General features: G+C 64.2%; 41 protein-coding genes and 3 tRNA genes. 25 read left to right on the forward strand and 19 right to left on the reverse strand.

Features of this window, described 5'->3' with window-relative positions:
* Window positions 1–55: 55 nt before the first annotated feature.
* The 5 genes from C477_RS02530 to C477_RS02555 all read left to right on the forward strand — a co-directional run bounded on the left by C477_RS02530 (window position 56) and on the right by C477_RS02555 (window position 3510).
* Window positions 56–128, forward strand: a tRNA-Asp gene (locus tag C477_RS02530).
* 13 nt (window positions 129–141) lie between these two features.
* Window positions 142–214, forward strand: a tRNA-Asp gene (locus tag C477_RS02535).
* A gap of 357 nt (window positions 215–571) precedes the next feature.
* Window positions 572–644: transfer RNA gene (locus tag C477_RS02545), tRNA-Asp, on the forward strand.
* A 222-nt stretch (window positions 645–866) separates the two neighbouring features.
* On the forward strand, window positions 867–1322 hold the full coding sequence (locus tag C477_RS02550; protein ID WP_008892861.1) for a group I intron-associated PD-(D/E)XK endonuclease: 456 nt from the start codon (window positions 867–869) through the stop codon (window positions 1320–1322).
* 85 nt (window positions 1323–1407) lie between these two features.
* Window positions 1408–3510 (forward strand): bacterio-opsin activator domain-containing protein, encoded by a 2103-nt coding sequence (locus C477_RS02555; RefSeq protein ID WP_008892862.1) that lies wholly within the window; start codon window positions 1408–1410, stop codon window positions 3508–3510.
* A gap of 578 nt (window positions 3511–4088) precedes the next feature.
* Here C477_RS02555 and C477_RS02560 read toward each other — a convergent pair.
* From C477_RS02560 to C477_RS02590, 7 genes are all read right to left on the reverse strand, one after another.
* Window positions 4089–4838, reverse strand: a complete 750-nt coding sequence (locus tag C477_RS02560) for a protein-L-isoaspartate O-methyltransferase family protein (RefSeq protein ID WP_008892863.1) — start codon at window positions 4836–4838, stop codon at window positions 4089–4091.
* Between the two features lie 64 nt (window positions 4839–4902).
* Complete coding sequence (locus tag C477_RS02565) at window positions 4903–5592, reverse strand: protein-L-isoaspartate(D-aspartate) O-methyltransferase (RefSeq protein WP_008892864.1); 690 nt, start codon at window positions 5590–5592, stop codon at window positions 4903–4905.
* Between the two features lie 110 nt (window positions 5593–5702).
* On the reverse strand, window positions 5703–6356 hold the full coding sequence (locus tag C477_RS02570) for an HVO_0476 family zinc finger protein (RefSeq protein ID WP_008892865.1): 654 nt from the start codon (window positions 6354–6356) through the stop codon (window positions 5703–5705).
* Window positions 6357–6472: 116 nt separating this feature from the next.
* Window positions 6473–7054: an LURP-one-related/scramblase family protein gene (locus C477_RS02575; protein ID WP_008892866.1), complete on the reverse strand. Its 582-nt coding sequence runs from the start codon at window positions 7052–7054 to the stop codon at window positions 6473–6475.
* A 129-nt stretch (window positions 7055–7183) separates the two neighbouring features.
* Complete coding sequence (locus tag C477_RS02580; RefSeq protein ID WP_008892867.1) at window positions 7184–8137, reverse strand: aminopeptidase; 954 nt, start codon at window positions 8135–8137, stop codon at window positions 7184–7186.
* Window positions 8138–8264: 127 nt separating this feature from the next.
* Window positions 8265–9527 carry a TrkA C-terminal domain-containing protein gene (locus tag C477_RS02585; protein ID WP_008892868.1) on the reverse strand — a complete coding sequence of 421 codons (1263 nt, stop codon included), beginning with the start codon at window positions 9525–9527 and terminating at the stop codon, window positions 8265–8267.
* A gap of 1 nt (window position 9528) precedes the next feature.
* Window positions 9529–10836, reverse strand: a complete 1308-nt coding sequence (locus C477_RS02590) for a hypothetical protein (RefSeq protein WP_008892869.1) — start codon at window positions 10834–10836, stop codon at window positions 9529–9531.
* Window positions 10837–11095: 259 nt separating this feature from the next.
* Here C477_RS02590 and C477_RS02595 point away from each other — a divergent pair, with 259 nt between their 5' ends.
* Both C477_RS02595 and C477_RS02600 read left to right on the forward strand, forming a co-directional pair.
* Window positions 11096–12175, forward strand: a complete 1080-nt coding sequence (locus C477_RS02595) for an ATP-binding protein (protein ID WP_008892870.1) — start codon at window positions 11096–11098, stop codon at window positions 12173–12175.
* A gap of 165 nt (window positions 12176–12340) precedes the next feature.
* Window positions 12341–13120 (forward strand): DUF7310 family coiled-coil domain-containing protein, encoded by a 780-nt coding sequence (locus tag C477_RS02600; protein ID WP_008892871.1) that lies wholly within the window; start codon window positions 12341–12343, stop codon window positions 13118–13120.
* Between the two features lie 96 nt (window positions 13121–13216).
* Here the strand turns inward: C477_RS02600 and C477_RS02605 are convergent, their stop codons facing one another.
* On the reverse strand, window positions 13217–13744 hold the full coding sequence (locus C477_RS02605) for a metallophosphoesterase (protein ID WP_008892872.1): 528 nt from the start codon (window positions 13742–13744) through the stop codon (window positions 13217–13219).
* Between the two features lie 97 nt (window positions 13745–13841).
* Here C477_RS02605 and C477_RS02610 point away from each other — a divergent pair, with 97 nt between their 5' ends.
* On the forward strand, window positions 13842–14786 hold the full coding sequence (locus C477_RS02610; protein ID WP_008892873.1) for a cation diffusion facilitator family transporter: 945 nt from the start codon (window positions 13842–13844) through the stop codon (window positions 14784–14786).
* Window positions 14787–14798: 12 nt separating this feature from the next.
* On the opposite strand, the gene C477_RS02615 is transcribed toward C477_RS02610, so the two are convergent.
* Both C477_RS02615 and C477_RS02620 read right to left on the reverse strand, forming a co-directional pair.
* Window positions 14799–15218 (reverse strand): hypothetical protein, encoded by a 420-nt coding sequence (locus tag C477_RS02615; RefSeq protein ID WP_008892874.1) that lies wholly within the window; start codon window positions 15216–15218, stop codon window positions 14799–14801.
* A gap of 79 nt (window positions 15219–15297) precedes the next feature.
* Window positions 15298–15918, reverse strand: coding sequence for a class I SAM-dependent methyltransferase (locus C477_RS02620; RefSeq protein ID WP_008892875.1), 621 nt, complete (start codon window positions 15916–15918; stop codon window positions 15298–15300).
* Between the two features lie 127 nt (window positions 15919–16045).
* On the opposite strand from C477_RS02620, the gene C477_RS02625 reads away from it, so the two are divergent.
* Window positions 16046–18217: an ATP-dependent DNA helicase gene (locus C477_RS02625; RefSeq protein WP_169332641.1), complete on the forward strand. Its 2172-nt coding sequence runs from the start codon at window positions 16046–16048 to the stop codon at window positions 18215–18217.
* A gap of 345 nt (window positions 18218–18562) precedes the next feature.
* Here C477_RS02625 and C477_RS02630 read toward each other — a convergent pair whose 3' ends face one another.
* From C477_RS02630 to C477_RS02640, 3 genes are all read right to left on the reverse strand, one after another.
* A complete protein-coding gene (locus C477_RS02630) occupies window positions 18563–18862 on the reverse strand; it encodes a hypothetical protein (RefSeq protein WP_239641834.1) in 300 nt (99 codons plus the stop codon).
* A gap of 136 nt (window positions 18863–18998) precedes the next feature.
* Window positions 18999–19499 (reverse strand): 2'-5' RNA ligase family protein, encoded by a 501-nt coding sequence (locus C477_RS02635; protein WP_008892878.1) that lies wholly within the window; start codon window positions 19497–19499, stop codon window positions 18999–19001.
* Window positions 19500–19552: 53 nt separating this feature from the next.
* The gene (locus tag C477_RS02640) at window positions 19553–19747 is read right to left on the reverse strand and encodes a DUF7554 family protein (protein WP_008892879.1); all 195 of its coding nucleotides are present in this window, start codon (window positions 19745–19747) and stop codon (window positions 19553–19555) included.
* A gap of 85 nt (window positions 19748–19832) precedes the next feature.
* Here C477_RS02640 and C477_RS02645 point away from each other — a divergent pair, with 85 nt between their 5' ends.
* From C477_RS02645 to C477_RS02700, 13 genes are all read left to right on the forward strand, one after another.
* Complete coding sequence (locus C477_RS02645) at window positions 19833–20969, forward strand: helix-turn-helix transcriptional regulator (protein WP_008892880.1); 1137 nt, start codon at window positions 19833–19835, stop codon at window positions 20967–20969.
* 380 nt (window positions 20970–21349) lie between these two features.
* Window positions 21350–22594, forward strand: a complete 1245-nt coding sequence (locus C477_RS02650) for an argininosuccinate synthase (RefSeq protein ID WP_049914165.1) — start codon at window positions 21350–21352, stop codon at window positions 22592–22594.
* A 2-nt stretch (window positions 22595–22596) separates the two neighbouring features.
* On the forward strand, window positions 22597–24093 hold the full coding sequence (argH, locus tag C477_RS02655; RefSeq protein ID WP_008892882.1) for an argininosuccinate lyase: 1497 nt from the start codon (window positions 22597–22599) through the stop codon (window positions 24091–24093).
* 261 nt (window positions 24094–24354) lie between these two features.
* Complete coding sequence (gene lysW, locus C477_RS02660) at window positions 24355–24519, forward strand: lysine biosynthesis protein LysW (protein WP_005554620.1); 165 nt, start codon at window positions 24355–24357, stop codon at window positions 24517–24519.
* Window positions 24516–25406 (forward strand): lysine biosynthesis protein LysX, encoded by an 891-nt coding sequence (gene lysX, locus C477_RS02665; protein ID WP_008892883.1) that lies wholly within the window; start codon window positions 24516–24518, stop codon window positions 25404–25406. The genes lysW and lysX overlap by 4 nt, the downstream gene beginning before the upstream one ends.
* A complete protein-coding gene (gene argC / locus C477_RS02670; RefSeq protein WP_008892884.1) occupies window positions 25406–26482 on the forward strand; it encodes an N-acetyl-gamma-glutamyl-phosphate reductase in 1077 nt (358 codons plus the stop codon). Before lysX ends, argC begins: the two co-directional genes overlap by 1 nt.
* Window positions 26482–27351, forward strand: a complete 870-nt coding sequence (locus C477_RS02675) for an acetylglutamate/acetylaminoadipate kinase (protein ID WP_008892885.1) — start codon at window positions 26482–26484, stop codon at window positions 27349–27351. Before argC ends, C477_RS02675 begins: the two co-directional genes overlap by 1 nt.
* On the forward strand, window positions 27348–28502 hold the full coding sequence (locus C477_RS02680) for an aspartate aminotransferase family protein (RefSeq protein WP_008892886.1): 1155 nt from the start codon (window positions 27348–27350) through the stop codon (window positions 28500–28502). Before C477_RS02675 ends, C477_RS02680 begins: the two co-directional genes overlap by 4 nt.
* Window positions 28499–29608 (forward strand): [LysW]-lysine hydrolase, encoded by a 1110-nt coding sequence (locus C477_RS02685; protein WP_008892887.1) that lies wholly within the window; start codon window positions 28499–28501, stop codon window positions 29606–29608. Before C477_RS02680 ends, C477_RS02685 begins: the two co-directional genes overlap by 4 nt.
* Window positions 29608–30522, forward strand: a complete 915-nt coding sequence (gene argF, locus C477_RS02690) for an ornithine carbamoyltransferase (protein WP_008892888.1) — start codon at window positions 29608–29610, stop codon at window positions 30520–30522. Before C477_RS02685 ends, argF begins: the two co-directional genes overlap by 1 nt.
* A gap of 365 nt (window positions 30523–30887) precedes the next feature.
* Window positions 30888–32147 (forward strand): threonine synthase, encoded by a 1260-nt coding sequence (gene thrC, locus C477_RS02695; RefSeq protein WP_008892889.1) that lies wholly within the window; start codon window positions 30888–30890, stop codon window positions 32145–32147.
* 91 nt (window positions 32148–32238) lie between these two features.
* The gene (locus tag C477_RS23355; RefSeq protein WP_152423247.1) at window positions 32239–32511 is read left to right on the forward strand and encodes a hypothetical protein; all 273 of its coding nucleotides are present in this window, start codon (window positions 32239–32241) and stop codon (window positions 32509–32511) included.
* 150 nt (window positions 32512–32661) lie between these two features.
* Window positions 32662–33561 (forward strand): transcription initiation factor IIB, encoded by a 900-nt coding sequence (locus C477_RS02700; RefSeq protein ID WP_049914167.1) that lies wholly within the window; start codon window positions 32662–32664, stop codon window positions 33559–33561.
* Between the two features lie 63 nt (window positions 33562–33624).
* On the opposite strand, the gene C477_RS02705 is transcribed toward C477_RS02700, so the two are convergent.
* Window positions 33625–36267: an ATP-binding protein gene (locus C477_RS02705; RefSeq protein WP_008892892.1), complete on the reverse strand. Its 2643-nt coding sequence runs from the start codon at window positions 36265–36267 to the stop codon at window positions 33625–33627.
* Between the two features lie 342 nt (window positions 36268–36609).
* Window positions 36610–37260 carry a DUF502 domain-containing protein gene (locus C477_RS02710; RefSeq protein WP_008892893.1) on the reverse strand — a complete coding sequence of 217 codons (651 nt, stop codon included), beginning with the start codon at window positions 37258–37260 and terminating at the stop codon, window positions 36610–36612.
* 288 nt (window positions 37261–37548) lie between these two features.
* Between C477_RS02710 and C477_RS02715 the strand changes: the two genes are divergently transcribed.
* On the forward strand, window positions 37549–37959 hold the full coding sequence (locus C477_RS02715; protein ID WP_008892894.1) for a hypothetical protein: 411 nt from the start codon (window positions 37549–37551) through the stop codon (window positions 37957–37959).
* A gap of 47 nt (window positions 37960–38006) precedes the next feature.
* Here C477_RS02715 and C477_RS02720 read toward each other — a convergent pair whose 3' ends face one another.
* Together C477_RS02720 and C477_RS02725 are read right to left on the reverse strand one after the other, a co-directional pair.
* A complete protein-coding gene (locus C477_RS02720; protein ID WP_008892895.1) occupies window positions 38007–38450 on the reverse strand; it encodes a hypothetical protein in 444 nt (147 codons plus the stop codon).
* A 252-nt stretch (window positions 38451–38702) separates the two neighbouring features.
* On the reverse strand, window positions 38703–39428 hold the full coding sequence (locus C477_RS02725) for a M14 family metallopeptidase (protein ID WP_008892896.1): 726 nt from the start codon (window positions 39426–39428) through the stop codon (window positions 38703–38705).
* Window positions 39429–40213: 785 nt separating this feature from the next.
* Between C477_RS02725 and C477_RS02730 the strand changes: the two genes are divergently transcribed.
* Window positions 40214–40810: a PGF-CTERM sorting domain-containing protein gene (locus C477_RS02730; RefSeq protein WP_239641835.1), complete on the forward strand. Its 597-nt coding sequence runs from the start codon at window positions 40214–40216 to the stop codon at window positions 40808–40810.
* A 273-nt stretch (window positions 40811–41083) separates the two neighbouring features.
* Here the strand turns inward: C477_RS02730 and C477_RS02735 are convergent, their stop codons facing one another.
* A complete protein-coding gene (locus tag C477_RS02735) occupies window positions 41084–41947 on the reverse strand; it encodes a hypothetical protein (protein ID WP_008892898.1) in 864 nt (287 codons plus the stop codon).
* Between the two features lie 1313 nt (window positions 41948–43260).
* On the opposite strand from C477_RS02735, the gene C477_RS02740 reads away from it, so the two are divergent.
* Entirely contained in the window at window positions 43261–43518 is a 258-nt protein-coding gene (locus C477_RS02740; protein ID WP_008892900.1) for a hypothetical protein, read from the forward strand.
* 3297 nt (window positions 43519–46815) lie between these two features.
* On the opposite strand, the gene C477_RS02750 is transcribed toward C477_RS02740, so the two are convergent.
* On the reverse strand, window positions 46816–47766 hold the full coding sequence (locus C477_RS02750; protein WP_083870231.1) for a glycosyltransferase family 4 protein: 951 nt from the start codon (window positions 47764–47766) through the stop codon (window positions 46816–46818).
* Window positions 47767–47769: the final 3 nt, after the last annotated feature.

Here is a 47769-nt window from a genome sequence, read left to right on the forward strand (position 1 = left end):
TGATCGATTGGAAAGCCTTAATACTATCTCCGGGAAAGGAAGAGTTGCGTTGGAAGCCCGGATGGTGTAGTGGCCCATCATACAACCCTGTCACGGTTGTGACGCGGGTTCAAATCCCGCTCCGGGCGTCTTCNGTTGGAAGCCCGGATGGTGTAGTGGCCCATCATACAACCCTGTCACGGTTGTGACGCGGGTTCAAATCCCGCTCCGGGCGTCTTCTTCCACGAACAACAATCGACGAGCACTGCATAGCGTATGCTCGTCAGTCGACAGGCCGTTCTGGAGCGAACGGGTCAGGCAGTGTGCGTAGATCAAATATCGATGGCGCAGTGGCATCTGTTCTCGACAGTCTACGATCTCGATTCAGCTCATTCGGATACGAGAAGTCGCTAAGAGCGCTATACGGCAAACAACCGTCATCCAATGATAAGGTAATTGAATAATATCCAGAACACAACCCTTAATACCGTCACGGGGAAAGGAAGAGTTGCGTTGGAAGCCCGGATGGTGTAGTGGCCCATCATACAACCCTGTCACGGTTGTGACGCGGGTTCAAATCCCGCNGTTGGAAGCCCGGATGGTGTAGTGGCCCATCATACAACCCTGTCACGGTTGTGACGCGGGTTCAAATCCCGCTCCGGGCGTCTTCTTCCGCGAATAACAACCGACGAGCGTTGCGTGTATTTGTCACTAATAAGCGGGAGACGGAAAATAAGGGATTTGAACTACGGAACGAGCGAACCAACGTGAGCGAGTTCAGGTGGTTCAAATCCCGCTCCGGGCGTCTTCTTCCGCGACCAATTTCGAGAAAGAGTTAGCTATCGATCAACCGATTGTTTTTATCCGATAACCGAACCACGTGCGGTGTGCGCAACTCGAAGGAGATCGGTGATACGACTGAGTCGCGGGCGCTCGCGACGTTAGTCGCTTACGGACACAGCGTTTCAATTCCGTTCGGAGACAACGACAGATATGACCTCGTCGTCGACGACGGCGAGACACTCTACCGCATTCAGTGCAAAACGGCGTGGTCCAACAAGGAGCAGACGATACGCTTCAATACCCACTCACAAACGACAAAAGACGGAACGTACCACGAACAGCCGTATCGGAACGATATCGATGCGTTCCTGGTCTATTATCCGGAAAACGAGCAGTTCTACTGGATCAATGTGGCTGATGCAACCGAACAGAAGATGGAACTTCGGTTCGCGGCTGAAATCGATCATCCCTCTATAAACTGGGCGGAAACGTACGAGTTCGACGGAACGATCCCCGAACGGTCGAGATCGGAGAACGCTACCAGCCGTGACCGCGACTAGAGTTTGCCACGGAAAGAACCTAATTATTTAGTGGCCACTCGGACATCCCTCAGTGGACTGCAGCGACTTGCACTACTGGTTACCAATGACGAAACCGATCACCGTTCTCATCGTCGATAACGAACCGGGGTTCGCCGATCTCGCCGGCGAGATGCTCGAGCGCGAACGCGATGCGATCGTCGCCGAGGCGGCGACGGATGCGACGGCGGCGCTCGAGATCCTCGAGCAACGAGAGATCGATTGCATCGTCAGCGATTACGAGATGCCCCGGATGACGGGGTTGGAGCTGTTGGAGCGAGTTCGCGAGGACGATCCGGATCTGCCGTTCATTCTGTTTACGGGGCGGGGCTCCGAGGAGATCGCCAGCGAGGCGATCGCGGCCGGCGTGACCCAGTACCTCCAGAAGGAGTCCGGCAAGGAGCAGTACGCGCTGTTGGCGAACCAGATCACGAACGCGGTCTCTCAGTATCGGACCGAGACGGAACTGCGGGAGAGCGAGCGACGGTACGAGCGGACGCTGACGACGTTACACGAGACGACGCGGGATCTGATGCGTGCGGGCACGAAACGGGAGATCTACCAGTCGGCGGTCGATACGGCGGGCGAGATCCTCGACGTGCCCGTCGCCGCGGCGTACACGTTCGAGCCGACGGACGGGATCTTAGCGCACGCGGCGTCGATGCGAGAGTCGCGGGAACTCGTCGATCCGGAGATGCAGTTCGAGCAGGGCGAGGGCCACGTCTGGGAGGTGTTCTCGGAGGGGGAGAGCGCCTACTACGAGGACGTGACGCGGGACGCCGACACCAAGACGCTGAGCCGGAGCGAGCTGATCGTCCCGCTCGGGACCCACGGCGTGTTGGTCGCGGGCACCGAGGACATCGACGGCTTCGACGAGACGATGACAGAACTGCTGCACATCCTGGCGGCCAACACCGAGGCGGCGCTCGATCGGGCCGAGCGCGAGCAACTGCTCCGGGACCACGATCGGACGCTCACCCAGCAAAACGAGGAGCTGACGCGGCTCAACCACACCAACGAGATCGTTCGCGAGATCAATCACGGCGTGGCCCAAGCCTCGACGCGAACCGAAATCGAGACGACGGTCTGCGAGCGGTTGGCCGACACCGAACGATACTGCTTCGCCTGGATCGCCTCGAGCGACGACGAGCCGTCCGAGCCGACGGCGTGGGCCGGCATCGACGCGGCCTTTATCGACCGAATTCGCGACGACGGCGAGTGCGCGCCGGAGCACTCGCTGGTCGCGGAGACCCTCGAAACCGGCCGCGTGCAGATCGTCCGGAACGTCCTCGAGACCGACGGCTGGGATCGGCGCCGAAAGGAGGCGTTGACCTACGGCTATCAGACGATCCTGGCGGTCCCGCTGACCGATACCGAACGCCAGTACGGCGTCTTGCTCGTCCACGTGGCGGGAGTCGACTCGATCGGCGACAGCGAACTGGAGGTGCTCGGCGAACTCGGCGAGACGATCGGCCACGCGATTCGATCGGTCGAGCGGACGCGAGCCATGCTGACGGACAGCCGACTCGAGCTCGAACTCGCCGTTTACGATTCGCGACTGCTCTTGAACCGGTTTGCCGAGCACGTCGAGGGGACGGTGACCATCGAGGGGATCATCGAACGGGACGACGACGTCGTCATGTTCGTCAGCGCCCCTGAAACCGCCGATCTCACGCCGCTCGAGGAATGGGCGTCGCTCGAGACGATCTCGGTCGTCTCGGAAGGCGACGACGAGATCCTCTTCGAGGTGACGGTCACCTCGTCGCCGATCTTGGAGATCCTGCGGACCTTCGACGTCCAGTTGCGGACCGCGACCGCACAGAACGGGTCGACGACGCTCGTCCTCGAGGTCCCCCAGCGGGTCGAAACCCGATCGCTGGTCGAAGCGATCAGGGAGGGGTATCCCGAGACGGAACTGGAGGCGCGACGCGAGACGACGAGCACGCGGTCGGCCCGACAGCTCGACACACACCTCGAGGAGCGGCTCACCGACAAGCAGTTCGAGGCGTTACAGGCGGCCCACTACAGCGGGTTCTTCGAGTGGCCGCGAGAGAGCACCGGTGAGGATCTCGCCGACGCGCTCGACGTCACGCCGCCAACGTACCATTACCACCTGCGAGCGGCCGAACGAAAACTCGTTACGCTGGCGTTCGACGGCCACTCTAACTAATTAGTACCCATCTCTGGAAGACTCTAGTAGATTAGAAGCTATACTTACCACCTCCCGGTACATATGGGTAAATGGCGATCTGCGATAGTCTATCGCCACCCCCAATCCCCCCACCCCCAACTTTCCCCCCTGACTTACCGTCCGAGAGCCATCAGCGCGGTTCACTGTGGCGCTCGACCAACAATATCGTCGATCAGTCGCCATTGTACGCATCGATTGACTGTTCTCGTGAGCCCCGCGTTCGAACTGAGTCCAGCCGAGCGCAGACAGTTCTCGACGCGAGGCGGACGCCGACCGCCGTGAGCGAGAGCAATCGATCGCTACGCGCCTCGGTAGTCATCGATCGCGTCGGACTCGAGCACCGCTCCGACGGATGCGTCTCGGTGACCCGCCTCCAGAATCTAAGTAATTAGATGAAACCATCATTGTGATGCTAATCACATAGTAAGTATATTTAATCCCCCGCGGCGCGTACGAATTGATGGCGATCTGCGATACTCTATCGCCACCCCAATCCCCCCCACCCCCCACTTCTCCCCGGAACGACGTTGGAAGCGGCGGCTGTCGGACCGGCGACTTCACTGCGAGCCGATCGACTCTTCCCACTCGATCCAGTCCTGTTCCCAGCCGCGCCGGGATTCGGCGCGGCGCACGGCGTGTTCCCGATCTTCGCGGGCCGTCCGGTTTCGCTCGACGGCACCCGACTGTTCGCCCTCGACCAACAGCGGCGCAAACGAGACGGGGTCGAACTGCGAGCGGCCGCCGTCGGCGGAGACCGCCTCGAGTCGCTGCCGCTGGGTTCCCCGCGGGAACACCAGTCGGCCGTCGTCGGTCAGTTGCCCGAGCAGGGCTCGCGGCGGTTCGACGGCGGCGGCTTCGAGGAGCACGCGATCGAACGGCGCGTACTCCGGGAGGCCGTCGGCGCCGTCACGGCGGTCGACGAGGACGCCCTCGTAGCCCGCCCGAGCGAGGTTCTGGCGGGCTTCGACGACCAGCGGTCGGGAGATGTCGACCGCGTGGACGTTAGTCTCGCCGACGACTTCGGCCACGACGGCGGCCGTGTACCCGACCCCGGCGCCGACGATCAGCACCTCGTGGTCGTCCTCGAGGGCCAGCGCTTGCAGCAATCGGGCGGCCGTGCTCGGAGCGAGGACGCGCGTCCCCAACACCTCGTGTTCTCGGTCGGCGTAGGCCGACCGGTCGTCCTCGAGGAATTCGTGGCGGGGAACGTCCCGCATTGCGACGGCGACGACCTCGTCGTGGAGGACATCCTTGGCGGCGGACTCGAGGCCGTCGACCATATCCTCGCGCAGTACCGCAGGGTCCATACTCGAGGTATCGCTCGGGTCGTTATCAATGGCGCGCTTGCGCCGCCCGGCGGTCAATCCGCCGTTACCGTCCGCGCATTTCCACGAATCGGACCCCGCCGTGCTCGGTGCGCTCGAGGCCCCCCTCCTCCCGCTTCGTCGCCTCGACGAGGGTCTGGAACCCGGACCCGATCGGCGCGAGGAGCGTGGCGCCGGGCCGCACCTGCTCGACGACGGGATCTGGGAACGTCGCGGCCGCACACGTGAAGTACGCGGCGTCGTAGGGCGCGTGCTCGGGCCAGCCCTCGCGACCGTCGCCCGTCCGAACGTCGACCCCGTCGTACCCGAGTTCGGCGAGTTGCTCGCGGGCTCGGTCGGCGAGGTCGGCGCTGTACTCGACGGTCGCGACCGACTCGCCGCCGACGAGTTCGGCCGTGACCGCGGCGTGGTAGCCACAGCCGGTGCCGATCTCGAGGACCTCGTCGCCGGGATCCAACTCGAGCAGATCGGCCATCACGGCGACCATGTGGGGCGCGCTGATCGTCTGGCCGTCCCCGATCGGGAGGGGCCGGTCCGCGTACGCCCGATCTCGTCGGTCCGGCGGGACGAAGGCGTGTCGGGGGACCAATTCCATGGCCTCGAGAACGCGGTCGTCGTCGACGCGAGACGCGACGGTTCGGACCATGCGCTCGCGTACGGCTTCGTAGTCGTCGGAGTCGGACTCGGAGTCGGACTCGGACTCGGACTCGGCGTCGGAACCGAAGTTGCGAAACATGGTCCGATATACCGTCTCGCAAGCAATAGACCGTGGGTAGCGAGTGCCGGCACCGCCGAGCGAGCGTCGCTTGTCGGACCAACGGCGTCCGATCGATCGGCTACCTCTACCTACCAGGCCGACCAGGCGCTGGTCTGCTGGTCGTAGGCGTAGATGCGCTTTGCGTCCTTCGCGAGGATGGAATCGCCCTCCATCTCGTAGCGATCCCGGTCGTAGTCCGCGGCGTCGCTGCGGACGACGAACGCGTCGATCTCGAACTCGTCGTCGCCGAACTGTTCGACCTCGCCGACCTCGAACTCGTAGTCGCCGGGCACGTGGACCGTGATACTGCGGCTGTCGTCGCGCGAGCCGTCCTGGGGGTGGACCGTGACGTTGACTGCGACGTTGTCAACCTCGCGGGTCCAGACGGTCTCGATATCCTCGACGGATGCTTCCTCGCGGCGCTTCTGGCCGTCGAGTTCGACGCTCGTGACCCGAACCGTCGAAAGCACTTCCTCGGTCTCGAGGATGAACTCGTCGCCGACCTCGACGGTCTCGTCTTCGGGCGTCGTCACGTTCGCGGTGAAGGACTCGCCGCCCTGGGAGACGACCACGTCGAGGGTGACCTCTCGCTCGCGCTCGGGCTGGATCTTGTGGACGTGACTGCACTCGCTACAACGAACCGTGAGGGTGCCGCCGCCTTCCGTGAGTACCTCGTGGACCGTCTCGAGGTCCGGCGAGCACGAAGGACAGGGCGTCGGAACCCGATCCGGAATTTCGCTCATAACCGTTCTAGACGCTACGCACTGAAAAAGCGATTGAAGCCGTCGTCACGCCGAGAACCGGAGCCGGTCGAGACGACCGCGAGTTCGGTTCGACCCGATGCCTGCCCCGCAACGAGCTAGTTCCCCTGAATCGCGTCGATGACCATCGCCGCGGCGACGACAGGCTCTTTCGGGACGGAGCTGGCGTCGTCGACGGTGATATCGTAGCGATCGCGCAACGAGATTCGGCCGCTGATCGAGCCGACGTGAGCGCCCTCCGCGTCGGTGATCTCGTACTTGTGCGGGATCCACTCGCCGAAGGGAACGACGTTCCGGGCCAGCGTTACCATCGCGCCGCGAGAGTTGATCTCGGCCAGTTTCTCCTCGGTCGTCGCGTCGCGGATCGTCCACGTATCCTGTAGCAGCGAGTAGTCGTTATCCAGCACGACGAGATTCTCGCCGGTCTGGGCGTCCGAGAGCACGTAGTTACCCGCGACGTCGATGATTCCCCCGGCTTTCACGGTGAACACCTCGTTGCCCTCGCCGTCGGTGAAGGGGAACTCATCTTTCATCTTGAACATCTTCTGTTTCCCCTTGAGGACGGTGTTGCCGCCGGCGTCGAGCGCCTTGTACTTGTTTCGAACGAACCCCTGCTCGACCGTATACCGGTCGTCGACGAGCTCGATCCCCTGAATATCGTACTCCCGAGTGTTACGCATCGGTCCGAACTATCCCCGGTATCACTTGAAACCACTAGGTACATACAGTTAACCGGAATATTTTACCGGTAGTGTGGCGGTGTTTCGGGGGTAGTGTGGAAGACTCGGCTCGCTCGAGTCGCGCCGCGATCAGGCGTCGGTCGCGGTCGGAAGGTCGATCGGCTCGCCGTCGGCGTACACCGTCGGTTCCCGCAGGATACCGTCCAGGTGGATCGGCGCCTCCGTCTGGCCGCCGATGCCCGCGTTGTCGCCGATCGCGATGTGGACGGTGCCGCCGGCCTTCTCGTCCAACAGGACGGAGCCGACGAGGTCGGTGACCGCGACGTTCGTCCCGATCCCCAGTTCCGCGAGGTTGTAGGCGGCGTCGCCGACCTTCTTCGCGGCGCCCTCGACAGTTTCCCGTATCTCGTCGTCGGAGATGTGCGTGACCAGGCCGTCCTCGACCTCGAAGGTGAGTTCCTGACCGTCCTCGAGCAGGCCGTGGGGCCGCATCGTCCCGTCGACGACGAACGTCCCGTCGGCGGTTTCGGGGCTGACGAACACCTCGCCGGCGGGCAGGTTCGACATCTGACCGGCCTCGTGGACGATCCCGGTGTCCGAGAGCCACTCGCGGTCGCCGATGCCGAACGCGATGTCGGTGCCGGCGGGGGTCGTCACGCGAATCTCGTCGGCGTCGGCCACCTGCGCTCTGACGTCCTCGCAGCGGGCGGCGATCGACTCGTAGTCGGCGTCCAGTCCCGTCGTGAAGGCCTCCTCGGTGATCCCCGGCAGCGTCGCGACGCGGGCGCCGGCCTCGTTGGCCTCGGTGCGGGCGCGCGTGTGACTCAAACTCTTCGTCGTCGGCGCGAGGACGACGTCCGCGCCGGCCATCGCCGCGGCGACGGGTTCGGGCGGTTCGCTCCCGTGGGTCTCGCCGGGCGGGTAGCGGACGACGACCGCGTCGTCGGTGATCTCGCTAGCGACCTCGTAGAGAGCCTCCCCGATCGGAACGCGGTCGTCGTCGGTGACTACGGCACACGATTCGTCGCTCTCGAGGGCCAGACACTGCCGCACGGCCTCGGCGGCACCGCGCAGTTCGGACATACGCGCATATTGTCTCAGGGGGTCGAAAGCTATTGCCCTTGGCGTCCGGCCGACCTGCGGTTCGGAGCCGCCGGCAGCGAACGCACTCCCGACTGCGGTCATCGCCTCGAGCGGACGGAGTCGGCCGTCAGTCCGCCGTCTGCGGCGTCGCTTCCGGCGGTTCGTCAGCGTCCGCCTCCACCGTCGAGTCGTCCGCGTCCGAGGGCGACGCCTCGAGTTCGTCGGGCGTCCCGAAGACGTAGAGCATGTCGCCGGCCTCGAGCGGTTCCTTGTCGGCCGGCAGCGAGACGATCTCGTCGCCGCGCTCGATCGCGAGCGCGCGGCCCGACACCCAGCCGACGAACTCGTTCGCGAGCGGGCCGCCGTCCTCGACCGCGGTCGCCGTCACCGTCTCGTCGCTGGCCCTGATCGCCGCGACGAGCGCGTGACCGGCGCTCGGCGTCTCCGGCCGCGTCGTGAGGCGATACCGCCGGCCGAGATCGAACGCCTCGGCGTCGCCCGCGTCGACGAGCAGCGTCGTGATCGGTCCCGCACTCGCTCGCAGCGTTCCCGTCGCGACATACTGTCGGGCGCCGGCACCGCCGGTCCAGACTTCGACCGGATCGCCGGTGCTCGCTCGCGCGGGCGGATCGCCGGCGACGGCGACGGCGACCCGATCCGGCCCGAGCGCGGGGCTGATTCCGGGTCGGCGATCCCCGACCGCGACGGCCTCGACGGCGCCGTCCGCAGAGAGGTCCGCGCGGACGTAGCCGATATCGAAGTCGGACTCGAGGCGCGCCTCGAGTCGGGATCGAAGTTCGGGCACCGACAGGTCGTTGGGGAACAGGAATCGCCGTCCCGCGAGGTCCCGTTTGACGCCGTCGTCGACGGCGGGGTACCCCTCGGCGTCGTCGATCGACTCGGGGAGCGTAACCGCGACGGCGAGTCCGGCCGACCGGACGAGGTCGGCCGCCGGCCCGTCGGTCTCGAGTCGCGTCACGTCGTAGACGCCGCACGCGAGGTGGTCGCCGAGCCGGTGGCCGGCGGTCGCGGCGAGGGCGCCCGCGGTCACCAGCCCGAGGAGATAACTGCCGGACGTGTAGTGGACCAGCGGCGAATCGACGACGACCTCGCCGCGGCGGATCGCCTCGAGCACGAGCCAACCAGACGGGAGTGCGAGCCCGGCGAGAACGGCCGCTCCGCGCGGTAGTTTGCGAACGGTCGCCCCTCGATAGCCGAACGCGACCGCGAGCGCGCCGGCGCCCGCCAGCAGCCCGTACCCGAGGATGCCGAGCAGGGCCGTCCGCGTCCATTCGACCGTCGTCGAGCCGCCGAACGCGTCGCCGGTCTGCAGGAGTTCGACCGCGAGCAGCGCGTCCGGGAGCGCCTCGAGCGCCATCGCGACCGTCATCTCAGTCGTTCACCTCGATTGCTCGTCGGCCGAGGTCGTCCGAGTCCGTCCGTTTCTCGAGGGCCTCCTCGTCGGTTCCGAGGAGGATCGCCTCCGCGCCGACCGAAATCGCGGCCGGGTCGGGATCGAACCGCCACGGTCCCTCGTTCGTTGCCGCGTCGGGGCGGGGTGCGTCGTCGGAGTCGCCGCTAGCGTCGCGTTCCGCCCGCCGGACCGCGAACACCTCGAGGTCGACCGTGTCGTCGTCGATCACCGCCAGTATCGGTTCGGTCAACCGCACCTTCCGGATCGCCGTCCCGTCGCGTTCGAGCAGCGAGACGGCGTCGAACTCGCGGGTGGTCTCGCCCGGTACGACGACGATCCGCGCCCGCTCGGCCTCGAGCAGCGCCTCCGCGTCCGTCGTCGGTACGACGACGGTGACCCGTCCCTCGCCGCCGCGAGCCACGGTCGCCGACGGCCGGGTCGCTCCGCCAGTACCGTCGCCGTCGGCTGCGGACGTCGCGGTCGCGTCCGGCACGGCGCGTCCGCCGTCCGTGACGACGTCGTCGCGGACGCTGGTGCCGAGTACGGTCCCGGCGACCGTCGTCGCCTCGGTCATCGCGAGAACGTCGTCGCCCGGCGCGAGCCCGGTCGGGAGGAGCGTCCGCACCGACACGGCGCGCCGGCCGTCCGGAACCCGCTTCGCGACGCCGTTGGCCGGCGGCGCCGCGGCGATCGTCGCCCGCCCCCGACCGTCGACGGCGACCGAGGCCGCCTCGAGGTCGTAGGTCGTCTCGAGTCGATCCTCGAGGCGGGTCTCGAGTGCCGCGAGCGGAAGGTCCGCCGGCAGCCGCCACGCGCCATCCTCGAGGGCCGCCCGGAGGTCGGGGTCGAGCGGCGGATAGCCGTCGAACGCGCGGACGTCGCCGCTCGCGCGGATCGTCACCTGCCCCATCGCGTCGACTGCGTCGATCGCGTCGCCGGACAGCGTCCGACCGCGCTCGACGGGCAGCGACGTCTTCCGGGGGAGTTCGGTCGCAAGTCGCCAGCCAAGGCTGTCCGCGTAGGCAGCGGTCACCCCGACGGCGAACAGCGCCGTGGCGATCCGGACCGCCTGCGCCGACAGGGGGTCGACGTCGAAGACGCCGATCGCGTAGCCGATCCCACCGGCCAGCGCGATTGCGACCAGGACCGACGCGGCTCGCGGCAGTCGTCGCCGGCGGACGTAGCCGAGGCCGAGCGCGACCGCCGCGACGAGGGACGCCGTCACGACGGCGATCAACAGCCCATACGAGATTCCGATCACCGATTCGTACGCTACCGTATCCATAGCGTCCCAACTCGTGCCGTCGTACCGGTTCGATTCCCCGTCTTTCTCGAGGGGTCGCCGGACATCACCTGTCGCTTCCCGGCGGATCGCCGACTCGGCCGTCCCGCGATTGACCTGCCGTCCCGGCGGAAGCGACTGCTCGATCCGCGATCAGAGCCGTCAGTTCGCATCTCCTTGCGGAGCATGCCGCTATTCTCCCATCCTTTCTACTTAAACTGTGGCGAGAAATTATAATTTGTATAGTGAGCATATTATCCCCATGAGCTTCGTAATTGGGCGCGGCGACGATCTGGCGGAGGGACCCGCGGGACGGCTCGGCCGATACCGGGCGCTCGACGGGAGCGAAGGGGCCGACCTCTTTCTCGACCTCGACGGCCCGCACGCCACGCTCGTCGTCGGCAAGCGCGGGTACGGGAAGTCATTCACGATGGGCGTCATCGCGGAGGAACTCGCGCGATCGCGGGGCGTCGCGCCCGTGATCGTCGATCCGATGGGCGTCTTCGACACGCTCGCCGCCGACGCCGAGGGCGATCCGGTCCCCGCCGAGGTCGTCGCGTCCCCGGCGGTCGAAGCGACCTCGCTCGATCCGAAATCGTGGTGTGCGCTGCTGGACCTCTCGCCGGAAAGTGGCGCCGGAAGCCTCGTCTGGCAGGCCGCGACCGAATCGACAACCATCGCCGCCATGCGCGACCGCGTCGAGGCGACCGACGCGCCCGACGCGGACAAGCGAACCGCGATCAACCACCTGAACCTCGCGGCGTCATGGGGCGTCTTCGATCCGGACGGCCTCTCGGCGGCCGACCTCGGCGGGCCGGAGGTGACGATCGTCGACGTCTCCGGCCTCGAGGCCCGAGCGATGAACGCCGTCTGCCGCGGCGTCGGCGAGGCGCTCTACCGGGCTCGAGTCCGCGGGACGATCGATCGGCTCCCCTGGCTGTTGCTCGACGAGGCCCACACGTTCTTCGAGGGCGTAGCCGAGCCGGCCCTTCGAACGATTCTTACGCGCGGCCGCGCGCCCGGCGTCAGCCTCGTGACCGCGACCCAGCGGCCCGGCGCCGTCCCGCCGGTCGGCATCTCGCAGTCGGACGTGCTTGTTTCCCACCGGCTCACCTCCGAGGCCGACCTCGAGGCGCTCGAGAGCGCCCAGCCGACGTACATGAACGGGTCCCTCGACGACCGAATGCCGACGGAGCCCGGCGAAGTGGTGGTCATCGACGACGCCACGGAGACCGTCCACGCCGCGCAGGTTCGGTGGCGGGACACGCCCCACGGCGGCGACAGTCCGCGCGCGAGCGATTACAGTGACTCTGATACCACTCCGACGGCCGGCACCGACTGAATGGACGTTCGGGCCGTTCCGTCCCGGACGACCGGCCGCTGGTCGACGACACCGGTCTCCGTCACGTTGACTGAACCGCGCATCCGCCGCTCGAGGGAGCCACCTCCCGCTATCGGCTCCTTCGTCGTGTTGAGGTTTAAATGGAAACGAGCGGGCAGATAGCCCATGGCCGATATCGATCGAATCGACCATCGTCTCGCCGCCGTCGAACGGGCCGTCATCGACGGCGACTACGAGGTCGATGCGCTGGGGGATCTGGCGACGCTCACCGAGACCGTCGAACGCCTCGAGACGCGGGTCGACGAACAGGAACGGCGGCTCGCGGCCCTCGAGGCGGAGACGGAGTCGCTGACCGGGTTCGTCGACAACGTCGAGTCGGTCAACGACGACGTCGAACGGCAGGCCGCGATGGCCGTCGCGACCGTCGACCGGCTCGAGGATCGGATCGGCGAACTCGAGTCGGCCCTCGAGGCGGTTCGACGGGAAACCGCCGACGCCGAAGCGGCGACCGGGCGGTCGAAAGCGCTGGCCGGCGACGACACCGACGACGCCGATCGACGGAGCGCGGCGTCGACGACGAGCGAAGTTCCAGTCGCCGAACGGGAGTCGGCGCCGGACGACGACGGATCGAAGTCGCCGGAAACCGCGGTCTCGGAGATCGTCAGCGGTGTCAGCAGTAACGGTGCTGGCAGCGGTGTCGACGATTTCGAGTGGGGCGCCGAGGAGTCGGCCGCCGACGGGAGGGCCGCGGAATCGCCGGCCGACGAGTCCGGTGTGGCCGGGATGGACGCGGCCGAACAGGAGTCCGTCGACCGACTGCTCGCCGACTCGGAGCGCGATCGATCGGAATCGGCAGTCGGCGAGACGGCGACCGAGGATACCGGCGACGAAGAATCGGTCGAGTCGGACGGGTTCCTTTCGTCGGTTCGCTCCAAACTACCGTGATCCGATCGCTCGTCGACCGACGGCGCCGCCGTGGTCGTGCTCCGACTCGGCGGTCGACGTCGAACCGGAACAGCGCCGACAACGCAGTAATCTTCGTTACCGTTCGTGCCGGACCTCGAGTTCGAACGACTCGAGGACCGTTCCGTTCGGGTCGTGGATCTCGCCCTCGAGAGCCGTTCCGTCCGCTCGCTCCTCGAGGACGGCGAATCCGGGTCGGTTTCCGCGCGGATCAGCGTGGCTGCCGGGGTTCAACAGGAGAGCGTCCTCGGTCTCGACGACGGTCGGCCGGTGGCTGTGGCCGAAGACGACGACGTCGGCGTCCCGCGAGCGGCCGAACATCGCTAGCCCCGTCTCGCCGCCGTCCCGGCGGTGGGTGACGGCGAAGCGGACGCCGTCGGCCTCGACGACGCGGGCCGTCGGCAGTCGCTCCCGGACGGCCGCGCTGTCGGCGTTGCCGTGGACGGCGTAGAGCAGGTCGCACTCCGACTGAACGGCCTCGAGGGCCGCCTCGCTCGTGAAATCTCCGGCGTGGATTACGGTGTCGGCCTCGCGGGCCGCGGTCAGGGCCTCGCCCTCGAGTTGGTGGCCGTCGCCGCTGTGCGTGTCCGAGAAAATCGCGATCATGGTCGCCCTTCGGGCGGCGCCGACAGGTTCCTTTCGAAGTCGAACACTGTCGTCGCGCGGTCGACACTTTTAACGGACCCGCTCGAAGGGAACGACGATGGCCAGTAGCACCTCCGTTGTCCTCGCCGCACTGTTCGCGAACGGCGCGATCGCGATCCTGAAGTTCGGCGGCTACCTGTTGACCGGGAGCCCCGCGATGCTCTCGGAGACATATCACTCGATTTCGGACACGGGTAACCAGGTCTTCCTGCTTGTCGGGATCAAGTACGGCGCACAGGAAGCGAACCGGAGCCACCCATTCGGCCACGGGAAGGCGCAGTTCTTCTACAGCCTCCTCGTGAGCGTCATGCTCTTCGGCATCGCCGGTTGGGAAAGCGCCCGCCACGGCTACAACGCGCTGACCCACGGCGGCGTCCACCGCGCCAGCGGAGACGTTGCGCTGCTGGGACGGTCGTTCGATCCGGTCCTCGTCAACTACGCGGTGTTGCTCGGCGCGATCGCGTTCGAATCCTACGCGCTCTGGAAGGCCTACCAGGGAATCAGCCGCCAGATGGACGAACACGGGTGGACGAGCCTCCGCGAGGCGTTCAGCAAGACCAGCGACGTGACGACCCTGACCGCGCTCACCGAGGACTCCATCGCGCTCGCCGGCGCGGGGATCGCGCTGCTCGGGATCTACCTTCGTCGGGTCACCGGAAACCCGATGTACGACGCCGGCGCCGCGCTCATCATCGGGATCATGCTCATGGGCTTTGCCGTCGCGCTCGCCTGGGAGAATAAGCGTCTCATCCTCGGCGAGAGCCTGCCGAAAGCGGACGAAGACGAACTCAGGCGGATCGTCGCCGACTGGGACGGCGTCACCGAACTCATCGACCTCCGAACCGTCTACTTCGGAGCCGAGGAACTGCTTCTCACGGCCGACGTCGCGTTCGATTCCGGCCTCGACACCGACGAGATCGACGAACGCATTACGGCGATCGAACGCGCGCTGATGGAGCACGACGATCAGGTGCAGAAGGTGTACATCGAACCGGAAACCTAAGCAGCGGTCGCGTTACGCGGACGTCTCGTCGGATTCGTCGTCTCGGTCGTCGTAGCCCGCGACGACCGTCGACCCCGGCGGCCGATCGTTGAGCAGGGCCGTCACCGTCGTCTCCTCGAGGTCGACCGTCGACTCGAGCGGTTCCCACCCTTTGTCGGTGTCGACGGCGACCGCGACGTCCGTCGGACTCGCGCCCGGCGGGAGCCGCGACGGATCGTAAACGAGCGTGATCTCGACGGCCTCGACGGCTTTCAGGTCGTCGACGGCCTGTAGTTCGACGGGGTCGCCGAGGGCGTCGACCGGCCCCTCGTCCCCGCTCTTTTCGAGTCCGAACGCGTCGGGGACGACGCCCGCGACGACGGCGACGCGGGCGCCGACCTGCTCGAGTGTGTACTCCGCGACGTTGCTCGAATCGTACCCCGGGATGGCCATGTTCGAGGCGATGGACTCGAGACGTTTGTCGCTGTACCCCGCGATAGCCGGCCGGCGGAGACCGCGGAACGCCGTCGGGTCACGGTGATCGCTCCGGATCGCCGGCCGTTCGGGTGGCTTCGGTCGTTCCGACGCGCGCCAGTGTCCAGATCCAGTTTTCCTCGGTTTCGACGCGTACTGGCTCGAACGCCGCCCTCTCGAGGAGCGCGCGGATCTCGTCCGGACGATAGTACTCGAAGTGCCTGTCGCGTGACTCGTCGGGCGTCGTCGGGGCGCGCTTGACCAGACAGAAGACGACGCCGTCGGGACGGAGCACGCGACGGAACTCCCGCAACGTCGCAGTCGCGTCGGATCGGGGCACGTGCAGAAAGGACGCGGAACTCCAGACGCCGTCGAAGGCGCCGTCCTCGAACGGCAGGTCGCGCATGTCGCCCCGGACGAACGGCGCGGTCGGTTCGCGGTCGCGGGCCGCTCGCAGGAACGAGGCCGTCAGATCGAGTCCGACCGCGTCGTAGCCGGCGGCGTCGAACGTCGAGACGTCCGATCCGGGACCGCAGCCGACGTCCAGCAGTCGCTCGCCGGCGAGGGCGTCGAAAAAGGGGTCGCCGTACAGGTCAGCGACGGACTCGGCGCGATACTTCCGAACGTAGGCGTCGGCGTCGGACTCGTATTCCTCGAGCGTGCGTGAGAGTTCGTCCATGGTCGCGCGTTCGACCGGTTCCGACGGCCCCGATGTAGTTGTTTTGGTGACATAACGGGCGCCGACGCGGAGTCGGGCGGCGAATCGAGACGAACGCTTTTATCGGATCGGGAACTGATCGTCTAGCGTGTCCGAGACAACCGGGTACATGCGCTTTTTCCCGTACGACCAGCCGTACGAGAACCAGCGCGAGGCGATGGACCGCATCCACAACTCGCTGACCCGCGGCCAGGACGTCCTCTTCGAGGGGGCCTGCGGGACCGGGAAGACCCTCTCGTCGCTGGTCCCCGCCCTCGAGGTGGCCCGCGAGCAGGACAAGACGGTGGTCATCACGACCAACGTCCACCAGCAGATGCGCCAGTTCGTCGCCGAAGCCCGCGCGATCACCCGCGAGGAGGACATTCGGGCGATCGTGTTCAAGGGGAAATCCTCCATGTGTCACATCGACGTCGGCTACGAGGAGTGCCAGGCGCTCCGGGACAACACTCGCGCCGTCGTCGACGCCGAACGCGACAAGCGGCAACTCGAGCGCCGCCAGCGCGAACTACTGGAGGAGAGTCAGGACGGCGACGGCGGTGCGGCCGACGCCCGCTCGGCGGTGATGGACGAACTCGAGGACATCGAGGAGCGACTCGAGGACTTAGAAGAACAGAACGTCTGCGACTACTACCGGAATAATCTCACCCGGGATACGGACGACTTCTTCGCGTGGCTCTTCGAGGACGTCCGGACGCCCGACGAAATTTACGAGTACGCCGAGCGGGAGGGCTTTTGCGGCTACGAACTGCTGAAGGAGGGGATCGAAGGGGTCGACCTGGTCGTCTGTAACTACCACCACCTGCTGGACTCGACGATCCGCGAGCAGTTCTTCCGGTGGCTCGGCCGCGATCCGGAGGACGTCATCGCCGTCTTCGACGAGGCCCACAACGTCGAGGACGCGGCCCGCGAACACGCCACCCGGACCTGCTCCGAGCGGACCTTCGACTCCGCGCTCGACGAGTTGGCCGACGCCGACGACCCGCGATCCGAGGACGCCGCCAACGTCCTCTCGGCCTTTCACCGCGCGCTCGTCGAGACCTACGAGGACTCCTTCAGTTTCGGCGAGCGCGAGCGGATCGACGAGAACTGGGACGACGTCCCCATCGCCAACGAGGACCGGAAGGACGACCTCACGCTCGAGTTCCTCCAGCGCTACTCGGGTCGAGGGATCGAGGACGATCTGGAGGCCGCGATGAAGCTCGGCCAGGAGTTAGACGAACAGTACGAGGAGGCCTACCGGGAAGGCGAGACCGCCACGCGGACCGAGTGTCAGACCTTACAGGCCGCCGCGTTCGTCAGCGCCTGGATGAACGAGGGGAGCAAGGAGGGGCTCTACCCCGTCGTCTCCGTCACTCGAGACGCGGGCACCGACGAGATCTACGGCCGCGCGGAGCTGTACACCTGTCTCCCCCGTCAGGTCACGGGCCGACTGTTCGAGGAGGTGTACGGGACGATCCTGATGAGCGCGACGCTGCAGCCGTTCGACGTCACCGAGGACGTGCTCGGCCTCGAGGACCCCGTCACCATGGCCTACGGGCTCCAGTTCCCCGAGGAACATCGGCGCACCTACGCCGTCGAGACGCCGCCGCTGTTCTCGTCGGACCGGGACGATCCCGCGGTCCAGACGGCGGTGACCGACACGATCCACGACGCCGTCCGGATGACGCCGGGGAACACGCTCGCCTTCTTCCCCAACTACGGCGAGGCGAGTCGCTACGCCGAGCGACTCGAGGGGCGAACCGAAAAGACGGTGTATCTCGACGAGCCCGGGACGTCCGTCGAAGAGTTACGCCAGCAGTTCGTCGCGGACGACGGCGCCGTGCTCTGTACCTCGTTGTGGGGAACGCTGGCGGAGGGCGTCAGTTTCGACGGCGACGACGCACACACCGTGCTGGTCGTCGGCGTCCCGTACCCCCACCTCGACGACCGCGCCGAGGCGGTCCAGGAGGCCTACGACGCGGCGTTCGACGGGACCGAGACGGGCTGGCGCTACGCCGTCGAGATCCCGACGGTTCGCAAGACCAGACAGGCGCTCGGTCGGGTCATCCGCTCACCGGAGGACGTCGGCGTCCGGGCCCTGCTCGATCGGCGCTACTCGCGGTCGGCGAAGTCGGACCTGGGTCGGTACAGCGTCAACGGCACCTTCCCTCACGAGGAGCGCGAGGAACTGATCGACATCGACCCCGAGAAGCTGAAGTTTTCGATGCTGAACTTTTACGGCGACCACGACGCCTACGACGGCGAGACGCCGGCGCCCTAGACGATACTCATCGAGTCACGCAGTAGAGTGGCGTATTGTGTGGGGTTGTCTGGGGGTTTGAAGAAATGAGTTGTCGAAGCCGAGAGTTCTGCTATCGTGGCACCAGAGAACTGCCACGTCCTCCACAGCCGATTTCTGCTCACGGGTGCTTCGCACCCGTTCGCATGGTTTGCGGAACGAAGGTTCCGCGCTAACGCTCGCTCGCGCTCACTCATCCCTCGCACACCGTCGACGACGTCCCTTCGCAGTGCTCAGGCACGTCGTCAGCGCGCGCCACCGTTGGCCGAATAGTCGGGTTAGAGCGACAGAGGGCCTGTATTTCCCAATATGGCGATAATCCGCCCGCTACTCGCTCGGTTCGACCGTGACGTCGGCGGCGCCGTTCGTGACGATGACGATGTGCGCGCCGCCGGTTTCGATCGTCACGTCGAACGCGGTCGGTTCCGAGATCGACTCCGTCATGACCGGGCCCTCCTCGGCGTGGTCGAGCCGAAAGCTGATCGCGTCCGGCTGGACGGTCGACTCGTTATCGGCCTCGGCGACGTCGATATTCTCGACCGTGACGGTCAGTTCTTCGCCGGCTTCGGCGTCGAATCCCGCCGTCTGTTCGTCCTGTATCGTCTGGTCGACGTACCCATCATCCATCAGACTCGTTACCTCACTGCAGCCCGCAAACAGTATCGTCGTCGAACTCGCGAGTAACGCGCGGCGGTGCATGACCGGAGGTTCCGAGAGCGTCGAGTAATAGCTACCGGGCGACTCACCGTTCGATTCGAGCCGTTCACGCGGGCAGCGAGACGCGACTCACCGGCAGTTTGTACGTCCCGTCCCAGAACTCGAGTTCGCTGACCGTCCACTGAATCGGCTCGATTTCGCGGTCGGCCACGCGCTTTGCGGCCTCGAGGTCGCCGCCGCGGGCCAGCGTGACGTGGGGGACGTAGTCGCCGCCCTCGAGCCCCTCGACGGTCTCGAAGGAGTCGGTCAGATCGGCGTGGATCGACTCGAGGCCGGGGCTCTCGACGGCGAGGTAGACGACGGGGGCGGTCCCGAGCGGCGGGTCCTCGAAGTAGTCGATGCCCGTAATCTGGGCCTCGACGGCGGGCGCGCCCTCGAGCGCGCGGTGGGCGCGGTGTTGCAGCTGGGCGACGTGGTCGGCCTCGCCGAGGCGTTTGAGCAGACACGAGTGATCCTCGCGGACGCTGTCGAAGCCGACGAGTTCGGGGTAGAGCTCGTCGGCGAGCCGGCGGACGCGTCCGGGGACCGGAACGTTGACGCTGTACACTTCAGTCGAGGTAGGGCGCGTTCGCGTATCAGTGTGATGGTCGCCGGGCCCGTTCAGATCCGCTCGAGGAGCCAGAGGACGATGACGACGGCGACACCCAACTGGACGAGGACGAAGAACGGGCCGAGCAGGCTCGCGATACTGCCGATGACCGTCTGCAGGATCTGAAACGCCAGAAAGACGGCGAGCAGTGCGAGCACGATCTTCAGGAGGGTCTCGACCTCGAGTTCGCCGCGCGAGTCGTGCATACAGTCACGATCGACTGACTGTGTGAAAAATTCACCGTTGCGCGCTCGGAAAGACCTATCTGGGCGGCTATGGGATGTATCTACAATGGACCTGAAAGAGCAGGGGCGCTGGGCCCTGTTCTGGGTGCTCGTGGGAATCGGGTGCATGCTCGTGGCGACCGTTGCGGTTCCGATCGGTGCGGCCGCCGACACTGGAGCACAGGGGGCAGCCCTGCAGGACGAGGCCAGCGCGAGCGACCGCCTCGACGCGGCCGACGAGATACACATCGACGTCTTCGTTCACGAAAACGGGTCGGCGACGTTCGTCGTCGACTACCGGTTCGAGAACCAGAGCGACGGGGAGTGGGGAGGGCTCAGTAGCGACGTCCAGTCGAATCGGGAGGTGTACGCCGACAGCCAGGAAGCTCGGTGGAACGAGATCCTCCGCGAAGGGGAGAACGCGACCGACCGGGACATGGCGATCGAGAACGTCACCGTCTCGACGGACAACAGTTCCGCGCCGCGGGAGATGGGCCACGTCATGGTGACCTTCGAGTGGGACTCGTTTGCCTACCCACAACTGACTCAAATCGAGGCGGGTTCGGCGCTCGCCGACCTCTCCCTGCCCAGCGGAACCTGGTTGCAGGTGTACGCGCCCGAAGGGTATACCATCGACGAGGTGAGCCCCGAACCCGAAGGGAGCGACGGATCGGTGACCGGCGGCACCGAGGACAGCGAGCGGGAGTCGGTTCGCTGGGGCGACTCCGGCGATCCGTTCTCGTCGACGTCGCCGACCATCGTGATGATCGAGGAGAGCAACGAGACCGACCCGGCGGCCGAAACCGATCCCGGAACCGACGGGCCGGCGCCGTGGCTGCTCGTGCTCGGCGCCCTCGCCCTGCTCGCGACCGTCGGCGCGGCCGGCTGGTGGCTCAGGGGCGATCGAACCGACGACCGGACCGCCAGCGCGACGAATGGCGGGTCGACGACGAACGAGAACGCAGCCGTACCCGAGGCGGAGACGCCGCCCCCAGAACTGCTCAGCAACGAGGAACGAGTCCTGCAGTTGCTCGAGGAGCGGGGCGGCCGGATCAAACAGCAGGAAGTCGTCTCGGAACTGGACTGGACCGAGGCGAAGACGAGTCAGGTCGTCAGCGGATTGCGCGAGGACGAAGAGATCGAAGTCTTCCGGATCGGTCGGGAGAACGTTCTGGCGTTGCCCGACGGGGAAGACGAAGAGTAGCCACCGGCGCCGGTCCGACGCGTTCGCACTGCTCGCTTCCATGTGGTGTGACACCACCGCACAGCCGACTCGCAGCCTGATACCCGCGATATTTGCGAGGTAGCAGGATTTAATACCGATGCTGCCCATAGCACCACCAATGAGTCACACCGTCGGCGCCACGACCGCCGCACCCGGTACCGACGGGGCTGTTTCTCCGCGGCGACCGCGACGACGACGGCCGGGCCGTTGAGCCCGATTACTACCTACCTCCCCTCGAACCGGTTCGTTCCAACGATCCACCAAATGCAGAATTTTCGGCTAGCAGCCGCTCTATCGTTAATTTACGCGACTTAAACCAATGAGCTTAAGTCCCTCCTTCCGCTTTCCTCGCATACGACATGACCCGCGTGGCACTTGCGTTCTCGGGCGGCCTGGACACGACTGTCTGTGTCCCGTTGCTCGAGGAAGAGTACGGATACGACGACGTTATCGGCGTCACGGTTGACGTCGGCCAGCCGGCTTCCGAGTTCGAGGAAGCCGAAGAAACCGCCGACGCGCTCGGCTTAGAGCACTACGTCGTCGACGCGAAAGAAGAGTTCGCCGACCTCTGTCTCGAGGGCGTTCGCGCGAACGCGACCTACCAGGGCTACCCGCTGGGGACGGCCCTGGCTCGCCCGGTGATCGCCGAAGCGATCCTCGAGGTCGCCGAAGAACAGGACTGTACCGGCATCGCCCACGGCTGTACCGGCAAGGGTAACGACCAGCTCCGCTTCGAAGCGGTCTGGCGCGACTCCGACCTCGAGGTCATCGCCCCCGTGCGCGAGCTCGGCCTGACCCGCGAGTGGGAACAGGAGTACGCCGCGGAGAAGGACCTGCCCGTCGAGGGCGGCAGCGGCGGCGACTGGTCGATCGACACCAACCTCTGGAGCCGCTCCGTCGAGGGCGACGAGCTCGAGGATCCCAACTACGTCCCGCCGGAGGACATCTACGCCTGGACCCAGGCGCCGACGGGCGAGACCCAGGAGATCGAGATCGAGTTCGAGGAGGGCTACCCCGTCGCCGTCGACGGCGTCGAGTACGATCCCGTCGACCTCATCGAGCACTTGAACGGCGTGGCCGGGGCCTACGGCGTCGGCCGTACGGACACGATGGAAGACCGCATGCTCGGCCTGAAGGTCCGCGAGAACTACGAGCACCCGGCGGCGACGACGCTGCTCAACGCCCACGAGGCGCTGGAAGGGCTCGTGCTCACCCAGGAGGAGCGCCAGTTCAAGCAGCAGATCGACCAGCAGTGGGCCCAGAAGGGCTACGAGGGCCTGATCGACGCGCCGCTCGTGGACGCGCTTGAAGGCTTCATCGCGGAGACCCAAAAGCGCGTCACCGGGACCGTCACGATCCGCTTCGAGGGCGGCCAGGCTCGTGCGGTCGCACGCGACAGCAAGTTCGCGGCCTATTCCGCCGAGCACGCTTCCTTCGACACCGAGACCGTCGGCAAGATCAAACAGGAGGACGCCACCGGCGTCGCGAAGTACCACGGCTTCCAGCGCCGCCTCGCCAACGAGGCGATCGCGGCCAACGCCGAGGACGTCGAGAAGCCGGAGCTCGCCACCGACGGGAGTGGCGAAGACGAGGACGAGGAATAACGATGACCGAGGAGAGCGCTCGCGACGGGGTGTTTGCGGCCGACGGAGGATCCAGCCGCGGCGACGAGGGCGTCGTCCGACGAGATCGCTTCAGCGGCGGCCCCGCCCGGAGCTTCCTCTCCTCGCTCGCAGCCGACGAACGGATCTTCGAGGCCGACCTCGAGGTCGACCGCGCGCACACGGTGATGCTCGCCGAGCAGGGGATCGTCGAGGACGACGTGGCCGGACAGATTCTGACCGCGCTGGACGCCATCGAGGTCGACGGCCACGGCTCCCTGCCCGACGGCGAGGACGTCCACGAGGCCATCGAGACGGCCGTCATCGAGCGCATCGGCGCCGAGGGCGGCAAGATGCACACCGCGCGCTCGCGCAACGACGAGGTCGCGGCCTGCATCCGGTATCGCCTGCGCGAGGACGTCCTCGAGGCCGTCGAGACGACGCTGGCGCTGCGCGAGTCGCTGGTCACGGTCGCCGAGGCGCACGCGGAGACGATCATGCCCGGCTACACCCACCTCCAGCCCGCCCAGCCGACCACCGTCGCCCACTGGGCGCTGGCCTACGAGGGCGCAGTGGGTCGCGACACCGAACGCCTGCTCGAGGCCTACGGACGGATCAACGAGTCGCCGCTGGGCGGCGCCGCGTTCGCGGGGACGACGTTCGATATCGACCGCGAGCGCGCCGCGGAACTGCTCGGTTTCGACGGCGTCGTCGAAAACTCGATGGACGCCTCCTCGAGCCGGGATTTCCTGCTCGAGGTGACGCAGGCGCTGTCGACGCACGCGACGACGCTGTCGGGGCTCGCCGAAGACGTCGTCATCTTCGCAAACCGCAGCTTCGTCGACCTCTCGGACGACTACTCCTCGACGTCGTCGATCATGCCCCAGAAGAAGAATCCCGACACGCTGGAACTTGTTCGCGCGGTCGCGGGCGACGCGGCCGGCGGGGTCCAGGGGCTGACGACGACGCTCAAGGGACTGCCCCGCGCGTACAACCGCGACCTCCAGCGGGCGACGACCCACGCCTGGGAGACCGTCGACGCCGTGACGGAGGCCAGCGAGGTCGCCGCCGGCGCGGTGGCGACCGCCGACTGGAACGAGGCGACGCTGGCCGCCGAGGCCGGCGAGGGGTTCTCGACGGCGACCGGCGTCGCCGACCTCCTGGCCGCGAACGGCCTCCCGTTCCGCACTGCACACGAAATGGTGGCCCACGCGGCGGAACAGGGCGGCGACTACGACGCCCTCGAGGCCGCCGCCCGGGAGGTCCTGGGTGAACCCCTCGAGTCGCTGGTCGACCCCGACGCCGTCGAGGAGGCCCTCGATCCCGCTGCGAGCGTCGCGAGCCGCGACTCGCAGGGCGGCCCCGCCCCCGAGGCGGTCACCGACCAACTCGAACTCGCTCGCGAGTCGCAGTCGGACGACCGCGCGACCCTCGAGGAACTGGAGGCGGCGCTCGAGGCGGCCCACGAGACGCTCCGCGAGGAGGTGAACGGCTATGTCTGAGGCCGTTCCCGCCGTCGCTCCGCGTCGGCCGCGACCGCCGCGACTACCGCCGTCCGTAGGTGAGGGACGAACCTTCGGGCGAGCGGGAGCACCGCTCCCGCCGCCGTCCCCGCGAGGGGACAAATAACCTACCAGATGATATGTCAAATTAAAATTGCGGTGTGCTGGTGTCAGCGGCCCGTTAGCGGACGGTGCAGTTAATGTAATTTCTCTGTTAATTTCGAAGGCTTTAAGGGATACCGGCCCCCAGTTGCAGGTACAATGACCGAATGCGTCGAGTGTGGGGCTGAGGTGTCCCTGCACGACGATCTGGAAGTGGGAGAGATCGTTGACTGTACCACGTGCGGAGCAGAGCTGGAAGTCGTCGACACCGAGCCGCCAGTCCTCGAGCGAGCCCCGGAGCTCGAAGAGGACTGGGGTGAGTGACCTTGCAAGTAGGAATACTCTATTCCCGGATCCGCAAGGACGAGAAGCTCCTCCTGAACGAGCTTCGCGAGCGCGACCACGAAATCGAGAAGATCGACGTCCGCAAGCAGACCTTCGACATCAGCGAGGCGCCCGAGGAGTTCGCGGACCTCGACATCGTCGTCGACCGCTGTCTCGCCACGAGTCGGAGCCTGTACGCCACGCAGTTCTTCGAGGCGTACGGCATCCCCGTGATCAACAGCCACGAGACCGCGGACATCTGCGCCGATAAGGTGAAAAACAGCCTCGCGCTCGAGAAGGCGGGCGTGCCCACGCCCGCGACGAAGGTCGCGTTCACCAAGGAGACCGCGATGGAGGCCATCGAGGAGTTCGGTTACCCCTGCGTCCTCAAACCCGTCGTGGGCTCGTGGGGCCGCCTGATGGCCAAGATCGACTCGAAGGACGCCGCGGAAGCGATCTTAGAGCACAAGGCGACGCTGGGCCACTACGAGCACAAGGTGTTCTACGTCCAGGAGTTCGTCGAGAAACCCGGACGGGACATTCGCGTGCTCGCGACCGACGGCGAACCCATCGCCGGCATGGTCCGATCCTCCGACCATTGGATCACCAACGCCGCGAAGGGCGCCGAGACGGACGTCTTCGAGCCCGACGAGGAGGCGAAAGAACTCGTTCAGAAGGCCAGCGACGCCGTCGGCGGCGGCCTGCTGGGCATCGACCTCATGGAGACCGAGGACGGCTACACCGTCCACGAGGTCAACCACACGGTCGAGTTCAAGGCCCTCGACGGCGCCGTCGAGACCGACGTCGCCGGCACCGTCGTCGACTGGCTCGAGTCGAAAGCCGAAGCCGCGACCGAAGATAAAGACGAACTCGAGGTGAGCGCCTGATGGCGGTCGGCACCGAGACCGGCGCCGACGCGAACGCCGAGGCCGTCACCGCGACTGTCATCGGCGGCTCCGGCTTCACGGGCGGCGAGCTCCTTCGCCTGCTCGCGGGCCACCCGAACTTCGAGCTCACCGAGGTCACCAGTCGCTCGAAGGCCGGCAAGAGCGTCGGCTCCGTCCACCCGCCGCTTCGCGGGACGGACCTGCGTTTTACCGAGCCCGACGATCTCGAGAGCGTCGACGTCCTGTTCGCGGCGACGCCCCACGGCGTCTCCATGGGTCAGATCGACGAGTTCTTCGAGATCGCCGACACCGTCGTCGACCTCTCGGCGGACTTCCGCCTCGAGAGTGAGGAACAGTACGACGAGTGGTACGACGGCCACGAGGCCCCGGAATACTTAGAGAAGGCCGAGTACGCGCTCCCGGAGATCAACCGCGAGAACCTCAAAGGCGCGGGCCTGATCGCCGGCGGCGGCTGTAACGCCACCGCCACCATTCTGGGCCTGTATCCGCTCTTCGAGCACGACATCCTCGAGGGCGGCGAGCAGATCGTCGTCGACGTCAAAGTCGGCTCCTCGGAAGGGGGCGCCGGCGGCGGCGAGGCGTCCTCGCATCCCGAGCGCTCGGGCGTCGTCCGTCCCTACGCGCCGACGGGCCACCGCCACGAGGCCGAGATCGAGCAGTTCCTCGACACGAGCGTCTCCTTTACCTGCCACGCCGTGGACATGATCCGCGGCGCCAGCGCGACCAACCACGTCTTCCCCTCGGGGCCGGTCTCGAAAGGCGACCTCTGGCAGGCCTACCGCGCGTGTTACGAGGACGAGCCGTTCGTCCGGATGGCCGCCGGCGGCTCCGGCGTGTATCGGTATCCGGAGCCCAAATCGGTCGCCGGAACGAATCTCGCCGAGGTCGGCTTCGAACTCGACCCCTCGAACAAGCGCATCGTCGTCTTCTCGGCGATCGACAACATGATGAAGGGATCCGCGGGACAGGCGGTCCACGCGGCCAACATCGCGCTCGGTCTCGAGGAGACGGCCGGACTCGAGTTTACGGGAATGCACCCCGTGGGGGCGCCGTAATGACCGTAGTGGTCAAGATCGGCGGCGCGCGCGCCGTCGACCCCGAAGGAGCGCTCGCCGACGTCGCGAGCCTCGTCGAGGACGGCGAGGACGTCGTGCTCACCCACGGCGGCTCGACCGCCGTCGACGAGACCCTCGAGGATCTCGGGAAAGAGCCCACCTACGTCGAGACACCCGGCGGCGTCGTCGGGCGCTTTACCGACGAGGAGACAATGGACGTCTTCAAGATGGTCATGCCCGGTAAGCTCAACACCGATCTGGTCGAGAGCCTGCACAACGAGGGCGTCGACGCCGTCGGCCTCTCGGGCACGGACGGCAAGCTGCTCTGTGGCAAGCGCAAGTCCGCCGTCCGCGTCAAAGAGGACGGCAAGAAGAAGATCAAGCGCGGCGACCACTCGGGCAAGATCGAGTCCGTGAACGCGGACCTGCTCGAGACGACCCTCGAAGGCGGCTACACGCCCGTCGTCTCCGTTCCGATGCTCGGAAAAGAGAAGGACGGCGGGTACACCGCAGTCAACGCCGACGCCGACCGCGCCGCGGCCGCAATCGCGGGCGCGCTCGAGGCCGACCTCGTCGTCCTCACGGACGTTTCGGGGATCTACGAGGATCCCGACGACGAGTCGACGAAGATCGACTCCGCGTCGACGCCCGACGAGTTCGAGGCCGTCAAGGACGCCGCGGAGGGCTTCATGACGAAGAAAGTCATGGCCGCCGAGGAGGCCCTCGAGGGCGGCGCCGCGAGCGTCACCGTCGCGACGGCCAACGCCGACGAACCGATCACGAGCGCGCTGGACGGCGAGGGGACGACCCTCGAGCCCGGCGTGCTCGCCGACGAAGCGGACGAAACCGCACAGGAGGCCGCAGAATGAGCGACCTCGACTTCGTCTCCGGCAGCAAGCCGATCGGCATCGAGCGCGGCGAGGGAGTGTCCCTCTACACCGCCGACGGCACGGAGTACATCGACGCCGGCGCGAGTTTCGCGTGTACGCCGCTGGGCCACAGTCACCCCGCGGTCGTCGAGGCCGTCCAGGAGCAGGTCGGCGACCTGACGTTCGTCGACTCCTCCTATCCCGTCGAGGCCCGCGAGAACGCCTACGCCTCGTTCGTCGCGTCGACGCCGGACGGCCTCGAGTTCGCCTGGTTCTGTAACTCCGGGACCGAGGCCAACGAGGCCGCCCTGAAGTTCGCCCGGTCGGCGACCGGCGAGTCGAAGATCGTCGCGGCGACCCGCTCGTTCCACGGCCGGACGATGGGCGCGCTCGCGGCCACCTGGAAGGACAAGTACAAGAAGCCCTACGAGCCGCTGGCCGGCGACGTGGAGTTCGTCCCCTACGGCGACGGCGAGGAGCTCGCTGACGCCGTCGACGACGAGACCGCGGCCGTCATCCTCGAGCCAATTCAGGGCGAGGGCGGCATCAACGTCCCGCCGACGGGCTACCTCGAGACGGCCCGCGAACTCACCGACGAGGCCGGCGCGGCGCTCGTCTTGGACGAGGTCCAGACCGGCATGGGCCGGACGGGATCGATGTGGGCCTGCCAGAACGCGGGCGTCACGCCCGATATCCTCACGACGGCGAAGGGCCTGGGCAACGGCCTGCCCGTCGGCGCGGTCGCAGTGCAGGACTGGATCGCTGACGGCGCGGCCTCGCACAACGCCACGTTCAGTGGCGGCCCCGTCGTCGCCGCGGCGGTCCACGCGACCGTCTCGACGCTGGTCGAGGAGGAGTACCCCGCCCACGCCGCCGAGATGGGCGACTACCTCACGACCGAACTCGAGTCCGCACTGGGCGACTCGGTCCGCGAGGTCCGCGGCGAGGGCCTGCTCGTCGGCCTCGAGTTGAAACGCGGCGCGAACCGCGTCGCCCGCGACCTGGCGATGAACCACCAGGTACTGGCGCTGCCCGCGGGACGGACCGTCCTGCGCCTGCTGCCGCCGCTCGTGATCGACGAGGCGGAGGCGGACCGGCTCGTGGACGCGCTGACCGCAGTCATCGCACCCGAAGCCGAGGCGGAATCATGAGCGCGAGCATGAGCGAACCGGCCGACGTGTCGCTCGACGAAGCGCGGCAGTTACTGACCGACCTCGTCTCGATCCCGTCGCCGACCGGCGAGGAGCGCAAGGCCGCCGAGCGGCTGGTGGCCTTCTTCGAGCTCCACGACCGAGAGGCCTGGATCGACGAGGTCGGCAACGTCCGCGCGCCCGCGGACGACTCGGTTCTACTCACGTCCCACGTCGATACCGTCCCCGGCGAGATTCCAGTCGAAGTGCAGACGGCCGACGAAGACGATGTCGACGCCGAAGTTGCGGACGAAACCGGCGAGGACGTGCTCTGGGGACGGGGCAGCGTCGACGCCACGGGCCCGCTGGCCGCGATGGCCGTCGCCGCCGTCCGCACCGGCGTCTCCTTCGTCGGCGTCGTCGGCGAGGAGACGAACTCCCGCGGCGCGCGGCACCTCGTCGCCGACCGCGAGGAACCCGACGCGGTCATCAACGGCGAACCCAGCGGCGCGACGGGAATCACGCTGGGCTACCGCGGCTTTCTCGCGGGCACCTACGTCGCCACTAGCGAGTCCGGCCACACCTCGCGTCCCGAACCCAACGCCATCCAGCACGCGACCGAGTGGTGGACCAGCGTCGAGGACGCCTTCGAGAACGACGAGTACCAGGCCGTCTTCGAGCGCGTGACCGCAAAGCCCGTCGATATGGATGGCGGCATCAGCGACGACGGCCTCTCCGTCGAGGCGACCCTCGACGTCCAACTGCGAATTCCGCCGTCGCTCGACGCCGAATCGGTCCGCGAGACAGCCGAGGCCGAGCTCGAGATCGGCACCGTCTCCTGGGCCGAGCCGATCCCGCCGGTGATGGAGAGCCCCCGGACGGAGGTCGCCCGCGCGTTCCGCGTGGCGATCCGTAACGAGGGTGGCGACCCGCGGCTCCTGCGCAAGACCGGCACCAGCGACATGAACCTCTACGCCGGTACGTGGGACTGCCCGATGGTCACCTACGGCCCCGGCAACTCGGAACTCGATCACGCGCCCGACGAGCGGCTCTCGCTGTCGGAGTACGACCAGTCGGTGAAAGTCTTAGAGCGCGTCGCGACGACCCTGTCCGGAGGTGAGGAGTGATGACCGACGAACCCCGTCACTTCCTCGACGTCGACGACGTCTCGCCGACCGAACTCGAGACCATCCTCGAGCGCGCGGAAGCGTACAAACGCGCCCAACACACCGGCGAGGACCACAAGGACCTCGACGGCCAGACGTTGGGCATGATCTTCCAGAAGCCGAGCACCCGCACCCGCGTCTCCTTCGAGACGGGGATGACCCAACTGGGCGGCCACGCCGTCTTCCTCGGCGAGGACGACATCCAGCTGGGACGAGGCGAGCCGCTGAAGGACACTTCGCGGACGCTCTCTCGGTACGTCGACGCGGTGATGGCCCGGGTGTTCAAACACGAAAACATGGAGGTGTTAGCGGAGTACTCCTCCGTGCCGGTCGTCAACGGCCTCACCGACGACGCCCACCCCTGCCAGACGCTCGCCGATCTGCTGACCATCCGCGAGCAGGAGGGCGGCTTCGAGGATGTCTCCGCGGCCTGGATCGGCGACGGCAACAACGTCGCCCAGTCGTTCGCGATCAGCGCCGCGCTGACCGATATCGACCTGACGGTCGCGACGCCGGAGGGGTACGGTATCGACGACGCGGTGCTCGAGCGCGCCCGCGATCTCGGCGGCGACCCGACGACGACCCACGACCCCGTCGAGGCCGCCACGGACGCCGACATCATCTACACGGACGTCTGGATCAGCATGGGCCAGGAGGACGAACGCGACGTCCGGATGAACGACTTCGAGGGGTTCCAGATCAGCGCGGACCTCCTCGAGCACACCGCCGACGCCTCGGTGATGCACTGTCTGCCCGCCCACCGCGGCGAGGAGATCACCGACGACGTCATCGAGAGCGACCGCTCGGTCGTCTTCGATCAGGCGGAGAACCGGCTCCACGCTCAGAAGGCGTTGCTGAGTTGGCTGCTCGAGTGACTGGCGGATCACCCCGACGTTTTCCGTCGCTAATACGGAACTAACTCGAGTAAACACTGTGTTGAAAGTCGACTCGTCTCTGTTCGTAATTTTGAACAGTCTCAAGACATTATATTAACTGAGAGCAGAGTATCGGTCAGCAGCATGTCGTTCCGACTACTGCTCGCCGCGCTCATCATGCTGCTGGGACCAACGGTCCTCATCGCAGTACAGTTCACGTGAGCGAATCGGGTACGCGTATCGGCAGTCGAACAGGGTACTCACTTCGTCCGGTCATTTTTGGGATCGACGCGTCCGGCGCCGAGCGTATCGAACGACGGCCGAACCCACGTCCTTTTTCTCCTTCGCCTCCCTCTCGAGGCACAATGAGTCTCAGCCTCTCCGCTGATCAGCCGGCCGTCCCGGACGATGCCGACGACGGCGTCTGGCTCGAGTGTATCGACTGCGGCGAGACGTTCGCGCCCTTCGACGACGTCCGCTACACCTGCGACGACTGCGACAGCCTGCTCGAGGTCCGTTACGCCGACCTCCCGACGTTCGACGACTTCGAGGGCCAGGGTGTCTGGCGCTACGCCGACGCCCTGCCCTTCGAGTCGGGCGTCTCGATCCAAGAAGGTGCGACGCCGCTGTACGAGGCGCCGCGACTCGAGGAGTCGATCGGCGTCGAGGCCCTGCGAATCAAACACGAGGGGATGAACCCGACGGGGTCGTTCAAGGACCGCGGCATGACCGTCGGCGTCAGGGTCGCCGAAGAACTCGGCGTCGGTCGCCTCGCCTGTGCGTCGACGGGCAACACGAGCGCCGCGCTGGCCGCCTACGGCTCCCGCGGCGGGATGGAGACGCTCGTGCTCCTCCCCGCGGGGAAGGTCGCGGCGGGCAAGATCGCCCAGGCCAGCCTCCACGGCGCCCGCATCCTCGAGGTCGACGGCAACTTCGACGCCTGTCTCGACATCGTCCAGGAACTCGCGGGACAGGGCGAGGCCTACCTGCTGAACTCGTTGAACCCCTTCCGGCTGGAGGGCCAGAAGACGATCGGCCTCGAGATCCTCGAGGGCTTCCTCGCGGATTACGACGCCGTGCCGGATCGAATCGTCCTGCCGGTCGGCAACGCCGGCAACACCTCGGCGCTGTACAAGGCGTTCCGCGAACTCGTCCAGGCGGGCGAACTCGAGGAAGACGACGTCCCCAAGCTGACCGGCGTCCAGGCCGAGGGCGCGGCGCCGATGGTCGAGGCCGTCGAGAACGGCGCCGACGAGGTCCGGCGCTGGGAGGACGTCGAGACGCGAGCGACCGCGATCCGTATCGGCAACCCCGTCAACGCGCCGAAGGCCCTCCCCGGGATCCGCGAGACGGGCGGCACCGCCGTCGCGGTCTCCGACGAGGAGATCACCGAGGCCCAGCGCGACATCGCGGCCGAGGGGATCGGCGTCGAACCCGCGTCCGCCGCCTCCGTCGCCGGGCTCCGAAAGCTCCGCGCGGAAGGGATCGTCGACGACGACGAGCGCGTCGCCTGTCTCACGACCGGCCACCTGCTCAAGGACCCCGACGCCGCCGCCGCGGCGGGGAGCGACCCCGAGCCCGTGCCGGCCGATACCGAGGGCGTGCTCGAGCACCTGCAGGACTGAGACGACCGCGGGTCGGACAACGCGCGTCGGACGCGTCTGACGGCCGACTGACTGAGCTTTTTCCGAGTCCGACTCGAACCGAAAGCGATTCATGTCCGCCGATCGCCTGGGTGACGACACCACTCCTGCTCGCGTCGACTCAAGCGACCAGCGACCTTCCGTCTCGCTTTCCGCTCGCATCGAACGGATGCAACTCGAGTTGCGGATCGCAGCCCTCGAGGAGGCACTTAAGACGAGCGAGCGCCGCCGGCAGGCGGTGATCGATCGATACGAACGACTCCTCGAGGAGCGTGCGGCGCCCGACGGGACCTCGGTATCCGGCGGACGACTTCCCGCACTGGTGGCGCGATTGCGCGACTCGTAACAGTATCCATCGACCGAACGTCATGGCGATCGGCCGAACGCGAACTGAGTGTTTCTCGGAAGGCGGAGCGACGCGCTGTTAATTACCTTCGAAATTCCAGTATTTTAAGTACCATGAACAGTCTACCAATTATACAGGAGGAAATTACCAATGGTGAATACGAACTCAGCACCCGTCTGTCCGGAATGTGATGGGAGGTTGCGGACTCGAGGTACCGAAACGATCTGTGAGGAGTGCGGTCTCGTCTCTTCGGAAGATGCGATCGATCGCGGCCCCGAATGGCGCTCGTTCGACGGCGAGGAGACCGACCGCCGGCGGACGGGCGCGCCGCTGACCCGCTCGCGACACGATCGCGGGCTCTCCACGAAAATCGGCTACGGTTCCGGCTCGAGCGGCAAGTACAACTCGCGGTTGACCGGGCGAAAACGCCGGCAAATCGCCCGCCTTCGGCGCGAGCACAATCGAGCACGGATCTCCTCGAAAGCCGACCGGAATCAGGTCTACGGCTTCACCGAGATTCGGCGGATCAACACCCACCTCTCGCTCTCGGAATCGGCCAGAGAACAGTCGTGCGCGCTCTTCGAGTCGGCCCAATCCGCGGGACTTCTTCAGGGACGATCGCTCGAAGGGTTCGCCGCCGCCGCAGTGTACGCGACCTGCCGAACGCGCTCGAACGCCCGGACGATCGACGAGATTACCGACGTCGCCCGCGCCGACGAGGACGAACTCACCGTCGCCTACGACGCGCTCAATCGCGAACTCGGCCTTCCGACGGGGCCGATCGACCCGACTCAGTACCTGCCGCGGTACGCCTCGCAACTCGACCTCGAGACGGAGATCGAGAACCGGGCCCGCGAGTGCGTCGCCGCGCTCCTCGAAGAGGGGCTGATCGGCGGCCGCAACCCGAGCGGGGTCGCCGCGGCGTGTCTCTACAAGGCCGCCGGCGAACGCGAGACGTGGCCGACGATCACGCAGGCCGACGCGGCCGCCGTCGCCGACGTCGCGCCGGTGACGATCCGCTCGACGGTGATGAATCTCAGAGAACTCTGAAGCGGCGGTTGTTGGCGTCTCGAACGCGATTCGACGGCGGATTACAGACGTCGATCGGCGCAGCTACGTCGTCCGCAGAGTATCAGTACTCGGCTCGTAGACCTCGCCTTTCTGCTTGAGTTTCTCGATCTCGTGTTCGGCCTTGGACTGATCCATGCCGACCTCCTCGGCTCGCTCCATGACGATGTCGACCGGCGCGCCGTCGTCGTACTCCTCTTCGATGTCGCTGATCAGCTGTTTCAAGTTCTTGATCCGGTCGCGCTGGGACTTCGAGGTCCCGGCCTCGACGATGTCCGCGTCGAACTCGCCCGTCTCCGGGTCGACGCCGATGTCCTGGAGACACGAGCGGACGATTTCGACGGACCGCTCGGCGTCGTGTTGCTCGACCGTGTCCGAAAGCCGAACGCGGGCGCTGGCCTCCGCCAGTCGGACCAATGCCTCGAGCTTCCGCGCCGTGACGGGTACGGCGGCGTCTTCGTCGGTCCCCCTCGAGCGCAGGTCGACGTAGAAGTCCCGGATCGTTTCCTGGGCCTCGTCGGTCATCCGCGGGTGACAGTTCTGCTTCGCGTAAGCGATGTACTTGCGAAGCAGTTCGGCGTCGATCTCCGGGTCGACCTGATCGGTCATCTCGTCGATCTCCTCGGCGGTAACGTCGGGCGCGTTCATCTCCTCGCGCTGGGTGGTCAGTTCGCCGGCGTAGTTCGTGGTGATGATGTGTTCCGCGAGGTTCTTGTCCTTCTCCTCGTCGGGCTGGTCGGTGACCGTAAAGATTAGGTCGAACCGCGAGATGAGCGCCGGCTCGAGGTCGATCTGCTCGCCGATCGGCTCGTACTGGTCGAAGCGGCCGTACTTGGGGTTGGCCGCACCGAGCAACGAGCAGCGGGACTTCAGCGTCGCGTTGATGCCGGCCTTCGAGACCGAGATCTTCTGCTGCTCGAGGGCCTCGTGCATGGCGCTGCGGTCTTCACTTCGCATCTTGTCGAGTTCGTCGACCGCGGCGATCCCCTGATCGGCGAGAACGAGCGCGCCGGCCTCGAGGGTCCACTGCTGACCGTCACCGAAGTCGTCGCGAACGGCGGCGGCCGTGAGACCGGCCGATGACGACCCCTTCCCGGAGGTGTAGACAGATCGGGGCGCGATGTTCTGGATGTACCCTAGCATCTGGGAGTTGTGTGAGATGACGCCCTCCGAGACGTAGTTGTGCGTTCCCTCGATCTCGAGGTCGTAGACCCAATCGTAGTCGGGCTTGAGTATCTCGATTGAGACGATTTGATCCGTCTCGATAGCCCCGTGCGCAGCCACAATACCACCATCAGCCAGTACTTCTCTCGTGTTCGTCTGGTCGGCTGAATTTGCGGTCGTTTCCATCGCAGCAACCGAGTCACCGATCGATAGCTCGTCGGCACGGGCCGCTCGAAAACCGGTTTCAGCAGGAACGAACAGCGGATGCGACGGCGTCACCTCGAGTTCTCGTCCGCTCGAGGTCTGAATCCGATACATCTGTTCGGGCGCTTCGCGTTTCCAGACCGTTGTCGCCCGCTGTAGGGCGACCGATCCGTCGTCCTGTAAGGAGGGAACCTCGAGATCGATCTCGTCGTACCAGCCGTCGTCGATCGGCTTCGGATCATCGAGATTCGATTCGACGAGATCACGGATCGGAACGTCCTGTCCGTTCGCGAGTGTGACCTTCGTATCTCCGCGGACACACTTACCGGTACCAGGGTCCCCGATAAGCAGCATGTGCAGGTCGCCACGAATCCGCGAGCCGTCGGGCAACTGCTTGGTGACGCCCGAGAACAACTGGAGGATCATCGCGAGCTTCTCCTGATCGTAGCCGTAGATGGAGGGCGCGATGGAGGCGATCATCCGCTCGTAGACGTCGTCCTGGTTGGAGATCTCGTAGATCGTCTTCTTATCCTCGTCGGTGATGTCCATGTCCTCGAACTGCTCTTCGTCGATGTCGACGGACATCCCCTCCATGTAGAAGTCGAAGACGGGCGACTTCTCCTGCTGGTCGCCCTGTTGCTCGAGACGGAGGACGCCGGTCGCCGAAACGTGGTCGCCGGGTGTGACTTCGCCGGTGATGTCGTCCTCGATGTGGACGTCCAGCGACTGGGGCGTCTCGCCGCCGCGCAGTCCCTCGGGGCTCTCCTGAATGCGGAGCTTCTGGGAGTCGACGAACTCGGACTGGTCGAAGTTCACGCGGAAGGGCCCCTGTCGCTCACAGCCCTGGCACTCGTGGGGTTCCTGGAAGTCGCCGCTGGACTGGGGGACGCGGGTCAGGGTGCCACAGAGCTGGCACTCGAAGGCGGCCTCCTCGATCTTCGGGCGAACGTCGGTCGCTTTCCGAACGATCCCGTGGACCTCGACGAGGGTGTTCATATCGCGGGCGCGGATCTCTCGGATCTCGGGGGTCTCGGTCTCCGGGAGGTTGTGGATCCGGACGTGGGCCTGTCCGAGGCTGACGTCGATCGGGAGGTCGTAGAGTCGCAGCGCCTCCTCGGCGTAGCGCTGGAGCTGTTCGGGCTGGGCGAGGAAGTCGTCGGCGAGGTCGGGGTCGAAGCGATAGAGGTCCTGCCAGTCGAGATAAAGCGAGCGCTGCTCGTTGGGATACTGCTGCGCAAGCTGCTTGATCTCGTTGTCGTAGTAGTTGCGGAAGAACTGCTCGAACGAGTCGACGAGTTCAGAATTGCCCGCTTGCGCCATTGCACTCTCGTAGGGGCCCCAGCCGGTATAAATGGTGGCAAAGCGGGGCGGAACTGAACCGCGACCGTTCCGTGGCGATCGGGTCGCCGGTCGCAGAACGGTGTCACCGCTCGATTCGAGATTTCAGTCATCAAAACCGGACGGATCGATGCCGGGCCACGACGAACCGTCCGTTCGCCGCTCTCGTCGCCGGCGACCGCCGGCAACGCACACGCCGTATCCTGATACCCAGTCAGGTCACGTGGCCACACAGGGTATGGGGTCCACTCGAGTATGTATATACGGCCAATCTGTTTTGGTCGGTATCGGGGACCGTTCGGAACGCGAGCCCGTCGCCGACGATCAGGTGTCGTCGCCGAGGTCGTCGGAGGCGACGCCCAGCGTTGCGATCGCACGAAACGCCTCCTCGACGGTGACGTCGACGTCGTAGACGTGTTCGGCCGGCATGTGCATGATGAATCCGTTCGTCGTCGGGTTCGGTGCCAGCGGAACCATGATCGTCACCATCGGCCCGTTGTCGACCTGCGTCTCGATCTCCGGGGGCGTCTGGGCCGTCAGAAAGCCGAGCATGTAGGCGTCTCGATGGGGAAACTCGACGAGTTTGACGTCCTGAAACTGGTCCGTGTCGTCGTCGACCAGCAGTTTGCTGGCTCGCCGGACGCTCTCGTAGATCGTGCTCACGCCCGGAATGGTCTCGATGGTCGCGTGGATGCGCTGGGAGATCGCCTTGCCGGGCGTGTACTCGGCGACGATCCCGACCAGCAGGAAGAAGGCGAACAGCGAGATCATCATGACGATCTGGACGACCGCCTCCGGCGGCTCGTTGGGCCAGACGAACATCACGCCGCTGACGATCGGCGAGAGCATGCCCAGAACGAAATCCACGACGAGGATCAACACCAGTACCGTGATCACCAGCGGAATCGTCAGTGCGACCCCGTTGATGAGCCAGCGTTTGAAACGAGACGTGACGCCGCCACCCGATTTCGACATTGGTCTCGAGTGATGCGACCTGCCGGGGAAGCCGTTCGGCTTGCATGGACAGTCGCGGTAACTGATGAGTCGATGGGGCGGAAACGCGATCGAACGCGTCGAAAAGAGACGCCGGACTTGCCGTGCGCGGCGGTCACTCTCCGTCACGAAGCCCGTCGGCGACGAGCGCGAAACCAGAGATGTACTTTTCGAGACGACTCGAGCGGTGCGGCCTCGAGCAACCGTTATGCGTCGAGTAAACGTGCGTGGTGTCGTCTGTCCGGGGCCGACAAATCGACGCGACGGGCGGTGCTCGCGGTCGTCGGAACGGGCGCCGCGACGACCGGCGTCGTCGGGGGCGACGATACGCCGCAGGTGACCGACGGCGGCTACGAGTTAGACTCGGATCGGATCCAGATCCGGATTTGCGACTGTTACACTGCGACGGTTCGGACGCAGAATCCGGCCGCCGAGGTCGTCACCGCCGGGCTGTACTTCCACGAGACCGATTGCTACGACTTCCACCAGACGCGGGCCGAGTTCCCGTACGAACTCGACCTCCGGGAGTTCGACTGGGCGTGCGAGCAGGGCGCGGTGCTCACGGACGTTACGGTCGAGGACATCGACTTCACTGCGCTCGCCGAGGCGTCCGTTCCCGACGCGTGGGGCTGCGAGGAGGGCGATGTCGAGTTCGACCGAGACTGTTCTGACGACGCCTGAACGGGCCGTCCGCGGGTCAAACCGAGACGACGCTGCTCATCCCGTCCTCATCGCGGATCAACGGTGTGCGGGCCGCGCGGGTCGGAGCCGCGACGCGTCGCCCACCACTGTCGAAGCCGCCGTCGGAGGCGCTCGAGGCGCGATTCGCGACGGTAGCTGACGGACATCGACCGGACGCTGCGCGTTCCCGTCTCGTCGGTGACGTCCAGGATATCCGCGTCCACGAACGCGTCGACGTCTACTCGGAACTCGCTTCGCCGACCGTCGTCGGTCTCGACGGTCCGACCGGGGACTTGACTCACCTCCGGCCACGCGCTCTCCTCGTCGGTGGTGATGGCGGTCAACAGTCGAACGTCCGGATCGGTACGAACGACCGCTACGGTCGCGTCGTCGGGCGCCGGCGGCAGCGTAACGAACGATTCGGTGTTCGAGAGTAGTCGGACGATTCGCTCGTCGTCGGATTCGGATTCGCGAATCGATTCGGACTTCATATGCTAGTTGTCAACAAACGCCACTAAATACTCACCGCCCAGCTGTCGATTCGCGCCCGTCGGCAGCCAGTGGAGGGCCGAAGAGTAGTCCGTCCGGACACCACGGTTGTCCGTCGTGCAACCGATCGAGACGAACGTCGGATAGATGGTCTTGTTGTGATTGTTCCTTCACCCAGAAATAGATCGTTCGTCCGTTTATCGCCGCGTTCGATCAACGATCTAAGCGTCGAAGAGGGTAGTCCTTTGGTCTTCTCAGGAATCGTCTTCGGGGCACTCTTCGATGACTTGCTCGTCATCGGAATCGTCCGATGTGTCACCGGCCGAGTCATCGGTCGTTGTCTCGGGTTCGAACAGTCCCGCTTCGGTCAGGTTCGTCACTAACCGTGTGTGCCAGTCAATGCGCGTCTCGAGGTCGGGACCGCGCGAGAAGGTTTCGATGAGAAACGACTGCGCGTTCAGGTCTCGAGAGGCCTTGTGGACGAGCAACCCGCTCGGTTCGTTTTCCGGCCTCGAAAAGGTATCAGTCTCGAACTCGAGTCCGGGCTCGTCGACGTGGTTTCGGTTCACGGCGTCAGCAGCTTGCTCGGCATCGGTAGCGGTTTCGGTACCATCCGAGTGGAAGATCGCCTGCCCGACGCCGTCGACGGGACCGCCGGCGTAGATGCCGATCGACTCGTGGAGGTCGATAACTACGTCGGGATCGGAGCGGTCAACGACGGTCCAGAGCGCTCGAGCGAGGTCCGTCGTTGGCTCCTCGCCTTCGGGAAACTGACGGTTGAGGTCGACGCCGTCGTCGCCCGTGCGTGTCCGCTGCTCGACAGCATCGGCGTTCGCGTAGGGGATCGTTACGAGCGTGCCGGCATCGATTTCCCACTCGGCAATGGCGCTCGCCGCCTCGTACCCTGCAACCTCGTTGCCGTGCATTCCGCCAACGACCAGTACGGTCGGTCCGTCGGCGTCTGCAACCGTCTGGTACACCGTCGTTTCGTGATCAGTACCTTCGAGAATTTGTTGTGAGTCTCTCGAGAGATCGCTGCTGGATTCGGCGCTCGAATTAGCACTAGCGACGCCGGCGAGTGCACAACTGGCTGCGGCTGTCAACAACGTTCGTCGAGATGTCTGTAATGACCCCATGTGATCGTTACCTCGGAGAAACAGATCATTATTATAGTTCTGATAGCGCGTTGCACGCCGTTCGGTTGGTGATAGCGACCGTCTCTCCCGGCTAAGTGAACGCACACCCGACAGGTCGGAAGATATGGAATTTCGAATCGCCGTTTCGCTGCTCGAAATGTCACCGGCGTATATGGAGAGAGTGAAACTGTCCTGCAATCATCGCTAACTCGATTGTAAGTATAACCGTGTGAGTCCAAGAGAGGCGATAGCCAACGGATCCAGAACAGGAGGGATAATCCCCTCGCAGATTCGAACCGACCGCAGTAGCGAAACGGAGACGGCGTCGACTCGAGGCAAAGTAGCTGCGGAACGAGACTGGTCGCCGCTGGTACTGTAGACGGCGCCGGCGATTGATGGAAGATCTACTCAGACACCACCCAAAACACATGACATTCGAAACAACTCGAGAAACCCGATGGACCGTACTCGCCGCAGTGATGATCGCGTCGATAGTCGCTCTGTCGACAGTCGCTGCGGGCGCAGCAACCGCGGCCGCTGCAAACGCCGACGAAAGTGCTGATACGAACCTTGAGGTGACGGTCAATGCACCGGACTCGGTCGCAACGACCGAATCGAGCACGTTCGACGTGACCGTCACCACATCCGATGGCGAGCCAGCGACGACTACTGTCGTCTTCGAGATCAACGGAGAGGAGATCCAGGAGGAAGTGACTGCCAGCACCGACGACACGGGGTCTGTCACCTTCACCGCTGAAGGGATCGCCCTCCCCGAAGGCGACTACGAGTGGACGATCACCGCCGGTGACGAGGAACGTTCGGGGACACTCACTGTTACCGATACCGCGGACGACGGTGCTACCGACGGTACCGCCGCTGACGGCGACACCGAGACCGACGACGACGACACTACCGTTTCGGAGAACGACGCTACCGCTGACGAGACCGCTAACAATACTACTACTGACGACGCCGAGGTCGCTGAGAACGACACTACCGTTTCGGAGAACGGCACTGCCGTTGACGATACTACTGCTGGCAACGACAGCGAAGCCGCCGACAACGAGACTACCGCTTCGGAAAACGAGACCGGTACTGACGATACCGCTGACAACGACAGCGAAACCGAGGAGGAGGAAGAGGAATCAGTTCCCGGCTTCGGCGTCGGCGGTGCGCTCTCCGCCGTGGTCGCAGGAACGTTGCTGTTAGCCCGTCGGCGTAGCTAAGCACCCAGCGACGGGATTCGGCACTTTTTGTCGCGCGTGATTTCTTCGCGGCGTGGCTGGGAGGTTGCTGACCCTCACGGAAGTCGTCGAGTAGTAGATACCGTGGTTTTGAACGGCTCCGCCGCCGATCGACCCGGAAAACTTCGCTCGAGTCTCGATGCTCAGTTCCGACCGTTCACTGTCATGCCGTCACGGCTGACACGTTCGTCCTCGAGCGCGGGGCAGAACTGCTCATCATTTCCTTCCTTCCAAAAGGAACCGATGAAGTGAGATTCAACACCCCTCTCCGAACGTCCCATTGAGAGCCATTGAGTGATTGGCATAATAGGAGTAGAGGTTTTGTGGAGCCACGTACCTCCCGCCGTAGTACCCGGCAGGGCCATTCGTTTCGATGATATTGGTTTCGTGGTCTTCCGTGAATCTCAGATCTCTCCGATCATAGATGAGATCGCCATCGAGCCAGTACTGGATGACGCCGTCCGAATTTGCCACGCCATCATCGTCAATTGTGTTCATACAGACATAATACTCTAATTCGTACCACCGTCCCGGAACGATTTCCGGTTGACGTACGGCGTAGGGTTCCTGCTGAAGGAGATAGTCGTGATCTTGATTCTGGTCCATATGGTATGTATAGGAGAGCAGATGGAAGGGTCCATCTGGATCGGTTTCCTTTGTACTGACATAGAGGCGGTTACTCCATCCATTGGTGCCATCAGGGACACCGCCGCTGGCACTCCCCTCCCCGAGCGACATGGCACAGTTCCAGATCCGACAGTGTTCACTCTCGTTCCCCATCGTCCAACTCGTATTGAGTGCGAAAGCGACACGACCATTGAGTTCGAGTAGTCCATCATCGAAGCTATAGTGGGTGCTTAGCCCCCAATGCTCGCCGTCCCGAACACGAAGCTGGAGTGCGGTATCGCCAGCGTAGGTCGGGCTGGAGACAATTGAGAGGTTCTCACGATCACCGTTGGACATCCAGTAGATGTCCTCCCAGCTCTCGTACGCTCCGTAATCGAGATGGACGACCTCATCCGGCCGATTACAGCCGCCACCTGCCGCGCCCTCTATCTCTTCCGCTGCCGTATTATCGACTCCTGCCCCAGTCACCCCGAGCAGGCTTCCCACGCCCAAGAGGCTCCCCCCGCGTAATAGTCGACGACGAGAGACACCAGCACTGGGTGTCCTCTCAGCCACACTCGGTTCATCTAAGACTGGATCATCAGTAGTATTCTCTTGCATGCGATTTTGTAACTATGAAAACCAGGAGTATTGTATTATATTAACTAGGAAAATCAGGGTATACTTTCAGTGGGTTTGAGACACCCTACCTGTGAGCTCCCCTGTAGCCACGGGTCACGATGGAATTTCGCCCAAGTGCGGGATGTCGATCCCGATGTATACGAAGACTAATTCAGTGGTCGGTCCAATCGCGCCCTCGAGCGAACGGAGAGTACTTCGGAACTCTTCTCCAGGTCCTCGTCGTTCGGCGGGAGCGGTACAACGAAACTCCGGTGCGGAGAGCGCGACGATCACACCGAGACAACGGTTCTTCCGGAAGAGCGAGACGACGAGAATCAGAAGATGATCTATCACCGCTGGGTAACGAGTCATCTACGAGATGTAGAACTGTTGGAAGAGAAGACGCGCGGGGAACTGTGCGAATTAATTTAGAGTGGAACGGTCGATATTTGAACTAACGGAAGACGATCACTCTCGCTTCACTCGAGCGCTGCGACTTCCGAGATTCAAACCGGTCGATCAGCACGAACTCGTCGCTCACGGTGTTGTTCGCGACGACGTAAGTGGGATCGCCCGGATTCAAACATCATTGACCTTCGCCCTCCTTGTCACTGAAGGTAAGCCGATCTAGGTATGGCCGCCTTCGCTCTCGCATTTCCTCCATTCGGGTCGGCTGATCATAATGTCTAAGCAGTACATCGATTGAAGTGTTCATTCGCTCCGAGACACGTTCCAGAGGAATCCCACGGTTGAGCTGCCAAGTGATTGATCCAGTTCGGATCGCGTGAGGATTCACCGATGACGGGCACTTGCTGATCGACGAGTAATCGGGACATTCGCATATCGATCGATTGTTCCTGTGGGGGCAGTCCGAATGCCACGGTGCCGGTGTCGAAGCGACTACCCGCGACGTAGGTGGGTTAGATGTCTGAAACGCCGCAGAGTGGAGCGAATTGGCCGCCGACATCTCTATGATGAACTCATCTACCAGGCTACCAATCGCCCCGAGCAAGCCCTCCGAGATGTTGCTGAAGACATTAGCAACGGCCACGGGGTGGCTCGGTCAGACACTTGGAACACCTCGCTTGAGCGTTCTATGAGGAGTTGTTGTTCATCCAGGAGTGCATTGTCCCGCTCGTTGACGACATCGACGAGTTGAGTACCTACTTCGAACTCGAGGCGCGGCCAGAAGCGAACGAAGAGACATGAGCGAAACTATCGAAGTCGTGGGCGAGTCGGTCGAAAAGGGAGAGAACTATAACCCTCCGACTCTGGAAGAGTTAGAGCAGCACATGACCGAACTCGAAGAGCGGGGCGTTCCGGTCGAACTCGAGTGCTTTGAGCGTGGTAACTCTGTCGACCACCGCGTACTCCCCGAAGAACGGGATTTGGACAAGCCATTAGGAAAGATGCTGTGTAGAAGTTGCATGGTGGAACACCCTCAGGCCAGAAACCTGTTTTAGGCGTCTATTCTTTTTGCGTTGCTATCATGTCTCACAGGTTTAATAAGGATAATAGGTACTCGAGAATCCGGTAGTAGTGTGATCACAATGGGAGAATTCTTCTATGACACCCCAAAATTACACCCTTGGTCTCCATTAGACCACAAGGAATACCAATTAGTAGTTAGTCGAACTGACGCGCAGTACATCATTTTGCTTTTGTATTGAGGGTCATTCCGAATTCTATGTATATAATATATCTTCCCCCACCATCTATTCTTTAGTATTAGGCCCTAATTCTATCAATTAAAAATAATAAATAAAGTCCTCCGTTCACAACTATATACCCTTTTCCTATGTAACATTCTCAATATATTATTATTTTCTATTATTTCTTCCGTAATCATATAATGTCAAGGTACATAAGTTGTTCTGTTGAACACCTTGTTTTACTCATTGAAATTGAATTATTAAACTAGTACTCATGGCCAATGGTTCCTCAGACTTCAATGCATGTCCGACACGGAAAAAGATATTCGCAAAAGTAGTAAGAATAAGAGAATAAGATCCTCTAATAAGTTCGGTCGGCGCAGTTATTTGAAGGCAGGTGGAGCCAGCATCGGAGCGCTGCTATTAGGATTCACGCACGGGACGGAACCAGCGGCCGCATCTACAACTAGCTCTGGCAGCGAGATTAACCTCACGCCGGAAGTCCCGCAGTGGGCATACGACATCTGGCAAAACGCCCCCGACGACCCTCGCGACGAGTGGCCGACCGAGGACGGCACAGGATACTCGGGCCGAAGCGGCGACCTCACAAATGCAATCAACAGTGCCTCGGGGAGTGCTATCGTCGACCTCGGCAGCGGCGGGGAGTACGAAATGCAGACCTCGCCCTCGAGCGCGTCTCTCGTCGGGTTGATCGGTGATCCCAATGACCCGCCAACTGTCTATCTCACCATGACGGGGACCTGTTGGGAAATGAGCCCCGATGAGCTCGTGCTTGAGGGAATCACGTTCGACATTAGCGAGACGTCAGACGTCTCACTGCTGCGCTCGTATGGTATCAGCGATCGTCTCCACGTTCGGGACGTAACCCTTCGGGGGGAGCGCGAGCGTGTCGCGACCGGCGGGGGCAACCGGTCCAACTTCCTCGCGCAGATGGGCCCGAACGGCGAAGGGCTGATCGAACGGCTATCGCTCCCCGACGGGTGTATCGAGGATCTCAACTCCAGCGGCGACTACGCTATCCCCGCCGGCGCCGACCCGAGCCACGAGGGGCGGAACGTCTGGAAAGACTGCTACGTCGAAGGCTTCCGTGATAACGGGTACTACGTCCGTAATTCGCCAGGGCACAATCTACTGTGGAATTGCGAGGCGCTCAACAACGCCCGCACGAATATGAGGATCGGCGAAAACGACAGTATCGTCGGCGGACACTCGGAGATCAACACGGACTTTCCTCATGAGGAACCCGACGAGCCCGGCCGCGCGCTCGGCAACGACGGACCCGAGTTCGACAAAGTCGTCGGACTAACGTGTGTTCTCGAGGGCGACGACTGGGGGAGTGCGGGCTTTATGCACTGGTCAGGCGGTGGCACCCCGGCTGAAGGCGGCCGGCTATATAATACCGTCTTCCACTTCAAATCGGGTGACTCGACGCCGATTCGCGTTGACTCTAGCGCGAACCCCGTCTCGACATACGAGGATTGCTACATCCTTGACGAGACCAGCGGTAACGAGACGTTTGCAGTCGGCTACTTTAGAGTCGGCGACTCTGAGCCGCAACCCGGTACCGTCACTCTCAACGGAGGCAACCAAGTTGACAGCAACGCCGACACAACGTTTCGGATGGGTGCTGACGGCACACTCAACACGGCCGACGGATCGAGTTATTCCAATACGGCCGTTTCGGCCAGCCAGGCCGGCGTTGAGGCTTCGCTGACGCCTGACGACTTCCCAACGTTCTACTTCGATTATGAGGATGACACCGGTGGCGGCAGCGATGGTCAAATCGATCTTGGAACTGATAACAACGCAGATTCCACAAGCAACGAAAATGGAATCCACTTTGAGGCCAAACAGGAGATCGATAGTATTCATCTCACCATCTCACAAAACAGTGAGGGGTTCACGACCTGCCGTCTCCGGGATGCCACTAGCACAGATCTTATCGCAGAAAAGGATGTCTCNAACAGTGAGGGGTTCACGACCTGCCGTCTCCGGGATGCCACTAGCACAGATCTTATCGCAGAAAAGGATGTCTCCGACCTACAAGCCGGAGATTCCTTTGAAATGACTCCTGCCGGTGGACTCGAAGCTGACACGTATCTAATTACGTTAGATGCTGACGGAAGTGAATGGACTCGTGGCCGATTCGAGGATCCGTCCTTCCCATACACCAATGATGATCTCACGGTCATTGAAGGGATCTATTCGAGTGGTGGGAGTTCGACTACTGGTGTCCGCTACTCCTTCACTGCAATCGCGGCAATAGATGGGCTGGAGACGGGGGACAGGCTAAATCTCGGAACCGATAACAACGCGAACGCAAGTTCCAACGAGAACGGAGTTCATTTCGAGACCGAACAGGAATTCGATGGGATTCAGCTCACCATCTCACAAAACAGTGAGGGGTTCACGACCTGCCGTCTCCGGGATGCCACTAGCACAGATCTTATCGCAGAAAAGGATGTCTCNCAAAACAGTGAGGGGTTCACGACCTGCCGTCTCCGGGATGCCACTAGCACAGATCTTATCGCAGAAAAGGATGTCTCCGACCTACAAGCCGGTGATACATTCAATATGATCCCTAATAATGGTTTAGATGCTGACACCTATTTGATCACATTGGATGCCAACGGTAGTGAATGGACACGAGGTCGGTTCGAGAATCCGTCTTATCCTTACTCGAATAGCGACCTTACTGTTCTCGAAGGGATCTATTCGAGTGGTGGAAGTTCAACTACCGGTGTCCGCTACTCCTTCACTGCAATTGCAGGAATCCATACCGCCTGACCAATCGAACTAGCCCATTGGCTTTCTTTTATTGGCACTGGTGAACCACTTCGCATCCAGTGACTGCATTCCTTCGTACTGGCCTCGATTGAACTCTGCTCACTCACGTAACGAACGAGCATGCTCGATTCGCTGTATCACTTCGAGAAAGTCATCATTCAGCTACTGGTCATGTTGGCCGCAGCGACACCGATCACGATTTCCCGCTGACATTCCGTACCACGTTCTCGTCGATCTCTGAGCCGATCGGAACGGCCTCGATTTGGCTCGGAAAGGACGTCTGACGTCGCTCGCTCTTCGTTATGCCACGTTTTTGAGACAGCGCTGGTAAACGGTACGCAGTCGGTCCCCCATCTCGTCGACGGTGTACCCGGTGACGTGCGCTCGCCCGTCCGATCGGCGATCGCCCGCGAGCACGTCGGCCAGTCGCGCCTGGAGTGCGTTGTCGTCGTCGACGACATGGGAGTCGGAAACGGGCTCGAGCACCTCACGGGCGAAGCCGACGTCGCGCGAGACGACCGGGACGTTACAGGCTGCGGCCTCCTTGATCGTCATCGGTCCGCTCTCGTAGTGCGAGGTGAGCAGGACGGCGTCGGCGGCATTCAGGTAGTACGGTACTTCCTCGTAGGGCTGGTTGGCGACGGTTCGTAACTGTACGTCGTCGGGGAGTCCGTCCACGACCCGTTCGGCCAGCGGGTAGTTCTTCTCCTCGCGCGAGGGAGCGTAGGGGAAAAGGACAATCCGCTCGTCGGTCTCCCAACCGACGCGTTCGCGCGCTTCGTCCCGCGGAACGGGTCGGAACCGTTCGGTGTTGACCGGGAAGGGGACGTTGTGACAGGGTCGATTGACGCGATCGGCCATCGCGTTCGAGGGAACGACGACACGATCGGCGCGCGCGGTGAACCACCTGATGACGTCAGCGTACGGGTTGTCGCGATACTCGCCGCCCCAGAGCGTACAGACGACCGGGAGGTCGGTCTTCGGTAGCGCCGACGCCGCGACGGCGAACGGAAACGTGAGTCCGTAGTTGGCGTGGACGAGGTCGTAGTCCTCACGCGCCGCTCGGAGTACCTGCGGGAGGTAGCGGGCGTAATCGAGCGGCGTCCGCCGCTGGACCTCGTCCTCATGGGCCCGATGTTCGCTGGGGACCGGCAGCGTCGTCACTTCGACGCCGGCGCGCTCGAGGGCTGTCATCTGGCTTTGATAGAAGCTGCGCCAGTCGGTTGTGGTGAGGCTCAGGACGCGGATCATGGT

The organism is Haloterrigena salina JCM 13891, assembly GCF_000337495.1.
GTDB lineage: Archaea > Halobacteriota > Halobacteria > Halobacteriales > Natrialbaceae > Haloterrigena > Haloterrigena salina.

Excerpts from the sequence above, each read along its gene's own strand:
- C477_RS23355 (WP_152423247.1), top strand. The coding sequence starts at position 32,239 with ATGTCCGCCGATCGCCTGGGTGACGACACCACTCCTGCTCGCGTCGAC.
- C477_RS02630 (WP_239641834.1), bottom strand. The coding sequence starts at position 18,862 with ATGGATGATGGGTACGTCGACCAGACGATACAGGACGAACAGACGGCG.
- argC (WP_008892884.1), top strand. The coding sequence starts at position 25,406 with ATGGCGGTCGGCACCGAGACCGGCGCCGACGCGAACGCCGAGGCCGTC.
- C477_RS02650 (WP_049914165.1), top strand. The coding sequence starts at position 21,350 with ATGACCCGCGTGGCACTTGCGTTCTCGGGCGGCCTGGACACGACTGTC.
- C477_RS02675 (WP_008892885.1), top strand. The coding sequence starts at position 26,482 with ATGACCGTAGTGGTCAAGATCGGCGGCGCGCGCGCCGTCGACCCCGAA.
- C477_RS02610 (WP_008892873.1), top strand. The coding sequence starts at position 13,842 with ATGGCCAGTAGCACCTCCGTTGTCCTCGCCGCACTGTTCGCGAACGGC.
- C477_RS02700 (WP_049914167.1), top strand. The coding sequence starts at position 32,662 with ATGGTGAATACGAACTCAGCACCCGTCTGTCCGGAATGTGATGGGAGG.
- C477_RS02560 (WP_008892863.1), bottom strand. The coding sequence starts at position 4,838 with ATGGACCCTGCGGTACTGCGCGAGGATATGGTCGACGGCCTCGAGTCC.
- C477_RS02680 (WP_008892886.1), top strand. The coding sequence starts at position 27,348 with ATGAGCGACCTCGACTTCGTCTCCGGCAGCAAGCCGATCGGCATCGAG.
- C477_RS02590 (WP_008892869.1), bottom strand. The coding sequence starts at position 10,836 with ATGGATACGGTAGCGTACGAATCGGTGATCGGAATCTCGTATGGGCTG.
- C477_RS02615 (WP_008892874.1), bottom strand. The coding sequence starts at position 15,218 with ATGGCCATCCCGGGGTACGATTCGAGCAACGTCGCGGAGTACACACTC.
- C477_RS02585 (WP_008892868.1), bottom strand. The coding sequence starts at position 9,527 with ATGACGGTCGCGATGGCGCTCGAGGCGCTCCCGGACGCGCTGCTCGCG.
- C477_RS02595 (WP_008892870.1), top strand. The coding sequence starts at position 11,096 with ATGAGCTTCGTAATTGGGCGCGGCGACGATCTGGCGGAGGGACCCGCG.
- thrC (WP_008892889.1), top strand. The coding sequence starts at position 30,888 with ATGAGTCTCAGCCTCTCCGCTGATCAGCCGGCCGTCCCGGACGATGCC.
- C477_RS02570 (WP_008892865.1), bottom strand. The coding sequence starts at position 6,356 with ATGAGCGAAATTCCGGATCGGGTTCCGACGCCCTGTCCTTCGTGCTCG.
- C477_RS02750 (WP_083870231.1), bottom strand. The coding sequence starts at position 47,766 with ATGATCCGCGTCCTGAGCCTCACCACAACCGACTGGCGCAGCTTCTAT.
- C477_RS02565 (WP_008892864.1), bottom strand. The coding sequence starts at position 5,592 with ATGTTTCGCAACTTCGGTTCCGACGCCGAGTCCGAGTCCGAGTCCGAC.
- C477_RS02645 (WP_008892880.1), top strand. The coding sequence starts at position 19,833 with ATGGACCTGAAAGAGCAGGGGCGCTGGGCCCTGTTCTGGGTGCTCGTG.
- argH (WP_008892882.1), top strand. The coding sequence starts at position 22,597 with ATGACCGAGGAGAGCGCTCGCGACGGGGTGTTTGCGGCCGACGGAGGA.
- C477_RS02555 (WP_008892862.1), top strand. The coding sequence starts at position 1,408 with ATGACGAAACCGATCACCGTTCTCATCGTCGATAACGAACCGGGGTTC.
- C477_RS02740 (WP_008892900.1), top strand. The coding sequence starts at position 43,261 with ATGAGCGAAACTATCGAAGTCGTGGGCGAGTCGGTCGAAAAGGGAGAG.
- C477_RS02605 (WP_008892872.1), bottom strand. The coding sequence starts at position 13,744 with ATGATCGCGATTTTCTCGGACACGCACAGCGGCGACGGCCACCAACTC.
- C477_RS02575 (WP_008892866.1), bottom strand. The coding sequence starts at position 7,054 with ATGCGTAACACTCGGGAGTACGATATTCAGGGGATCGAGCTCGTCGAC.
- C477_RS02685 (WP_008892887.1), top strand. The coding sequence starts at position 28,499 with ATGAGCGCGAGCATGAGCGAACCGGCCGACGTGTCGCTCGACGAAGCG.
- C477_RS02705 (WP_008892892.1), bottom strand. The coding sequence starts at position 36,267 with ATGGCGCAAGCGGGCAATTCTGAACTCGTCGACTCGTTCGAGCAGTTC.
- C477_RS02640 (WP_008892879.1), bottom strand. The coding sequence starts at position 19,747 with ATGCACGACTCGCGCGGCGAACTCGAGGTCGAGACCCTCCTGAAGATC.
- C477_RS02620 (WP_008892875.1), bottom strand. The coding sequence starts at position 15,918 with ATGGACGAACTCTCACGCACGCTCGAGGAATACGAGTCCGACGCCGAC.
- lysW (WP_005554620.1), top strand. The coding sequence starts at position 24,355 with ATGACCGAATGCGTCGAGTGTGGGGCTGAGGTGTCCCTGCACGACGAT.
- C477_RS02580 (WP_008892867.1), bottom strand. The coding sequence starts at position 8,137 with ATGTCCGAACTGCGCGGTGCCGCCGAGGCCGTGCGGCAGTGTCTGGCC.
- C477_RS02720 (WP_008892895.1), bottom strand. The coding sequence starts at position 38,450 with ATGAAGTCCGAATCGATTCGCGAATCCGAATCCGACGACGAGCGAATC.
- C477_RS02710 (WP_008892893.1), bottom strand. The coding sequence starts at position 37,260 with ATGTCGAAATCGGGTGGCGGCGTCACGTCTCGTTTCAAACGCTGGCTC.
- C477_RS02600 (WP_008892871.1), top strand. The coding sequence starts at position 12,341 with ATGGCCGATATCGATCGAATCGACCATCGTCTCGCCGCCGTCGAACGG.
- argF (WP_008892888.1), top strand. The coding sequence starts at position 29,608 with ATGACCGACGAACCCCGTCACTTCCTCGACGTCGACGACGTCTCGCCG.